The following is a 57,671-nucleotide window of genomic DNA, read 5'->3' on the forward strand; positions in this document are numbered from 1 at the left end:
TGCCTTGGTGGGCCGTTACCTCACCAACTAGCTAATGCGCCGCGGGCCCATCTACAAGTGACAGCTTACGCCGCCTTTCATTTCCTCTTCATGCGAAGAAGAATATCATCCGGTATTAGCCCCGGTTTCCCGGAGTTATCCCGATCTTGTAGGTAGGTTGCCCACGTGTTACTCACCCGTCCGCCGCTAGATCCACTAACATCACCCCGAAGGGATCAGTTAGTTTCACTCGCTCGACTTGCATGTATTAGGCACGCCGCCAGCGTTCGTCCTGAGCCAAGATCAAACTCTCCAAAGAAGACTTGCTTTTGGTTTTGTCAAAAGCGTAGTCGCACTTGTGCAACCCGCTCTTGCCAAAAAAAAGTTTGTTTATCATAATTGAACAAGTCAATTAAGTTCTCAGCTACTAAAAGCACGCTAGCTTTTAGTATTTCTTTAATAGAAAAAACAGGGTATGTTTTTTCTTACATACTGGTTGTTTTGTTCAGTTTTCAAGGAGCAAAATCTTTTTTTGCCGCTTCAAGCGACAACTTTTAAAGTATATCACGTCGTTAATATTATGTCAACAAGTTTTTAAAAGTTATTTTTCAAAAGCAATCAACATAACGTTTAGCAACATAATCCAATATAACACGTAGGAAATATTATGTCAACTAGATTTATTATTTTTTTGTTATTTTTATCAATAAACTTTTCTATCAATCAACAACAATAGAATACATATTACACCCCTTTGGAATACTAGTCAATGGAATATGAAGAAGTTTTTACTACCAGTATTTCCCACATTATGTTAAATACAACGATATTATATGCATTCCATTTACATGTGTTCCACTGAATAGCTTTCATTCAAATTACAAACGATAACCAAACTATAAAAAGAAAACGAGGAGATATAATGAAAAAGATAGTTTATTCAACTCTAATACTATTATTATTTATATGCTTGGATAATTATTACATAAATGGTTTAGAAGAAAATAAGAATGAAAACGAGTTAAAGGTTATAAAAACATATGAAGAAGATTTAACTGGAAACGGCTTAAAAGAAATTATTGAACTAAAAGGTGTACTATTTTCGCCAGATTCAAACTATTACCGTGACTTAGTTGCAGTTATTACCACCTCCGAAAATAAGGTGTGGGAAATTCCATATATGGGGGGTTATGAACCTAACCTATCATTTATCGACCTGAATCATGATAAAGTAAATGATATTTTCTTTCAAAGTGCAACAGGTGGTAGTGGAGGTTTATATCAATATCATCTCCATACTCTGGTTAAAAATAATTTATCAGAACTTCCCTTACCTGAACAACCCTTTGTGAAAGGAAACTTTTTAGATAACTTTAAAGTGGGAGTTACTATTTCTCCAAACTCAGAGCCGATTATTGTTGATGTACACAATAGAAAGGATGACTATATACGGCTCGGTCTTTATAGTAAAGATGGAAAGTTAATAAAGGAAACTTCTGCCATGGTGGACCCAATAGCTTTCCTTGAACCTAAGTTTATCAGTAAAAGTAAAGGCTATGGATTAAAAAGTTATCAGCAAGTAAGTGGAGCTTATCATGCTGACCAATTAGGAACAGTCGAATCTCTATGGTATTACGATAGAGATAAATGGATTCTTCTACAAACAAAGTGGATGCCTAGCAATTAAATAAAAATGAGGCTGTCCCATATAATGAGACAGCCTCATTTAAGTTAGTTTGCAACTATATTTACTAATTTCCCTGGGACAACAACTACTTTACGGACTGTTTTTCCTTCAATCCATTCTTTAATAGATTCGTCATCCAGTGCTTTCTTTTCAAGTTCTTCTTTTGAAATATCTTTTGCTACTTTTAGCTTAGCACGAACTTTCCCCAATACTTGAACAACAATTTCTACTTCATCTTCAACCAATTTAGACTCATCATATGTTGGCCATGCTTCATAGCTTATTGAACCTTCATATCCTAAATGGCTCCAAAGCTCTTCTGCAATATGAGGGGCAACTGGTGAAAGTAGTTTTACAAAACCTTCTACATACTCTTTAGGAAGTACATCCGTTTTGTATCCTTCATTGATGAATACCATCATTTGTGAAATACCTGTATTGAAGTGTAGATGATTGAAATCCTCTGATACTTTCTTCACTGTCTCATGATACACCTTTTCAAGATTAGTATCAGTCTTATCAACAATTTTACTTGATAGGCTTCCATCTTCATTTATAAATAGTCGCCAGATACGATCAAGGAAACGTCTTGCACCATCTAGACCATTAGTAGACCATGCAACTGAAGCATCTAATGGCCCCATAAACATCTCATAAAGACGAAGTGTATCCGCACCATGAGATTCAATGATATCATCAGGATTTACTACATTTCCTTTTGATTTACTCATTTTCTCATTGCCTTCACCTAAGATCATTCCTTGATTGAAAAGCTTTGTAAATGGTTCTTTTGTAGGAACAACGCCAATATCATATAGGAACTTATGCCAGAAACGAGCATATAGCAAGTGTAGTACGGCATGTTCTGCTCCACCTATATAAATGTCAGTCGGCAGCCATTTTTCTAGCAATTCTGGGTCGGCAAGTTTTTCACTATTTTCCGGATCAATATAACGTAGGAAGTACCAACAGCTACCAGCCCATTGTGGCATTGTATTTGTCTCTCTGCGTCCTTTCATACCTGTCTTCGGATCAACCACATTTACCCAATCACTATTTGCTAGTGGAGATTCACCAGTACCAGATGGTTTAATCTCAGTCATTTCTGGTAGTACTAGTGGCAATTCTTCTTCTGGTACAGTTGTCATGGAGCCATCTTCCCAATGAATAACTGGAATTGGTTCACCCCAATAGCGCTGTCTTGAAAACAACCAATCACGCAAACGATAGGTTACCTTTTTTGTTCCTACGCCATTTTCTTCAAGCCATGCAATCATTTTTGTAATAGCTTCTTCCTTATCCATGCCATTTAGGAAACTAGAATTTACATGTTCCCCATCTCCTGTATAAGCTTCTTTAGATATATCTCCACCAGCTACTACTTCAACAATTGGCAAGTCAAATTTTGTTGCAAATTCATAATCACGTTCATCATGTGCTGGTACTGCCATAATTGCACCAGTACCATAAGTCATTAGAACATAATCAGCAATCCAAATAGGCATTTTTTGTTGATTTACAGGATTAACGGCATATGCTCCGCTAAACACTCCCGTTTTATCTTTTGCTAGGTCTGTTCTTTCTAAATCAGATTTCGTTTGAACCGCATCTAGATATTTACTTACTGCTTCTTTTTGCTCTGGAGAAGTAATTTTCTCTACAAAAGGATGCTCCGGTGCTAGTACAGCATAAGTAGCTCCATACAATGTATCTGGACGAGTAGTGAATACTGTAAACGATTCATCATGTCCGTCAATACTAAATGTTACTTCCGCTCCTTCAGAACGACCAATCCAATTACGCTGCATATCTTTAATACTTTCTGGCCAATCCAATTCTTCCAAATCTTCTAGAAGTCTGTCTGCATAGGCAGTGATTTTCAACATCCATTGTTTCATTGGTTTACGAACAACTGGATGTCCACCACGTTCACTTTTCCCATCAATAACTTCTTCATTGGCAAGTACTGTTCCAAGCGCAGGGCACCAGTTAACCGCAACTTCATCAATGTAAGCCAGACCTTTTTCATAAAGCTTTGTAAAAATCCACTGTGTCCATTTATAGTAATTTGGATCTGTAGTATTAATTTCACGATCCCAATCATAGGAAAATCCAAGTTCTTGAATTTGTCTTTTAAAGGTATTGATATTTTTTTGCGTGAACTCGGCAGGGCTATTTCCTGTGTCAAGCGCGTATTGTTCTGCCGGAAGTCCGAATGCATCCCACCCCATTGGGTGAAGCACTTCATATCCTTGCATCCGCTTCATACGTGACAAGATATCAGTTGCCGTGTAACCCTCCGGATGTCCAACATGAAGCCCTGCTCCGGATGGATAAGGGAACATGTCTAGTGCATAGAATTTTTTCTTGTCGGATGATGCATCAGTCTTGAAGGTTTTATTATCAAGCCAATAATTTCGCCATTTCTTTTCAATTTCATGATGATTAAAACTCATCTTTACTCCTCCTTTTATTTTATAAAATAAAAAAAGCCTCTCATCCCTATGAAGGGACGAGAAGCTGTTATTCCCGCGGTACCACCCAAATTAACGCATAATACGTTCACTTGTATCCGTAACGTGGATATACGGCATGAGCTACTTTCATTTCACTCGTGCTGCCTTGAAGGCGAGTTCGTAACTTGTCAGGGGCAATTCACACCAGCCATTACCTCTCTTTACCTGAACTTGTTTACTACTACTCCTTCGCATCGCATTTCAATATTTAAATTGAATTGTAATGAATACTACTAGCTTTGTCAAGATATTCCTTTTTTAATCTTTTATTATATGGAATCTTATGAAAAATGTACATGACATTTGATTTCCGTTAAATTATTAGAAATGCTATTCTTAATACAGATTGATTTTATAAGGAGTACATCGATGAAAAGTATATTAAATTATTCCCATCATTTATTAGAAGAAATTATTGTGCAAGGAGAAACCGTCATTGATGCAACGTGTGGAAATGGCAATGATACATTATTTTTAAGTAAACTAGTTGGTGAATTTGGGGAAGTAATCGCATTTGATATTCAAGAACAGGCAATTGATAATACTGATCAGTTATTGATGGATAATAACTGCACGAATGTTTCTCTAGTATTAGATAGCCATGCCAACATTGAAAATTATTTAATAAAAGAATTAGAAGAGACTATTGGCGGTGCTATTTTTAATCTTGGTTACTTACCAAAGAGTGATAAAACTGTTATCACGGAAGGTGCGTCGACAATTAAAGCAATTAACACCATCTTACACTATTTAAAAATAGGTGGACGGATTATCTTAGTAGTATATTACGGTCATGAAGGTGGAGAAGAAGAAAAAAACTCCATTCTTAAGCATGTGATTTCACTAGACCAGAAAAAGTACAGCGTCTTACAATATGGATTTATCAATCAAAAAAATAATCCACCTTTTATTATTGCTATACAGAAAAAATAAACAAAGGAGGAAGTGTAATGATTCATCATTATAAAAATGTCTCCCCAACGATTCATCCGACTGTTTTTGTTGCAAAGGATGCAGTAATTGTTGGTGATGTAGAAATTGGCAAGGAATCAAGTATTTGGTTTAAAACCGTAATCCGTGGTGATGTTGCACCAACTAGAATTGGAAAACGTGTAAGTATTCAGGATTTATCCATGCTCCATCAAAGTCCTAATCATACGTTAGTAATTGAAGATGATGTAACGGTTGGGCATCAAGTTACATTACACTCAAGCATTATTAGGAAAAATGCGTTAATTGGGATGGGATCTATCATATTAGATGGCGCAGAAATTGGAGAAAGTGCTTTTATCGCTGCTGGAAGTCTTGTACCCCCTGGTAAAAAAATCCCTCCACACTCGTTGGCAATGGGAAGTCCAGCAAAAGTTGTGCGCGCATTAACAGAAGCAGATTATAAGGAAATGGAACGCGTTCGCAATTCTTACGTGGAAAAAGGAAAATATTACAAGGAACATACAGATTTGGGTTTGGAGCTTTAATTCTACTTGGTTATATTAGAATACAAACCGCTTGATGCGCACAGCATCAAGCGGTTTTTTAAATCTTATTTTGTCAAACCCACTAAATCTACTACCTTGTCTGTCTTTTCCCATGGAAATTCAACATCAGTTCTACCAAAATGACCATATGCTGCAGTTTCTTTGTAGATTGGTCTTTGAAGATCTAACATACGAATAATACCTGCAGGACGTAAATCAAATAGTTTACGCACGGCTTCAACTAATTTTTCTTCGCTAACTGAACCTGTACCAAATGTATTGATAGCAATAGAAACTGGTTCAGCAACGCCAATAGCGTAGGCTAATTGGACTTCACAAGAATCTGCTAATTTTGCTGCTACAATGTTCTTAGCAACATAACGAGCAGCATATGCAGCAGAACGGTCAACCTTGGTCGGATCCTTACCACTAAATGCTCCCCCACCATGACGAGCATAACCACCATACGTATCCACAATAATTTTTCTACCAGTTAAACCAGCATCACCTTGTGGACCACCGATTACAAATCTTCCAGTTGGGTTAATAAAATATTTAGTTTCCTCATCCAATAATTCTGAAGGGACAACAGGCTTGATTACATGCTCCATTAAATCCTTCTCTATTTGTTCTAAAGTTACTTTTTGTGAATGTTGTGTTGAAATAACAATGGTATCCACCCGAACTGGTTGGTCCTGTTCATCATATTCAATAGTAACCTGTGTTTTTCCATCCGGCCTTAAATAGCCTAGTGTACCATCTTTTCTAACATCACTTAAGCGTTTCGATAGTTTATGGGCTAATGAAATTGGTAAAGGCATTAGCTCTTCTGTTTCATTACAAGCATATCCAAACATTAACCCTTGGTCACCAGCACCAATTGCAGCAATCTCACCTTCTGTCATTTTTCCTTGACGAGATTCAAGAGCTTGGTTAACACCACTAGCAATATCCGGTGATTGCTCATCAATTGCTGTTAATACGGCACATGTATCTGCATCAAAACCATATTTTGCACGTGTATAACCTATATCCTTAATAGTTTGGCGAACGACAGCAGGAATGTCCACATATGTTGAAGTTGTAATTTCACCTGCAACTAAAACTAAACCAGTTGTAACAGTTGTCTCACAAGCAACACGAGCAACTGGATCTTTCTTTAAAATTTCATCTAAAATAGAATCTGAAATCTGATCACAGATTTTATCTGGATGACCTTCTGTTACAGATTCAGAAGTAAATAAACGACGATTTTTAGCCATTTGGCTAAATCCTCCCTCTAATTTCTTGGTACGGAACTCTTATTTTCATCAGTGTTATTACCTTTTTTAACGTTAGATAAACTCGCATTCGCTGTCACTAGCAAATGTAACAGTTTTTCTTATGTCGGCTGAAAGTTTATATACTTTCCTAATTACAAAAAAAGCCTTTCCTTCAAAAGACATGAGGAAAGGAATAACCAGCCTTTCGCTCTTATTGTTCAAGGAATTTTCCTTGCATCAGGTTAGCACCTTTTCACAATACGTGATGGTTGCTGGGCTTCATAGGGTCCGTCCCTCCGCCAACTCTGAATAAGAGAGTATCCGCTCTATTGTAGGTTAACTGAATCTATTGTCCCATGTCAACTGGATATTTCATTGTCACGTAATTTTAATAAAATTATACGATAAAATATACTATATAGTATGGACTATTTATCCCAATGTGTTATACTAATAATTAATTTCAGGAAATAAATGTATCGTCGAAGGAATCTTTCTTCATTTAATCTCTCATAAAAGGAAGGTAATTTTAATGAATACGGTAATGAAATCTTCACTATTGGAAGAACTTCTATCACAGAAAAGTGTAAAGAAAAATTTATCTGTCGCAACTTTAGTAGAAAAAGTACTTTCACGTAAAGAAGGTGTTTTATCAAATACCGGTGCGGTACTTGCAACTACAGGTAAATATACTGGACGTTCTCCAGAGGATAAATTTATTGTAAGGGATTCCATATCTGAAAGTAAAGTAGATTGGGGTACAGTGAATCAACCAATAGAAGAGAGCGTTTTTGAGAAGCTATATGAAAAAGTAATTGCCCACTTAAAGTCAAATGATGAAGTATATGTATTTAATGGGTATGCTGGTGCAGATAAAAATTATCAATTACCCATTCAAGTAATCAATGAATTTGCATGGCATAATCTTTTCGCCAAGCAATTATTTATCCGCCCAACAGAGGATCAATTAGCAACTCACGATCCATCATTTACAGTAATTTCTGCTCCTACTTTCAAAGCAGATCCTACAGTTGATGGAACTAATTCTGAAGCTTTTATCCTTGTTTCATTTAAATATAGAGTGATTTTAATTGGTGGTACAGAATATGCTGGCGAAATAAAAAAATCCATTTTTTCTATTATGAACTACTTACTACCAGAACAAAATATTCTATCCATGCACTGCTCAGCAAACCTTGGCAAAGAAGGCGATGTTGCTTTATTCTTTGGACTTTCCGGTACTGGTAAAACAACCTTATCGGCTGATCCTTATCGTAAATTAATTGGAGATGATGAGCATGCTTGGAGTTCTAATGGTGTCTTTAATATCGAAGGTGGATGCTATGCAAAATGCATAAATCTGTCAGAAGAAAAGGAACCACAAATTTTCAATGCCATTAAATTTGGTTCTGTATTAGAAAACGCAGTACTAGAAGAAAATTCTCGGATACCAGACTATGATAATACTACTCTAACAGAAAACACAAGAGCTGCTTATCCGTTAGAGCATATTGATAATATTGTTGATCCTAGTATTGCTGGACATCCAAGTACCATTATTTTCTTAACTGCTGATGCTTCTGGTACATTACCACCAATTAGTAAATTAACAAAAGAACAAGCAATGTATCACTTTTTAAGTGGTTATACGAGTAAGCTAGCAGGTACTGAACGAGGTGTAACAGAGCCACAAGCAACATTCTCTGCTTGTTTTGGAGCACCATTCTTGCCTCTAGCACCAGCTACGTATGCTACGATGCTTGGTGAAAAAATTGATCAACATAACACAAATGTGTTCTTGATTAATACCGGCTGGACTGGGGGCTCATATGGAGTTGGAGGTCGTATTAGGCTTTCATATACAAGAGCAATGGTACATGCAGCACTTGAAGGTGAACTGAACAACGTAGAAACAATTACAGATAACATCTTTGGTTTAGAAGTTCCAACTCACGTCCCAGGAGTACCTGATGAAGTATTGGTACCAAAGAATACATGGGAAAATCAACAAGCTTATGAAATTGCAGCAAAAGAACTTGCGCAAAAGTTCCACGAAAACTTCACGAAATTCTCTTATGTAAGTGCTGAAATTGCTGCGGCAGGACCACTATATAAGTAATCTTGTCCTCATCCCAAGAGGGTTTATATAATTAATTTTATTTTATGCCGATCTACTATTTAGGTCGGTTTTTTTCTTTTGCTAATTGTCATGCATTATCAATGCTTGTGACGGATATCCGGAACATTGTGACCTCTCCATTCCTATCTTGAGACATTGACCAATAACCTTGTGACCCTTCCTCATTTTATGTCACTCTTATCTTCCAGAAAAAATCCCCTACATAGGCATTCACACATTTTTTTCACTTCGCATAAACTGTTTTGACGTTAAATACTCGATGTTGAAAGGGTCGGTTAGAATGAAAAAGATTAAATTAATCGCGATATTCTCGGTACTCGCGCTTTTGTTCCTTTCTGCTTGTGGTTCCAGTAGCGAAAATACAACAATAAAAATAGGAGAGGTTACCCGCTCTCTATTCTATGCACCACAATATGTAGCAATTGAAAAGGGATTCTTTGAAGAGGAAGGATTAGACGTAGAATTACAAACAACATGGGGTGGCGACAAAACAATGACCGCTTTATTATCAGACGGAATTGATGTTGCTCTTGTTGGTTCTGAAACTTCTGTCTATGTTTATGCACAAGATTCAAAGGACTATGCTGTTAACTTTGCTCAATTAACGCAAACAGATGGGACTTTCCTAGTTGCAAAGGAAGAAAAGCCTGATTTTAAATGGGAGGACCTAACAGACTCCAATTTCCTTGGCCAGCGTAAGGGCGGTATGCCACAGATGGTTGGGGAATTTGTTCTAAAAAAATATGGCATTGATCCACATAATGATTTAACACTACATCAAAACATTGAATTTGCTAATATTCCAGGTGCATTCTTATCAGGTGACTATGAGTACGTACAGTTATTTGAACCCACTGCAAGTGTCTTTGAAAAAGAGGGTAATGGACACGTAATCGCATCATTTGGTGAAGAATCCGGCCATGTACCTTACACCGTATTTATGGCGAAACAAAGCTATATTGATGAAACACCAGAAAACATTGAAAAATTCACAAGAGCCATTTATAAAGCACAACAATGGGTACAAGAAACGGATTCATCCGAAATCGCTGAAACGATACAAAAGTACTTCGAGGATGTTGATTTAGATATTCTTACTTCCTCCATTGAGCGATATAAAAGTCAAGGATCCTTTGCAACTGACCCAATCTTGGATGAAGAAGAGTGGAATAACTTAAAAGACATCATGAACGAAGCAGGGGAATTACCTGATGGCGAGATTTCTTACGAAGAATTAGTAAACACAGAAATAGCAGAGGACGTCATCAATAACTAAGGAGGGAAAACATGTCCTTTCTAACCTTAGAAAATGTAACGCATCATTACTTTGGTAAAAATGACTATACAAAGGCTTTAGATGATATCTCTTTCTCTGTAAAAGAGGGTGAATTCGTTTCATTACTCGGACCAAGTGGTTGTGGTAAATCAACGGTTCTCTCAATTGTTTCGGGTATTATGAAACAGACCTCAGGGAAGGTACTTCTAGATAACAAACCAATTACAGAATCTGAACTAGCAATAGGCTACATGCTACAGCAAGATTATCTATTCCCGTGGAAAACTATCTTAGATAATGTCTTGCTTGGCCCAACAATCCACAATAATATAGATCAGAAAATTAAGGCAAAGGCAATAGAGCTTCTAGAAGAGGTTGGATTATATAATGTAGAAAATCAATATCCCCCCTCTCTTTCCGGCGGAATGCGTCAGCGTGTCGCCTTAGTAAGAACCTTAATAACAGATCCTAAAATCCTATTATTAGATGAACCATTTTCAGCATTAGATTATCAAACAAAGCTAAAATTGGAAGACTTAGTTTTCAAGCTTCTACACGCTTATCACAAGACTGCAATTCTAGTTACCCATGACATTGGAGAAGCAATTGCTATGAGTGACAGAATCATAGTAATGAGTGCGAATCCAGGTGAAATCGCAAAAACATTTGAAGTACCAATTGAGTTACGGAATGAAATGCCTTTTCTAGTTCGCAGGCATCCTAAATACCAATCAATTTTCGACAAAGTTTGGGAGGAGTTAAACAAAAATGAAACACAATCTGTTTAAATCCTGCCCGGAAAGGGGATGTAGCAATGGCTAATAAAGGAGATCACATTCTATTTGATAAGCATATGCAGGGCCTAAAACGCGAAAAACGAATTGTTTTCATCTGGCAAGCAATTATTCTAGTAGGTTTTTTTGGATTATGGGAAATTGCAAGTAGAACGAACTGGATTGATCCATTGCTATTCAGTTCCCCAACTAAAGTCTACAATCTATTAATTGAAAAATTAACGGATGGATCAATGATTTCTCACACATTAGTAACGTTGTTTGAAACGTTAGCTGGTTTTATTATTGGGACACTGCTTGGAATTGTGCTCGCATCCTTATTATGGTCATCAGCTAGATTTTCAAAAATATCTGATCCATATCTTGTAATTTTGAATGCGATGCCTAAAGTTGCATTGGGGCCAATTATCATTGTAGCTTTGGGACCTGGATATATTGCAATCATTGCGATGGGAGCGATAATATCCATTATCATTACGACAATCGTTGTCTATACTGGATTTCGTGAAGTAGATCCAAACTATGAAAAGGTATTAAAAAGCTTCGGTGCTACTCGATGGCAATGCTTTAAGTCGGCAGTATTTCCAGCAAACTTACCTGTTATGATTTCTACTTTAAAAGTAAATGTAGGATTATCTTGGGTTGGTGTTATTGTCGGAGAATTCCTGGTTTCTTCAGAAGGATTAGGATACCTGATTGTTTACGGATTCCAGGTATTTGATTTCACACTCGTTATGGCTGCCCTGATTCTAATTGCAATCTTTGCTGCTATTATGTATAAGGTTGTGGAGAGAATAGAAGGTTGGCTGATTAAACATACAACTTAGATATATTAATTATATATGAAAAAGCACAGACAAAGAATGAATAAAAAGGAAGCTTGGATAGTAAAATTCTAAGCTTCCTTTACATTGGATACAAATAAATGCTCTACTATTTGGATATCCATTCATATTGAATATCTGGTAAATTTTCCTCATTTTCATGCCCTCTTAAAATAATGTTAAATCCATGTTTTTCATAAAACTGTTGCGCACGTTTATTAACTTCAAATGTGTATAGTTTTAGACTGCCACTTGAATGGTTTTTAGCTTGATTTAGTAATGCTGCGCCAATGCTAAGTAAATTTGAAATTGTTCCGGTAAAATATGATTTAAAAAATAAACATGATTTTCAAAACTAAGACGTTCTTTCTGACCGATCGCCTTCTCTTTGCTTTCTCTCCACATTTCCACTGTCTGCTTAGCGTATTTCTGATGATATTTAGTAATTATGAAGTTATTTTTCAAATCGGTCCCCCATGTATTTTTCGCTAATCTCCTTGAACAATTTTCAATAGTCTTCCCTGATCTTCTGTTAATACGATTTCTGAAAGCCTAGCACCTGCAATAATTGGTGCCCACTCCATAATTTCACCTTTCGATATTCCACTTTTTTTACAGTAAAGGTTCAAATATAATTCTGCTAATTCCTCGTACTGTTGAGAATACAAAAGATACGTTCGACACACATCTGCACGAATATCTCCTACACTGGAGTCAACCCAATCAATAACGAAGACTCTGTTATCTGACATGATGACATTAAATAAATGAAAATCACCATGACATAGCCTTGCGTCAAATTTCATATGATCTAATTGATTAAGTAGATTAGTTTTCTGTATCTCATTTAACTTACTGGCTAATTGTATTTGTCGCTTCAGCTTTTTAGCCATTGGTTCAATTGTATTAAGGCATATTTCGTGAATTTTGAGCTGAATATCTACTGAAATACCCATATAATAATCTGCCTTATGCCGATTCTCCAATAATAAGTCTCCTAATGTCTTGCCTTTTATATATGCCATAATAATGGCAGGATTCCCATCTATTGTTGTCACATCGATAATTCTTGGAACAGGAAGACCACTTACTCTAGCTGCCTCTTGCTTTGCAGCTTCATTTATAGCTTCTTCTTGGGGAAAATAATCATGAAATACTTTAATAATTTGATCTTCGCATCGATATATTTTAGCGGTATTTCCTTGTGCTATCGGTGTATCAAGGTTCATTAGATTACCTCAGTTCTACATAATTTTATACATAATCACTTTACGTTCAATAAGGAATTTTAATAATCATTACCCCATTCGACTAAGAACCATTATTCTATGTTTTTTTGCAACTCATAATTTAGTGTAAGATCGAAATGGTGTTGTTCATGTATGGCTAATAAGTGTACACTTTGAACAACATTTGGGTAATTAGCAATGGGGTCTGGATATCTGATTTGACCTGCAACTCTTTCATCAAGCTTAGAAAGCTTATTTTTTAATTTATCTGTTTCAAAATTTAGCAGTTGCTGAAGTTCTTTGAGGTCTTTTTTTTGATGGATGTTTTTTGGTGGTGTTAAAACAAAAGGTGCATTCATTGATTTCTTCTTATTCTGAGTAAATTCTTCATAAATATTGTACGTTGCAATTTTATATGGTCTATTTTTACGTAATTTTCCGTATGGAAGCATAATTGGAAGATAAAAAGAAGAAAACCTTCTAACCAATCTCACCATAAGAACAAGATGATAAATTGTTTCATTTACAGACCATTTGTCTGGTAATGGCCTATTCTGTGGATCAACACCTGATTCAGCTATTGTATTATAAAAATCATATCGTTGGTTTTCTATTAACTTGAAATAAGCCTGGATTTGTTTGCTATCCAAAATAATACTCCTTCCTTATTCCTTGCAAATAAAACAATTCAAATTATTAGTACTATAAAGATTATACCAAGAAAGCTATCTTACAAAAATAAAAAACACTCTTTATAAAGAATGTTTTTCATGAATTTTTCTTCCGTTACATGTGGGGAAAATTTAGTTTTTCCAGACAATAGGTTAAAACATCATCTTTCATAATAAAACTATATTTATTGTCATATTTAACATTTCTAGGGATTTTTTCTAATAAGACAGGTCCTTCTGTTTCATAATAGGTATCCTGGACTTCTAGCTTCTCTACTTCAGCATAATAAACATTTTTGACGACATGTCCCGCTTTACCAGCAACATAGTATTGACCTATATATTGAATTTTTTTAATTACTCCACCAGTCTCTTCCATTACTTCACGCAGCGCTGCTTCTTTTGGGCTCTCCCCTTTTTCTACTTTTCCACCTGGAAATTCCAATCCCCGATCTTTGTGTTTCGTTAATAGCCATTTATTGTCGTATCGACATATGACCCAGACATGCCTTGGATCCTTTGAGAAAGGATGGTTACGAAAAGAGAGTTGAACCTCATTTTTATAAAAATCTCGAAATCTAAACATATATCAGCTACCTAACTTCATCGATGTATTATTTTTGTGATCTTCCACTTCTGGTTTGCAAAAGTAAACTCGAAATCAATTCCATAATCTGCAAATAATTCGGATTTGTTTTCTTGCTTTACTAGTACTTTATTCTTTTCTAATTGTACCACATCATATTGATTCTGTTTATTAAACCATGGCGGAGTTTCCGTAGGGATGATATATAAACTGTCATCTTCTTCAGTATAATAGTAATCAACATATATCCTGACGACTTCTTCTGTCGTGATATCACTAAATGCCTTAATTAGGGAATCTTTATTATGATAATTTTTCACCTTATAGTTTGAATCAATGTCTTGTACAAGGGTAGTCATAAAATCATCAGTTAATTCTACAATTTCATCATGTGTAATAGAATGGGTACCATTTTGGTTTTGAATAGAATGTTGAACTGTTTGTTCATTACCTAGTAATGGCATAACATAGCCTATCCCCACTCCAATTGCCACAAGCGCAATAATAAGTCTCATAGTTTTCCCACCTACCTTCTATTTATACTATTCCCTATAAAGTAAGATAACTAAACAAAAAAGGAATAAGATAATATATCCTATTCCTGTACTTGCCTATATATGATTTTCTCCTAAAATACCAATGCTTTTAATATGATTTTTCACTGTCTTATCACCTAAATCATAGAGCATTTGATAGACATCAATTAAACCTGCATCATATCTATCATTTGCTTTGTCATTATGATAAGGCATAATTGGTACATGAGCCCTCCAAAAGCTATCATGTGCTGAACCATCCATATTTCTAAACTTAGCCCTTAGCATCGTAACTTCTTCTTGAGTTGCATTAATTGTAAAGCTATCATTATTTTGGTACTTGACTTGAGAAATTTCACCACTTCCAATATCGACATAGTAAGTCTTTTTTTCCATTACAACACCTCCTATTTCTAATTTGGCTAAAAATAAGAAAAGAATGTATAGAGAAAAAGAAGTTACTATTTAAAGCAGATCTAATAATTTATTGCGGACTAGTTTATTAGATGCATTTCTAGGAAGGCTTTCTACAAAATGAATTTCTTTAGGTAGCTTATATTTTGCTAATTTTTCCTCAGCATACAACAAAATGTCGCTTTTTTGGATGTTGGCTTTTGTAGGTACTACAAAGGCAACAGGTACTTGTCCCCAATATTCATCTGATTTTCCAGCAATTCCAACTTCCTTAACCCCTTCAAATCCAGATAAGACACTTTCTATTTCGGATGGATAAATATTTTCTCCACCAGAAATAATTAAATCCTTTCTACGATCAACGACGAATAAAAAGCCTTCCTCATCCACGTATCCAAGGTCACCTGTGGATAACCATCCATCAGTAAAACTACTTTCATATGCCACATCATTATTAAAATATCCCTTCGTAACCATCGGACCTTTTACCAAAATCTCTCCAATTTCATTTGGAGCAGAATCTTTGATTTGTATTTGCGCTGGAAACAAAGCTTTACCTGCTGAACCTATTTTTTGTAGTGCGTCACGAGGACTTAACGTTACAATTTGCGAAGATGTTTCCGTCATACCAAAGGATTGAAATACTGGAATATTTCTTTCGCTAGCTTTTTCTAATAGTGGAACTGGTGCAGGTCCTCCACCTAATAACATACATCGAAAATGATTAGGGAATTGATTTTCTCCTAAACTATCCATAATACGTTGGACCATAACAGTTACAACTGAAGCTATCGTTACACCACGATTTACGATTGCATCGAGTACAATTTGTTCATTGAATTTTTCAACCAAATACACTGGCATCCCATAAATTACACTCTTTATAAAAATAGATAAGCCACCAACATGAAAGTAAGGTAGTACTGCAAGCCACTTATCTGTTTCTGATAATCCAAGATTTAAGGCAGAACCAATGGCACTCCACCAGTGATTGCCATATGTATGAATAACACCCTTTGGAAACCCAGTCGTTCCTGATGTGTAAATGATTGTAAATGGGTCATCTAAATTGATTTCTTCCACAAGTTCTATTTTTTCTTTTATTCTTTTAGTTACTTCTGAGAAACTCATAACAATATTAGCATCTAATTTTTTCGCTTGTTCTAGTAATGCGTCTTCAGAAATAACTGCCATTACCTTTGAGTCCCTTATTTGATAATTTAACTCTTCCGTTGTTAACCTTGTATTCAATAAAACCGCAACTGCCCCAAGATAGCTTAACGCATGAATGACAACAATCATGGTTGAATTATTATTAGATAGTACTCCAACATGACTTCCTTTTTTTATCCCGAGCTTAGCTAATTTTTTTGCAAACTCCTGGCTTTTCTCTTTTAATTCCCGAAATGTAATAGTACTTCCATCGACCAATTCAATTGCTGATTGATTTGGTGAGAGAAAAGCTTGTTTTGTTAACCAATGTGGAATTATCTCTGCCATAACATCACCTCATGTTTTGAAAAACTAACGTATTCACTTGTCCTTAAGTGAATGTGTTCGTTCTATTGAGTCTGTGGAAAGCTATTATACTTTCCTAACTGCTGAAAAAACCTTTGCCCGTGAGCAAAGGTTTTTTTCATAAAGTGAAACTTCAATCAGTGGGGGTTTTTGTACTTCCCCCACTGATTGTTAGTTGAACGAACCTTAGCTTTTGACTTACTGTTTGATCCCCCACTTATAATTCTTGAATTTCACTCGAATTCCTCTCGTTTAGGGTCTTACAGCCAGTTAACCTGCGATAAATAACTAATCAAGGAAAACGAGGGAATTGACCAAAGTCTGGCTTTCTTTTTTCCTTAAATGCATCTCTTCCTTCTTTTGCTTCGTCAGTTGTGTAGTAAAGAAGCGTTGCATCGCCACCCATTTGTTGTAGTCCAGCTAAACCATCAGTAGCGGCATTGAAAGAAGCTTTTAGGAAACGTAATGCAGTTGGTGATTTTTCTAAAATTTCTTCACACCACTGTAAAGTTTCTTCTTCCAGTTTTTCTAAAGGAACCACTTTATTTACCATACCCATCTCATATGCTTCTTCTGCATTGTATTGACGGCATAAGTACCAAATTTCACGTGCACGTTTTTGACCAACCATTTCCGCAAGTAATCCAGCGCCATAACCAGCATCGAAGCTACCTACTTTAGGTCCAGTTTGACCAAATTTTGCGTTATCCGCAGCGATTGTTAAATCACAGACAACATGTAGTACATGTCCACCACCAATAGCATATCCAGCAACCATTGCAATTACTGGTTTTGGAATGGTGCGGATTAAACGTTGTAAGTCTAATACATTAAGACGTGGAATATGGTCAGATCCTACATATCCTCCGTGTCCTCGAACAGACTGGTCTCCACCAGAACAGAACGCTAGGTCTCCAGCACCTGTTAAAATGATAACACCCACTGATGAATCATCACGAGCATCTGCAAATGCATCAATCATTTCATTTACGGTTAATGGTGTAAAAGCATTGCGCTTTTCAGGACGGTTAATTGTCACTTTAGCAACACCATTGTATTTTTCATAAACTATTTCTTCGTATTCACGAACTTTTTCCCATTGTACTGTCATGGAAATCCTCCTTTATAGCTATGTAATAGAAACCTTTTAGAAAAACTCGCATTCGCTCGTCCTTTTGCGAATGTGTTAGTTTTTCTTATGTCGGCGGAAAGTTTTTATACTTTCCTAACTACCTAGAAAAACTTGCATCCGCAAATCTATTTGTAAATGTGTTAGTTTTTCTATTGCAACCAAGAAAGTTTATCATCCTTTCTGATTGGCTAAAACAAACTCCTCTACTATTTTACCAAAAAACTCCGGTCTTTCCACATGAATTGCATGTCCAGCATTTTGAACAACTGTAAATTCACTATTTACTAATGCATTATTCATTCGTTTATTAATACGAATAAACTTTTGATCCAACTCGCCAGCTATTAATAATACTGGTATCTTTATCTCTTGAAGACTTTGCCACCAACTTGTTTGGCTGCCTGTACCCATGCATCTTAAAGACATAGCCAACCCTTCCTTAGTTTGCGATAACCGTTCGTCCCTAATACTATTGCGAACTTCCTCTGGTAATTTTTTTTGCGATTGAAATAGAGGAATATTTTCCCAAAAGTTGATAAACGATTCTACGCCATCTTGCTCAATCCTTAAAGCTAAATGTTCATCATGCTCCATACGAGATTGTTTTTCTTCCGCTAATTCAAGGCCAGGTGAAGCACTCTCTAAAACGAGAGATTTCAAATGACTCTGATAGAGTGTTGCATAAGAAAGAGCTGTTCTCCCGCCCATAGAATACCCTATTAGGTGAAATGTCCCAATTCCATGTGCTAATAAAATTTCATGAATATCTTGGCAACATTGTTCCATAGATAGGGGTGATGGTGTTATTGTGTTTCCATGTCCAGGCAAATCTATTACAAATAATTTAAATTTATCTTTATATGCCTTAATAAATCGATTCCAAGAAACCGTACTGCCAGTAAATCCATGTATGAGTACTACTGGCTCACCATCTCCATGAATCTCATACCAATAACTCGCATCTCGCAAAACTGTTCTCACTGGATCACCGTCTTTAATATTTCCTCTTCAATTCCACGCCATATGTCTCGATGCCAATGAAGATTCTCAGTTCGATCCGTTTTCACTTCTACAACGGACAAACCTTTCTCCTCATAACTTAATTGTAATGCTTCTTTTAACTCACCAGTACTTTTCGGATGATGATAAGACCCACCATACATCTCGATAGCTTTCTGAAATTCGATGTTTAAAGGAGTTCCAAAGAGAGCTTCAAAATGTTTTTCATTACTTGACTGTGGCAAGAAGGAGAATATTCCGCCACCATTATTATTCACTACTAAAATAGTGATATTAATGTTATATTGCTTTGCTGCAAGTAATCCATTCATATCATGGTAAAATGATAAATCTCCTAACAATAGGGTAACAGGTTGTCCAGAAGCAGCCGCTCCGACTCCACTGGATACCATTCCATCTATCCCATTTGCCCCTCGATTTGCTAATAGGGTAATTTTCTTTGGACCGGTCATTAAGAAGGAGTCTACATCACGTATAGCCATACTATTTCCTACATATAGACTGCTATCATCCGGGATTAGTTCAACCAGTTGTTTTACTGCTTCACCTTCCGTTAACCTATCATCAGTAACATTAATTAAATGAGACTTTGCAATTTCATTTATTTTTCTCCAAAGTGCAAGCCATTCAGATTCTTCGCTTTCCAAATGGGATCCAGATTCCAATAAGTCCGAACAGAATAAAATTGGGTCAGCAAAGATAAATTCAGTTGGATTTCCAACTGGTTCTCTATATCCAGCATGAGGTTCCACGACATACTGTTGGACATCCTGATTTTCTTTTACAAAATAGAGATAAGCCTTGGAAACGGGCATTGCCCCAAATCGGAGAATATAATCTGGCTTTAACGAAGACCGAATTTTTCCACCTCGTAAGAATGCATCATAGCCCTCCATAATATTTGCAGTAGAATGGGACCCAGTCCTAACTTGCGATAACGGATCTGCGAGAATAGGAACCCCCCAAGCATCAGCAAGTAATGTCACTGCTTCAGCAAGATCACCCTCTACTTGTGGTCCACATACAATAACTCCTTTTTTGGTAGAAGTTAATTTTTCAGCGAATATCTTCACGAACTCCTCAGATAGCTTCTTTTTTCCATCATGCCAAATAGTATACGGTTCTTTAAGTGGCTCACCCCATATATTTTCTAGTGATAAGTCTGGCACCAGCGGCTCCCGAAATGGAAAATTCAAATGAATTGGTCCTGGATTTCCTGACAAAGCTTGGTTTATAGCACGAGCAGCCCGTATTCTAGCATACTTGAGTAAATTATCACTTGATTCTGGTAATGCCATTTCGTGAAAGCTCTTCACATAATCTCCAAAAATCTTTAGTTGATCAATCGCCTGTGGTGCCCCAACATCCCTAAGTTCATGTGGTCGGTCGGCTGTTAAAGCAATTAGTGATACCCTGCTTTGGTGTGCTTCAACAATGGCAGGAAAATAATTGGCGACTGCTGTTCCTGATGAACATACGAGTGCTACTGGTCTCTTTGTTTGTTTCGCTAAACCTAAACCAAAAAATGCTGCTGATCGTTCATCTAAAACAATCCATTCTTTTATATCAGGATGCTCTGCAAAAGTCATGGCAAGCGGTGTAGAACGAGAGCCAGGGGAAATAACGACATCGGTTAAACCACTCTTCGAAAGCTCATCTACAAAGTTTGCTACATATCTTGTTAAATCTTCTATATGATTCATTAATTATCCCCCTAGGACAGTAAGCATCGGTAAAAATTTAATTCTTGTTTCCTCAAATTCCTCTTCTGGATCTGAATCCTTTACTACTCCGCATCCAGCAAATAAAGAAGCCTTATCACCTTGGATCAGTCCTGAACGGATTGCAACTGCAAATTCTCCATTTTGATTACTATCAACCCATCCAAAAGGGGCTCCGTACCAACCACGATCAAGTAGTTCATGTTCACGTATATAAGTTAATGCCTGTTCCCTTGGCTCTCCACCTAAAGCAGGAGTCGGATGCAGCTTTTCAATTACATCAAAAATACTATATCCTTCTTGAAACACACCACGAACAGGAGTGTAAAGATGCTGTAAATTTCTTAGTTTATAAAGAATCGGTTTATCTGGTAGTTGTAATCCAACACAGAATTCTTCAATAGATTTTTTAATCATTTGAACAACGAAGTCATGCTCTTCCAAATTCTTTTCATCATGCAACAATTGATACCCTATTATCTCGTCTTCTTTATCTGTTTTTCCCCTTGGTGCCGTACCTGCCAAACAAGTAGATAGAAGTTCATTGTTCTCCACTTTCACAAGCCGTTCTGGCGTTGCACCTATAAAACAATCTTGTCCATTCTCATAAGCAAAAATATAACTGGTAGGCTGTGATTGGATTAAACTACTTAAAGTCTCTGTTAAATCAACCTTTTCAGCAAACCATAGTTGTAACTCTCTAGCTAATACCACTTTCTCAACTTGACTAGTAGAGATATACTCAGTAGTCCGTTGAACCAAATTCTTCCACTGATTTGGTTCAACGACATTTTTTTTGATAATAGTTGACTTAGGATGTGATTTCATTCGATATGTTAAAAGCCATTCTTCTTGTTCTGTTAGAAGCTTGTCTAATTCTTCTGGTTTGTCAATTCTACTGACATTGACCGTCACAGTAAGGTAAGTATTTCCTTTATACTCTACCAACATAAATGTAGGTATACGCAATTCATTCTTGGTAAACTTATTCCATAAAGATGTTCTTGTTTTTTTCGGATCAAAATCCATCCCACCAATTGCTGATAGTCCCGTCCCGGGCACCTGATATGGATTGACAACCACTGCATCTTTTGTAACTAGTTTCCATTTTTCATCCAGTTCCGCAATATCCAATTGTTCCTCTGTAATGGTAAGAGCATTTCCAATACCCACCATTATATAATCATCTATCGTACTCATCCAAAAAGTACGATCCATATGTAAATGTAATCCTGCTTCAAAAAAATGAAGAGGATTGATCCATTCGATTTTTTTAGTAAAACTAACAAGTTTTGTGCCAGAGGAATTTAATTTGTCAATCACCTTTTCCAAAGTTGACCTCAATGTTTCCTCTTTAACCTTTACCATTCGATTACCCTCCAAAAAAAGCACATAATAGTCCAACTCTTATTCTATTCCCTTTTTCATAGTTTCTCAAGAAAACAACTATCTACCCTGGATCAACATCATTATAAGTTGCTTTTATTTTCCATATTATAATAGATAGTCCCATGCCAATTTTAAAGTTCTGTCTGATAGACCACTTCTAGTTCATTGACACCCTTAGCCTTTTTGCCTAAACTTAATATGATATTAAGATTAAGGGGATTCAAGTGATGGTAACAACAGATAAAGATCATATTAAAAAAGCTTTAAATGAACGGAATGGTTTTAACGTGTGGTGGCGTTTACTTAGACCACATACACTTACTGCTTCTTTTATTCCAGTTTTTGTAGGAACGATGGTTGCATTAAATACACATGGTATTAATATACTAGTATTTCTAGCCATGTTACTAGCATCCATATTAATTCAATCAGCAACAAATATGTTTAATGAGTACTATGATTATGTAAGGGGACTTGACTCTGATGAATCTGTCGGAATTGGTGGAACGATCGTACGGGACGGAATCCGACCTAAAACCGTACTTCGTCTGGCTCTTATATTTTATAGTATTGCACTAATACTTGGAATTTACATTTGTATAGTTTCTAGCTGGTGGATTGCTATTATAGGACTAGTATGTATGTTATTTGGATACCTCTATACAGGTGGCCCACTACCCATTTCAACTACACCATTTGGGGAACTTTTCTCTGGATTATTAATGGGAACGGTTATTATTGGAATTAGCTACTTTATTCAAACTGGCAGCATAAATAGTTTTGTTATCTTTATTTCTGTTCCAGTGGCTATTTTCATAGGTTGTATTATGCTATCGAATAACATCCGAGATTTAGATGGGGATGAAAAAGGTGGACGTAAAACACTCGCTATTTTGCTTGGACGAGAAAATGCTGTTCGTTTTCTAGGTTTATTATTCTTTGTAGCATTCTTTTTCACTTTATATTTAATTCTTGTTGATGTATTACCATTATGGTCGCTTATAACCTTTATTGCAGTAATTCCGGCTGTTAAAGTAGTAAAAGGTTTCAAAGGGAAGACAAATCCTTTAGAAATGATGCCTGCGATGGTATTAACAGGAAAAACAAATACGATTTACGGATTTTTGTTAGGTATATCATTATTAATTTATTATTTCATCTAAGAACTACTTAAAAAACATATTAGGGGGAGTTTAGATGGAAATGGAACATACTTTATTAGAGTCACTTGGAATTGAGACCATCTCACTGGATAAGGACCTAGTTGTTATGACGATGCCAGTTGATAAACGTACACATCAACCTTTAGGCTATCTCCATGGAGGCGCTAGTGTTGCGCTCGCTGAAACTGCGGCAAGTATAGGAGCGTGTCTACATGTAGACCTAGATAAATTCCATGTTTTTGGTATTGAAATTAATGCAAATCACATTAAAAGTAAAAAAGATGGAACGGTAACCGCAAAAGCAAAACCTATCCACGTAGGTAAATCGTCTATGGTATGGGAGATTAATATTGTTGACGAGGAAGATAACTTAATATGCATTTCCAGATGCACGGTCGCAGTAGTACCAAAAAAGAGCTAATCCATTTATAGATGGATTAGCTCTTTTTATACCTTCATTTATGCAAATTTTGCTTGTTGTTGTTCTATCCAGCGACGCATTTTAATAAATATTGGAACAAATAACAGACCTACGATAATACCTTTAATGATATTAAATGGTAGAATACCTATCCAAACTAGACTTAATTTAGCAGCATGAGTCATATCGCCCCACCCCATCATCAACCCATATACAGGTAATAATATGAAGTAGTTGAACACACCTAACCCAATAGCCATAATGATTGTACCAGTAACTAGACCTGAAACAATACTCTTCACACTCTTATATTTGTGATATAGGATTCCTATTGGTAATACAAGTAAAGCTCCTGCTAAGAAGTTCGCTGTAACTCCAACAATGTCTCCACCACCGATTGCTAAATATAAAACATTCTTAATCACTACTACAATAACACCCGCTAAAGGTGAGAAAATAAGTGCTGCCATAATGGCAGGAACATCACTAAAGTCAATCTTTAAGTAGCTTGGTAATAACGGGAGAGGAAAGTTAATAAAGAATAATAATAACGATACCGCTCCAAGTAAAGATAAAATAATAAGTCTTGTTAAATTTGATGATTTTGCTTGCATCATCATTCCTCCTTCATCTAGTTATCGATTCACATCTCGTGATGAAGGAAAGCCTATTCCTTAAAAAACCAAAAACCCTAAAGCCAGACCTAATTCGGGGGCTTTAGGGTTTAAATCATCATAGGAAATAAAGGCACATAAATGTACCAATGTTCAGCTCGACATCTTCTCCCATCCAGACTTTAACTGTCGGTCCTGGACTTACACCAGGTCAACCGTTTGATGATGTTCAAACGGCTCACGGACTTTGAACCTTCGTTCATTACCGTCGGTCGGGAATTGCACCCTGCCCCGAAGATGGAATCGATATTTTATTGTCAATGATTATTATACATGGTACGTGGTAGTTTGAAAAGAGTTTTGTTTGAATTCGAGATATATATTTCCAAAGCATATAGGTATTATATTGTATCAATATGTCTGTTTAAAATCAGAACAGGATTTCTTTATTTTCCCAAAGAACACGACTTACCACAAAAAAAGGCAACAGAGAGCATACCCTGTCACCAATTTTTAATCTTAAAACCTTAATCTAATGGATTCAAACTTTCTTCCCCAGTTAAACCGCTTATCATTTCAACCAATAATTTAATTTCTTGATCTATATCCTCAAAACTAGCCGTTTCCACTGGTGAATGCATGTAGCGTAATGGTAAAGACACAAGCGAAACAGGAACTCCATGGCCAGTGTATCGCATTTTATCCGCGTCTGTTCCTGTATGTCTAGGTGTTAATTCATATTGAACGTCCATTTGTAACTTCTGAGCAGCCTTTTCTAATAACTCATTTATCTTTCTATTTATTGGAGCGCCTTTTGCTAAGACTGGTCCTTTTTCTAGACGGACATCACCGTGTTTATTTGTATTTACTCCTGGATAATCGGTTGCAAACGTAACATCACATGCAATCGCCATGGTTGGTTCTACTCCCGCAGCTGCAAAGTATGCACCACCCATGTTAGTTTCTTCATTTACAGTACTAGCAGCATAAACTCCGACTGTACAGCCTTTTTTCTTTAACTGACGAAGAACTTCTGCAACAATAAATGCCCCCGTTCGATTATCTAAACCTCTTCCAGAAACATAACGATCCATAAGAATTTCTGATTCTGTTTTATAGACAACTAAATCACCAATTTGCACATATTCCTCCGCTTCCCCTTTTGTTTTAAAACCACAATCAATAAATAGGTCTTCTAGGTCAAAATCATTCTTCAAACCACCATGATGTTGTGCATTGACACCAATAACTCCCGTGATCGTTTTTCCATATCCTAAAACAATTGTTTTCATACCGACAGCAGCCTTCGGGTTAATCCCACCCATTTTATCAAAATGTAAAAATCCATTTTCATCAATTCGATTAACAATAAGTGCAATTTCGTCACAATGTCCTGCTAATAACACTTTAAATTCAGCTTCAGGATTTAGCACACCAATAACATTTCCTGCATTATCAGTCAAAACTTCATCTGCAAACTCTTTATAATAATCACGCATTTTCCTTTGAATAGCTACTTCATCACTTGAGGGTGATGGTGTTCCTAGTAATTCTAGTAAAAAATCTCTATTAGTTTTTTCCAAGTTAGGCAACTCCTTTTAATTATCAATTTAACTGTTTCAATCATACCAAATTTTGCTGTTACCAGGCACTTTTATTTACCAAGAAATAAATTATGATTACAATTTAGATAACAAACCGTAAGGAGGCATTATTATGAGTTTAAATGATTGGTTCGCTAAAGGTATACCAAGTCAAGAGTACATTAATGCTATGCAGAAACATCAGGAAGATCTTCTACATATCTATAATTCCTATACAGTTCCAGATGATAATGAATTTTTCTCCAAACTGAAAGATAAGAACTTACGAGTTATTGTCATCACAGAAGATTGGTGTGGCGATGCAATGATGAATACTCCGATTCTGCTTCATGTAGCAGAACAAACAGAAATGGAAGTTCGTATGATTCTTCGTGATTCTAACTTAGAATTAATGGATCAATATTTAACAAATGGAAAAGCTCGTTCCATTCCTATATTTATTTTCATTGATCAAGCTGGAAATGAAGTTGCAAAATGGGGACCACGAGCTGAACCAGTACAAAATTATGTAGATGAAATAAGAGCAGACCTTCCAGATAAAGAGGCTGGGGACTATAAAGAAAAATTCGATGCAATGATTCAAATTATGTACAGCGAATACAAATCAAATCCAACGTTCTGGAACCATGTATACCAAAGCCTAAAAACAACATTATCAAAATAATACTTTTAGAAACCTACCCCATTTGGAGTAGGTTTTATTATTTTTCAAATCAATTAATGTTTTCTTACTCATCATTGTAGTCTACATTTTTTTCTATAGTATTGCTATAACTGTACATACTAATCAAACACGAATAATAATTAGGTGAGAAAATGAACATCGAGCAATTCAAACACATTTACTTTCGACTACCAATCCTAATTCGATTATTTTTAACAATTTTACTGGTTATGATTCTTTTTGGTACCATTATCCATTTTATCGAACCATCCCAATTCCCAACTATATTCGACGGTGTATGGTGGGCAGTTGTTACTGGTGCAACAGTTGGGTACGGTGATTATGTTCCACTTACAGTGATGGGTAGAATTATCGGTATCATCTTAATTCTAACAGGGGGAGGATTACTCACTTTCTATATTACACAATTTGCAGCTGCAACCGTCCAGCATGAAAATGATTTATCACAAGGAAAAGTGGCTTATAAGGGGAACAACCATATTATTTTAGTAGGATGGAATGAACGGACAAGAATTTTAATGGACCAAATCTTAAAACATAATTCAAAAGCAGAAATTGTCCTTATTGATCAAACCGTTACCCAGATGTCTTATCAGCACTACCCTATTCATTTTATCCATGGTGACCCAACTGATGACTATTTTCTACAAAAAGCAAATATTCAAGTAGCATCCAAAGTAGTTATTAGTGCCGATAACCATAAAAGTGAAAAACAAGCAGATAATCAATCAATATTGACGGTTGTTGCGATACGAGGAAACAATAATGAAGTCCCGATTATAGTGGAAATAATGACTATGGCACAAATCGACAATGCCATCCGTGCAGGGGCCAGTACTATCCTTAGACCTAATGACTTTATGAGTACCCTCCTTTATCAGGAGGTTTTAAAAAGTAAGGCAAAACCATTTGAAACAGTCATACATTTATTAAAGGACCAACATTTTCATCATTTTAAAATACCCGAAGAATTTGTAGAAAAGCCTTTTATTGACGTACTATATAATTTAAAATTAGATGATTATCTTCTACTAGGTATTCTACGAAAGAAGGATTGGATTTTTAATCCAAATAAAGATTTTCTATTACAGAAAGAGGATATATTAATTACGTCAATATTATGGAAACCTTAATATTTTTGCCCCAATCCAAAATGTATGTTAAAATTATTTATTGTGTGAAAAGAAACGAAGGTATAGGAGATGTTCAGCATGACAGAGAAATTAGAAGTAGGTCAAATAATAACTGGAAAAGTAACTGGAATTCAACCATATGGTGCGTTCGTAGCGCTTAATGATGAAATTCAAGGATTAGTTCATATTTCAGAAGTAACACATGGCTTTGTAAAAGATATTAACGACCATCTTACAGTTGGAGATGAAGTTAATGTTAAAGTATTGAATGTTGATGAAGCAAACAATAAAGTTTCATTATCTATTCGTGCAACGGAAGAACCACCTAAGAAACAAGAAAAACCTCAAGTTAAGAAAACGGTTAAACTTGAAGAAAATACTTCTGGATTCAATACATTAAAAGATAAACTGGAAGAATGGATCGAACAATCCGAATTTAAAAACTAATATTCCAGTTAGAGGCTTCCCCCATCAACATTATCTTAATTGCTAATATTGATGGGAGAAGCCTCTTCTTTGTTGTAATTTTGTCGTATTATTGATTACAATAAAGCAGAAGCTAAATTAAATTATACTTATACTATTTAGGAGGACAATATGACACATATACAATTTTCCTATCAACATGCATTAGATTTTCTAAATAAGGGAGAACTAGATAACTTATCAGAATTCGTTACAGTTGCCCACCAAGCAATACATAATAAAACTGGACCAGGAAATGACTTTTTGGGCTGGGTAGAACTACCAGAGAATTATGATAAAGAAGAATATAGTCGTATTAAAGCTGCTTCCGAAAAAATCAAGAACAATTCCGATATCCTACTTGTAATAGGTATTGGTGGATCGTATTTAGGAGCAAAAGCGGCACTAGAAATGTTAAATCATTCGTTTCAAAATATGTTAGCAAAAGAACAACGAAAAGTTCCGCAAATTATTTTTGTTGGACATCATATGAGTTCAACTTACATGAAAGAATTATTTGACGTATTGGAAGGAAAAGATTTCTCTATCAACATTATTTCTAAGAGTGGTACTACAACGGAACCAGCGATTGCTTTCCGTATTTTCAAGAAATACTTAGAAGATAAATACGGTAAAGAAGAAGCAAGAACACGTATTTTTGCTACAACTGACAAAGCAAAAGGTGCATTAAAAGGTGTAGCAGATGAAGCGGGCTATGAAACCTTTGTAATTCCAGATGATGTTGGTGGCCGATTCTCTGTATTAACTGCTGTTGGCTTATTACCGATTGCAGTTAGTGGAATTACTATTGATGACATGATGCAAGGTGCAAGAGATGCGATGAATGACTTCAACGAACCAAACCTTGAGAAAAATATAGCTTATCAATATGCTGCTGTAAGAAATGTTCTATATAACAAAGGAAAAACGATAGAAATGCTTGTTAATTATGAGCCAAGCTTACAGTACTTTTCTGAATGGTGGAAGCAACTATACGGAGAAAGTGAAGGTAAAGATCAGAAAGGTATTTTCCCTACTTCAGCAAACTTTTCAACTGATCTTCATTCATTAGGACAGTACATTCAAGAAGGGCGTCGTGATTTGTTTGAAACAGTCATCCATGTAAACAAATCTAAATTAGACCTAACACTTGAAGCTGAGGAAAATAATTCAGACGGCCTTAATTATCTTGCAGGCAAAACGATTCATGAAATCAATGATAAAGCATATCAAGGTACACTGTTAGCCCACACGGACGGCGGAGTACCTAACTTATCCATCGAAGTACCGGAACTTAATGCATACACATTCGGTTATCTTGTATATTTCTTTGAAAAATCCTGCGCATTAAGTGGATACCTGTTAGGTGTAAATCCATTCAATCAGCCTGGTGTAGAAGCATATAAGAAAAACATGTTTGCATTATTAGGAAAACCAGGATTTGAAGCAGAAAAAGAAGAGTTAGAAAAGCGTTTGAAATAATAGAAAGACAGCCCATCCATTAAAGATGATGGGCTGTCTACTTTTTTACTGGGAAATTTTCCAAATACTATTTTCTTTTATTAGATCCAAGGATGTAAGTAAATCACCCTCCCAATCGGTAAAATAGAGAATCGCTGTATTTTCCGCTGTATATTCTGTTAATACAAAACCAGTTGAATTTCTTATTTTGGACCACTTATCTTGTAATTCTTCACTCGGTTTTTCCGATGTTACTAATAAAGTATACGTACTCACATCTTCTTTATCAAAAGCGTAGGCAAATAATGACACGGTTTCTAAAGGATCCATTTCGACTAGCAAGTTGGAATCCAAACTACTACTATACTCTTTATAAATTACACCGGTATTATCCATAATAGGCCAGCGGTTACGTTCAACTATATCTTCATACTTTACGTTTTTATATTTGTCATCAAAAAGAAATTTAACCTGATTAAATGCTATGTAATCTTGTTTTCTTTTCCAATCATTCTCTTCCCATTCTAGTAATGTATCCTTTATTATATTCCAATAGATTGAATCTGGATTATCTTCTAGGAATCTGTAGTATTCTTCTTTTTCTTCCTCACCTACTTTTTCTTGCCCATTCCAAATTCCTAAATATTGATTCAGATTGTTGACCAAATCATTATATAAATATCCAAGAAATTCTTCATCATACTCATCACTGTACTGATTAATAAGTACTTCAACATCCAATAGATTGCTTTTTAATTCCTTCCAATCAGACCAATCTATAGCGTATTGATTAACCGTATAATCCACATAGCTTAAATAGGCTTCTCCATACCCCTTATTAACTAGTTTGTCCTTTAACTCTTCATAGTCTAACTTAACAGTTAAATAACCATATTCTGGATCCCTGTTTATCAAGTAACCTTGTTCATTTAATATCTGAAGAATTTTTTTCAACTCTACTGGTCCTGTATATTTTTCTGGACTATCTTGTAATTCTACTATAGTCTCGTAATCATCAACCGAGATAGTTGAGATAAGTTTATCTAAATAATTCTGAAACTCCATTTCATACATGTATGATACGTGTAATACTTCCAAGAAAGAATCTGGACTTGCAATGGAAGGTGATTCTAATTTCTCTATAACTGTTGAAGGCGGTGTTAACAACCAATCAATATAGAATTTTGTATCATCTACTCCACCATGCATTTCTGGAGAGCGTTTTAACTCTTCAATCATTGATCTTGCGCTTGTCACAACCGGAAAGCTGCTTACATCATCCAACCCAATTTCTATCGAAAAATTCTCAATGGCTTGTTCCAAATAATTAATAATTTCCGGATCTATTTCATATTCTTCCGGTTCTGTAATAGCAACTACTTCAGTAGCCTCTCTCTTTGCTGCTTCCTTCTCCTCTTGTGCTGCTTTTAGTTCCATCACTTTCTGTTCCTGAATATAATTAAGTCCTAATGTAGCAAATAAAAATAAACCTATGACAGCGCCAAAAGTAGGCAAAAGCTTTTTCCATTTTTGAGATTTTCTAGCTTGGTCAATCCGCGACATAATTTCTTGTTTATCTGTAAACTCTGGTAGCCTCTCATATACGTATTTCATTTCACCTAAGTTATCATGAAGACTTTTCTCTTGATGTGGAGTTACTTCCTTCTCGTACTTTGCTTTTAATATCTTTTCACCCTGCTGTATTCTTTTACTCAGTTCTTCTTCATTTGTTTTAAGAATAGTCGATAGCTCGTTACTTTTCTTCCCATAGAAGTGGTGGAAGATTAGTGGCAATTTATACTTACTATTCATCTCACGCAGATATATCTGATTGGAAATATGGTCTTGCTTTTCAAAAAAATATCCGTATTGACTGGAATCGTTATTAATCCCGTAAACCTTCTGAACCTTTTTCTGTCTGCGGTCGTCATCTTTTAACGTGTGAATCATTAGTTGATAAATGAAAATTGACAATGGACCTTGTTCAAATCTGTCTAGCTTATACGCTATCCTTATAAAAACTTCTTTTACAACTTCCGAAATTCTCTTAGGATCTACCCCATATTGAAATACGAATTTTTCTATTATAGGCTTGTATTGATCGATTAAATATTCGAAGGCTGACTGTTCTTTCTCCCTTAACAGTTTTATAAGTACATCCTCATGCATTTAGTATCCCCCCTTTTACCATGGCTTCTTATATATGTAACGTATCTATTCACCTTAAGGTTTCAGTTAAATAAGATTATTTCAAATTAAAATAAGTTTATAATTATTATTGTAACAGGGACTTCCTAATAAATTAAGGCATTTGATTTAGAAGTAGGATCAACAAAAATGAATCTTCATCGTTCAAACTTAAAAGAATTAAAAAAAATTTTTAGAAAACATGTTTAAAATTATTGTATCAGGGTATAACTAATAGCGTAAGACTTTCTCGTATTCCCCCTGTAGGCAAGGCGTATTTAACGCTTTGCTCTTTTTTTTTGCTTTTTTAAGGTATACTTGTAGTGGAAAAAATAATAGGAGGTAGTACTATGGGAATTTTTGAAACTATACATAATAGAAAAAACACTCGCTCTGTAAAGTGGGATTTGGTTAAAGACCTGTTCCAGTCTGAGGATGTACTCCCTATGTGGGTCGCAGACATGGACTTTCAAGCTCCAGAAGCAGTAAATCAAGCATTAATCGAAAGAGCTACACATGGTATCTATGGTTACACTATTGTTGATGAAAGTGTAAAATCTTCCATTGTCAATTGGATATCCAAAAGACACCATTGGAAAATCGAATCGCATTGGCTATCATTTAGTCCTGGTGTTGTAACTACTCTCCATATGGCGATCCAAGCTTTGACGGAGCCTGATGATGCTATATTAATTCAAACTCCTGTTTACACACCATTCTATAACGTCATTGAAGCTCATAACCGTAAGATAGTGAGAAATCCTTTAATTCTAGATGGAAATAAATACATGATTGACTTTCTCGATTTTGAAGAAAAATTAAAGCAGGGTATTAAAGCATTTATTCTTTGTAATCCCCATAACCCAGTAGGAAGGGTGTGGACAAAAGAGGAACTGGAGAAAATGGTAACACTTTGCGAGGAGTATAATGTTTTAATCATTTCTGATGAAATCCATAGTGATTTAACATTTCCTAATAAAAAACATATATCGATTGCTTCTATATCCGAAGAAATTGCCAATAATAGTGTAACTTGTATGGCCCCTTCCAAAACATTTAATTTAGCAGGCCTACAAGCATCGTACGCAATAACTCCTAATAAAATAATTCGTGAAAAACTGGATCAGCAATTTTTTACACAAGGATTCCATGGGTTAAATACGATGGGGAATACAGCTTTAGAGGCAGCCTATAACTATGGCGAGGAATGGCTTGATGGATTACGCGAAATAATACATAGTCATTATCACTTTGTTAAAGATAAGTTAGAAAAACATACAAAGTTGCGTGTGTCAGACGGAGACGGTACATACTTAGTGTGGATTGATTGTAGCTCATTAAATTTGGATGCAAAAGGCTTAAAGAAATTCTTTAATGAAGAGGCAAAAGTTGGGCTTAATGCTGGTGTAGATTACGGGAAAGAAGCAGAGCAGTATATGCGAATGAACATTGCTTGTCCAAAAGAAATTCTTGAAGAAGGTGTCTACCGAATTATTCAGGCATTACAAAATAGATAAAGTCAAAGCGCGGGCAAAATGATGATATGCTCGCGCTTTATTTTATTCTTGTTTTTCATTAAATTCTGTCGGGTCAGTTGGCGATTCTGTTGCCTCATTTCCTTTACCCGATTTAATCTCGCCACAAATGATTCTAGTACCAGAATCCCCACTTGGTTGCGATATCCCATCATCTTGGTTTTCACTAACGATTAAGGAAGTACCCTCTCCTCTTAGAAGAGACATTTTTCCTTCTTTCAATGTAGCGCCTGGAAGCATTAACTCAACATCAACTAGTCCACCGGCATCCGCTTCAATATTGGGCATGTCCCCTAAGTGAGGTCCTTTTGGATGCATTAGGCCATGCTCTTTACCCTCAGGATCTAAATGATTTCCAGCACTTTTAAAATCAGGTCCCTCACATTTTGCATACTCATGAACATGAAGTCCATGAAAACCCGGAGTGAGACCTTCCAGTTTTAATTTTACTTGTACACCATCAGGACCATCTAACAACTGTGCAGTTCCAACCATGTCACCTGATGCATTATACATTTCTACATTTTTAGATGTTTCTTCTTTGCTTTGGCAAGCAGAAAGTATGAAGAATGGTAAAAGGAATACAAATACGAATCGCATTTCCACTACTCCTTTTTTGTATTATAAAGATAGTATTTACAAAAAACGAGTCGGTAAACATGATTTGTAACCTTGTCTGCTGGTTCAATTTATATCCAAAATCTCCCCAACAAAAAAGACAAGGATTACCCTGTCTAATCTAGTTTGTTATGTTTTTCTAGTTGATTCTTATAATCCATGTCGAATTTCTTTTCCTGCTTTTTGGAGTACTTGTAAAAAAAATAGAATGCTGCACCTGCCGCAACAATAAATAATACTAGTACAATTACAGCTGGTATATATTCAGATTTATCTTCCGGAAAATATAAAAACGGCATCATTTTTTATCACGTCCTTCTTTCATTTAGTATATCAAATTTAATCCATTTATTTAAAGTCGGAAGTTTATTGTTCGCGATATTGTTCAAAGTTTGGCAAAATGAATATAAGTCTTACAGAAATTATATAAAGGAGTTAGCTATATGAGTGAGTTTTCATTAGGAGATAGAGTACAAGTACCAAGTAAATCAGGTATTTATATTGGAGAACTAATCGAAGATAGAAATGATAAATACTTAGTTAAAGTTCTAGCTGTAATGAAACATCCAATGCAAGGTGATCTACACCATCCTAAACAAGTAGAGAATGTCCTATTTCATGAACGAAAGGCTTTAGCTCAATTTGAGAAAGTAAATGTTTTAAAAAGTGTTGTCCATTCCTATTCCGACGAATTACCAGATTACGGAAAATCACTCAAATCTGCCGTAGAGAATTATCGAAAACAATTGGAATCCAAAACTACCCCGTATAACAAAGAAGCGTTAAAGGCTCTAAAGATAGTAGAAGAAAGTTATTACCTAGGACGATATTATTAAACAAAAGGCTGTCTGGATAATTATCTCAGACAGCCTTTTAAATTATTTACCTAAGTTTTCTTTAATTACTTCAGAAATACCTTGGATTGCTTCTTCTTCGTCACTACCAGTAGCTGAAACTTTAATATCAGCACCCTTAGGAATTCCTAGTGACATAACACCCATGATAGACTTAAGGTTAACTGTTTTTTCATTGTAAGTTAACTCAATCTCAGATTGATATTGACCAGCTTTATTAACTAATAAAGTAGCTGGGCGAGCGTGTACACCTGTATCTGCAGTAATATTGAATGTTTGTTCTTTCATTTTCATTTCATCCTTCCAACGTAAGTTTTGCTAGTACAAATTTTATGTACTTTTGCTTCAATTATACAGAAAATAATTCGTGAATAAATGAACTTACTTTTATTATAACTAATTTCTACGTTAAAGAAAACTAAAATGCAAATGAATTATTGTTTGTTTTTAAATAGCTGTTATGATAACTTAATGATTATATTAGCTTAACTAGGAGGAAATCATATGAGTGTACATATTGGAGCTAAAAAAGGTGAAATTGCAGATAAAATATTACTTCCAGGAGATCCACTAAGGGCGAAATACATCGCTGAAACTTTCCTAGAGGATGTATCTCAATATAATCAAGTTCGTGGAATGTATGGATTCACTGGTACATATAAAGGTGAAAAGGTATCTGTCCAAGGCACAGGAATGGGTGTTCCATCTATTTCAATTTATGTCAATGAATTAATTCAAAGTTATGATGTTCAAAAACTAATTCGCGTTGGTACTTGTGGTGCAATTCAAAAGGATGTAAACGTTCGCGATGTTATTTTAGCACAAGGTTCTACAACAGATTCTAGAATGAATCAACTTATCTTTAACGGTATCGATTACGCACCATTAGCTGACTTTGATTTATTACGGAAAGCATATGAAGTGGGAACAGAAAAAGGAATGAAAATTCGCGTAGGAAATGTATTTACTAGTGATACTTTCTATCGTGATAATGCTGCTGAGGTTAATGAGTTACTTGCGAAATATAAAGTATTAGCAATTGAAATGGAAACTACAGCATTATACACACTTGCAGCTAAGTTTGACCGTCAAGCTCTTTCTGTTTTAACTGTATCTGACCATATTATCACTGGTGAAGAGACAACCTCTGAAGAGCGTCAAACAACATTCAATGAAATGATGGAAATTGCTTTAGAAGCAGCCATTAAATAGGATTGCTTTATTAATTTAATTCAGTCATTGCGGAGAAAAACCAAAATCTTAGGTCAATTAACCAATAATTTAGATATAAATTTAATATTATAAACAGTACAAAAAGGCTTGAGGGCAATTTACCTCAAGCCTTTTGATTATAATTTTGACCCACACCACGGACAGAAAGCAATTCCTATTCTTGAAGAACCACCATCATGAATTATCAAACCGTAGTCTCTATCTTTCATATCAAATATAATTATTTTATCAGGGCAGTCAAATGGATTTTCATGAATATCACACTTAAAATTTGCATGAAAGTCCATATCAACACAGCAATGTTTTATCATAATTCAATTCTCCTAGTATTAGTAAGGCATAAGTTATTTCAAAGAGCTATTCTTTTATTAACTCTATATCACTATTTGGTAAAATTGGCTTCTTATCAGTAAATGATATCAAATATTTTTCCTCTATGACAACATCTTCGAACGAAGTTACTAATTTTGCATGTATACCCCGTTATTATAAAATAAAGAGGATGATAACATAATTGAAGCTATCATTAGTTAAAATCTACTTACTGATAATCTTTATTTCTTTAATAGGGAAATAAACAATATTTGTTGTTCCTATTATCTTTTCCATTGGAATAGCTCCCAGATGACGACTATCTGTACTATCTCTTCTATTATCACCCATGACGAACAAATGTCCTTCTGGAACTATATCACTACCAATTGGTGTTTCTTGTAAGGTAAATGAATCGGTTAGAGATCCATCCACAATTATTTCTTTAAGTTCGTCTAAATACGGTTCATCATAAGGTATACCATTAATATATAAAGTGTCATCTCTATACTCAATATGGTCTCCTGGTAATCCAATCACACGTTTTATGTAATCCTCGCTCTCTGATTTATGAAATACGACGATATCAAATCTTTCAGGTTCCCCTATTTTTGTTACAATCATCCGTTCTTTATTTTGCAAAGTAGGTTCCATTGAATAGCCATTAACAACAACTGGAGTAAATAAAAAGGTCCGAATAATAAAAGCTATAACAATCGCTATAAAGAATGCCTTGATCCATTCGAAAATCACATTTTTGTTTTTTATATTTTCCATTCCCACTCCCCCACTCTTTATACTTCCACCCGTAAATCCAAAAATGATAATTCAAATTTAAAAGCAAAAGTTTTCCTTTCACTTAAAAAGGAATTCCTTTTTGATTTCCTTTTTGAACAGAAACCCACTGGCCTAAAGCACCGCATTCTTTTTGTTGGCTAGTTATGTCATTAAGAATAGAGTGCCTATTCCCTCGTTCCGTCTATTAGGATTTAAATACAGGACAAAAAGTTCACCAGAGGTATCACTAATCATTCCACCTCCACCAGCACCTAAGACTACATCATTTTCCACAGCAACAAAATATCCTCCCCATTCCTTAGATGAATATGTAACCTCGTTTAATATTCTTTCATTATTATAATAATCCTTTATTACTGTCTCGATATACTCCTTTGAGTAAATATCACTGTACGTTGCCCAATAGCCTTCTCTACAAACTTTTCCTATTCCTTCAACGTGAACAGGATTTGCTTTACAAATTTTTATCATAAATAAATCCTCCTATTCCTTATTGAACTAATCTACCACTTAAGACAATAACCAAATTTTTTTACTAATGCATACATTCAACAAAACCTTCCCTTTAAATCCACTCTTTTCCATGTTCCCTAATGAATTTAATATCCTCTTGATAATGTTCAATATGCCCTTCATCTATCATCTTTTGAAAAGCAATGTCACCTTCACTTGCTTTTCTTTTAATAGTTTTACATAATCCTTCTAATCGCAGCAATACCATTTCCAAATAATCATTTTCTATCTCCTCACCGTAGAATTCAAAAAACAATTTAATCCTTTGTTTAATACGGCCAACATGCTTTAAAGAATTATAATAAACAGCCTCACCTGCTTCAGAATGATAAACTCTGCTTAAGGGGACGCAAGTGTATAGAGTATAGGCTATGTCCCAAAGTCTGGGACCAGGACCAGCAACATCAAAATCAATGATCCCTGTTGGTTTTTCACGATTAAAAATAATGTTGTATATTGCAAAATCATTATGACAAAGTATCTCATACGGGTGAGGAGTGTTATCTAGTGGTTCCCAGCTATCATCAAATGAAAAATCACTCACAGAATCATGATATTGACGGAGCATTTTCGCAATTTCTATTAAGACATTATTAGACCACATATATTCTTTTAACGGATAATTCCCAGCTTCTCCCTCAATAAAGGTTAATATTTCTCGCCCTATTCCATCAATCCCCAATAATTTTGGTGCATAGTTGAAATCTTTATTCTCCAGATGTTTTAATAACTTATGAATTTGGGGACTATCTGCTTTTAAGTTTCGTCGAACAGTATCACCCAATCGATAAACAGTAGAGACATTCCCTCCAGTTAGAACTTCTTCGTTTTCGTGATTTGACATCATAAATACTTCCTTCTTATGGTTTTTAAATCTTAAAACAAATCCGGCTTTCTGGATTACCCTGCCCCGTTCACAAAATCTTATTGTACAAATAATGCATATCTTTTTTTGCTATTAGCACAATATTCGGAAACAAATTCTCAAAATAAAGACCATCATTAGGATGATCAATGGTTTGACTATTGTCGCCTATATTTTACGTACACTTCTTCATAAACTTATCATTTTCAAACTACATTTATTACAGAAATGTTAACTCGATACTGTTTCCATTCATTTTATCTAACACCATTACTTTATGTACCCAATCTTTTCTAATATTTTTTTGGACGTATAGTTTAAATTTGGTAAAGAATCTAAGGGAAAGTAAGCTAACTCCAAACTTTCTTGATCTTTATTTATTTTTCCAGTTACATCCAAAGCCTTGAATATAACAGTAGCATTATATATCTCGTCTCCATGAGGAAATTTATAATAAAATTCCTTACCTGAAGCTACTCCTAATATTTCCAAGTGATTTGTAATAAGTCCTGTTTCTTCATACAACTCTTTTATGGCTGTCTCTTCAAAGCTATCCCCTAACTCCATACCCCCGCCAGGGATTCCCCAATCGTGTGTGTCTGAACGTAATTGTAATAATAATTCATTCTCATTATTTATCACAATTATTGCTGAACCAGGAGCAATAATTGGTCTTGTACCAATAACACTTCTAAGTAATTGAATATAATTCATCATTTTCTCCTTTAATTGAATATAACCTTACTTCTACAATTCTTCCTACTGAATAACAATCCTTCTTTTACTAAACAACCCTGTTAGCATTTATGAAAAATTGAAATCTATCTAGGGAGTTGGAGAATGTAATTTTCAAAACTTTTAATTATATTCTAACATAAAATAACATCGACCATTAAGTTTTAATAAAGGTGAGAATTGACATACCAATTAGCGATTAAATTAACGCCTATGTATCTGCACAAAGAGATTATATATTGTTACAATGCTATTATGAGATGCTGCTAAATTATGCTAATCCATAGAAATTCCATAGTATCTTTACAAGTTATTCATATCGCTTGCAGTCCAGTCTATGCTAAAATAGCAACTATAATTAGAAAACTAACCGAAAGGAAAATACATCATGGCACTTTTTTCAAACTTTCCAATTACAGCAGCACTTGCAGCAATTATCTTTGCACAGGTTGTCAAAATACCGATTCATTTTATTGCAACGAGAGAATTCTTACCTGGTCTAGCGTTTAGTACTGGTGGTATGCCTAGTAGCCATTCAGCGGCAGTATCTGCACTATCAACAGCAATTGGCATAATAGAGGGATTTGGATCAACCTTATTTGCTGTAGCTGCCGTATTTAGCGTTATAACCATGTATGATGCTTCTGGAGTACGTAGACAAGCTGGAAAACATGCAACCGTTCTTAATCAATTAGTTGGAGATTTTCAATTATTTATTGATGGAGCAAAAAACTGGGAGAATAAAGAAACATACGAAAGAAGAGAGCAATTAAAAGAATTACTTGGACATAAACCAATAGAAGTCTTTTTTGGAGCAATAACAGGAATATTAGTCGCAATCATACTTTTTCAACTTTATTAAAAAAGATGTTTTTCTAAAAGTTTGATGGTTATTATTATCACAGTTGATGAAAACTGCGCAGTAACTACTGTAAACATTTTTTAGCTGAAATTTTCCTATAAAAATACAGTTTTCCGCTGTTAAGGTCTAAGAGCGCGCAAGACCATGCAACAAAATCAGGAAAACATGAGCCCTCTTATACTGAGCATGTGACCAATTCGGGAAAACATGAGCCCTCACAGCCAGAACATGTGACCGATTCGGGAAATCATAGGTCTCACAGTCAGAACATGCGACCGATTCTGGTAAACATAAGCCCTCACAGTCAGAACATGCGACCGATTCGAGAAATCATGGGCCCTCGCAGACAGCTCATGCGACCAATTTGGGAAATCATAGGCCCGATCATACAAATCATCTGACCAATTCGGGAAATCATAGTCCTTGCCACTGCGCACTTTATACAATGTGTAATTAACATTTTTTTTGAAAATAGCTATAAAAAAAGAGAGGAAGCTTGTTTGCTTACCTCTCTTTACATATGATTAGCTCTTATTCATTTGTTCCCGAAATACTTGAAGTGCTTTATTCTCATTAAGATTAAGAAGAGCTTCCTCTGTGAGTACGCCATTCCCTTTTTCAATTATATAAACATCCACTTCACGTTTTCCCCACTGGGAATAGACATCTTCAATAGAATGAAAATATAAGTCTATTTTATTCCCATTGATAGCGCCACCCTTATCGGCCACAACACCGAACCCATAATCCGGAATCCACATAATGGTACCAACTGGATAAACAGTTAAATCTGCTGCGATTGTAGAATATAGGTCCCGCTTTACTTTCACACCAGAGTACGTAATTCCATATTGAGGGTGATCTGATGTTTTGCCAGTTGATTCTACCCCAGCGGTGTATCCAGTTGCCACTACTGTAGCCTTCGGGTAGTTGTCTATATTAATAACTTCTTCAACTGTTTTAGGTCCTTCTATTTGTTCACTAGAAATGTATTTCTTTTGCTTTTTTAGCACTTTAAATTCTTTTTCCTGTAAAGCTATCTTTCTATATTCTGCTTGTCCGGCATAAAAAACATTTGCAGATACGTTATGATCTTTCTTTAGCATTAACCCAAAATCAGCATAGGTAACATTTGAAATACTTGATAATGTTGCCCAGAATGCTAGTAAAAACAGGCTTGTCATGCCAATTCTTCGTAAAATGTTACTGATTTTCAAATAACAACACCTCTCTGGGTGTCATCATTTCCAATCTAGTAAGATTTTATGCATATTAGATAGAAATCTAATTTATAAAGATTTAAATTAAAACATTTGATAACCACTTTTTCGTAAAAATTTAATTACAATACCAGAAACGATAGTGCCTAAAAATCCAGATGTTAATATTACAATATCCCAACCATTTATCGAGAACAACTCTGAAAAAGCTTTAGAAATTGACTCACCAGGAGACGTGAAATAGTCACCCATCGGAATCTTATCGACAATAAATAGTACAATGAATGGATAAACAAACGCCATTAACCATGTTTTTCTAAGTAGCATATTTAAGATAAAAGCAATACCAAAAAATATGACAAAAAATAAGATAACAGAAACAATTAATTGAATCAATGTATGTATTCTCCTTTGTTAATTCACTTTCGCACAACCTAATTCTATAAGGATTTCAATAAAAAAGCAAAGACTAGGGTACGGTCTTTGCTCCTTATTCTTATATGATTATTCGAAAGACTTAATAAAAGAAATTAAATTTACCTTTTTTAAGCAATAGTCCAACTCCACCTAGTTTTAATAGGTAACGGTTATCAGACATCTTCTTCATGAATGTTGCTTTCCAGCCAAATAGTTTCTTATCACCAAATACAACACCCATAGCATCGTTGTGGCCTAGTGAAGCTAATGTACCTAGTGGTTTATACTCGAAACCTTCTAAATGTTCTTGGCCTTTAACAAGTGCAGTAACATTATGTGCAACAGTTGCAGATTGTTGAATTGCTATTTGTGCAGTTGGAGGGAATGGTCTTCCACTCTCTTCGTTCATAATTAATGCACAATCTCCAATAACAAATACATTATCATATTCAGGAGAACGCATGTCAGGACGAACCTGAATCTTTCCACGATTATGTTCAAATCCAGAATCTGCTACTACTGAACTAGCTTTAACACCAGCAGCCCAAATAGTTGTTAAAGTTGAAACTTCATTTAACTTACCATCTTTTTCATAGACAACACCATCGGCTTTAGCCTCTTTTAACAATGCACCTGTAACAAATTCCACACCACGAGCTTCAAGTGAGTTCATAGCATATTCTATTAGTTCTGGATCAAATCCAGGAAGTACAGTTGGTGCACCTTCTACATTTATAATTCGTACAAGAGATTTATCAATATCATATTCCTTACATAGCTCTGGAACCTTATTAGCTAATTCACCAACAAACTCAATTCCAGTAAATCCGCCACCACCAACAACAATGTTTAGGCGAGCAGGATTCTTATCCTGATGATATTGTGCAAAGTTGTATTCTAAATGTTCTCTAATTAAACGAGAAGAGTTAATATCATTGATCATGAATGCATTTTCTTCAAGCCCTGGAATACCGAATGTTGCTGATTCAAATCCTAAACCAATAACAAGGTAATCATACTCTAATTCACCATTTTCAAGTTTAACTTTATTCTCTTTAGGATTAATTTCAAGAACAGTGTCTTGAACAAAGTTAACTCGGTTTTGCTTGATAACATCTTTAATTGAAATTCTAGCTTGATCTTGATGAACTGTTCCAGCTGAAACTTCATGTAACCATGTAGTTTGGTAATGATAGTCATTCTTATTAACTAGTGTAATGTTTGCTTCGTTTGCACCTAGCGACTTCTGTAATTTAACAGTAGTCATGATTCCTCCGTAGCCAGCACCCAAAACAACGATGTTAGGCTTCTTCATTCATCATCACATCCATCTTTTAAATTTATTATTTTATTATCGTGTATGTGACATTTTTCACGAATATAGATAAAAAAAGATAAAAACTACTCTTTAAATAAATGTCACATAACTGTAATATGTTGTCCATCCTATATAATAGACCTTTTAACTAGAATTTTCAAGCCTAAAAATTACTTGAAATACTTCCCATCCTAAAGACTGATAAATTACAAGTGTTGGCTTTTTGTGTTACTATATTAGTGGTATTTTTTTCTAAGGAGGTTTTCATTTATGTCGGACAAAGTATTCGATGTTACCATTATTGGCGCGGGACCAGCCGGTTTATTCACAGCATTCTATGGCGGCATGCGTCAAGCAAGTGTTAAAATTATTGAAAGTTTACCACATACTGGTGGGCAATTAACGGCCCTATATCCAGAAAAGTATATATATGATATTGCTGGCTTTCCAAAGATACGAGCACAAGAATTAATAGATAATTTAGAAGAACAAGCTAAAATGTTTGATCCCACAATTGTATTAGGGCAATCCATTGAAACGGTAGAACGATTAGAAGACCAATCCTTTAAATTAACTTCTAACACAGGTGACGTTCATTATACAAAAACAATCATCATAACAGCAGGAAACGGTGCCTTCCAACCTCGAAGGTTAAATATCAATAATTCCGAAGAATTTGAAGGAATTAATCTTCATTATTACGTAAAGGATATGAACCGCTTTAAAGATAAAAAGGTCGCTATCCTAGGTGGCGGAGATTCGGCTGTTGATTGGGCAATGATGCTAGAACCAATCGCGGAGAAAGTATACTTAATCCACCGTCGTAATGAGTTTAGAGCTCATGAACATAGTGTCGAGAAGTTAATGAATTCTAACGTGGATGTTATTACACCATTTGCTCCAAGTGATATTGTTACTTCTAATAAAATAGATAAGATTTCATTAGAAGAAGTAAAAGGTGATAGAAAAATGGATCTAGAAATAGATGATGTCATCTGTAATTACGGCTTTATTTCATCATTAGGTCCAATTAAAGACTGGGGACTAGAAATAGAAAAAAATAGTATTGTTGTTAACACGAAAATGGAAACAACTATTCCTGGAATCTATGCAGCTGGTGATATCTGCACTTTCCCTGGAAAAATTAAATTAATCGCAACAGGATTTGGTGAAGGCCCGACCGCTATCAACAATGCTAAGCAATATATTGATCCAAAAGCAAGAGTACAACCAAAGCATTCTACTAGTATGTTTGAATAGTGAGTACCATTAAATCGTTGTAATGTTTTTTTGATATATGATATTTTTCACAGACTTTACAGGTAATGTTCAGAAAACAAAAAAGCATGGATAGGATGATTAAGTCCCTATCCATGCTTTTATCATTAACATTTTTCAGGTGCACCCACCGTTTCCTTTGTACGGAACGATGAACCACATCCACAAGATAAAACGGCATTTGGATTATCAATACTAAATCCGCCACCCATTAAATTTTGTTTAAAATCAATTGTTGTTCCCTCAATTACAGGGATATCTGGTTTATGGATAATCACTGGAATTCCGTTAATAACCTGCACGAGATCCAACTCTTCATTAAGTTCTTCATCAAAACCAAGGGAATAAGATAATCCGCTACACCCTCCACCTTTTACACCAAAGCGAAGGCGTGCACTACCTGATTCATCCTTCATCATTTCTTTTATTTGGAGACTAGCATTATCTGTTAGCGATATAACCATCTTAATTCCTCCTAAATACATGCTCTTATTATAACTAGTATACATACGGATCTAATCTGTTTTCAACCATTAGGATTTAAAGTTTCATAATAATAGGAACCAGTTGCAATAACCTTGGCCTCCCCGGTCATCCATACTGAACCATCTTCATCCCATTTTATAAATAGATCTCCACCTTGCAGGTGAACTGTTATTAATGTATTCTTTCTAATATAATTATTTAAAGTTGCTGCAACGACTGCTGCACACGCACCGGTGCCACACGCCTCTGTAATACCTGAACCACGTTCCCATACTCGAAAGTTCAGTTCATTCTCATTAACCACTTCTACAAACTCTACATTTACTCTTTCTGGAAAACGAAGGTCCTTTTCAATCGTTTCACCTAATTCATAAAGTGGAGCTTCCTCGATATCATGAACAAAAAAGACTGCATGAGGATTTCCCATAGAAACAGTAGTTACATTTAGATTATGGCCATTTATTTCAAACGGTTCATTAACCACTTGTTCCAAGTCCTCTCCAACCATCGGAATATTCGAGCGTCTTAATCTTGGTTTCCCCATGTCAATAGTAACATCCTTAACTTTATCATCATCAACTATAACTTCAGCATGAACAATTCCTGACTTAGTCTCTATTCGAAATTGTTTTTGAGTTACAATCTCTGTTTCGTAAGCATATCTGGCAGTACACCTGAGCCCATTACCACAATTCATTCCTTCTGATCCATCTTTATTAAATATACGCATTCCAACTTCTGCATTTTTAGTCGGATGAATTAGAATCATACCATCAGAACCTATGCCAGTACTAACATTGGAAACTTTCACTGTAACATCGGATAATATCTCTTCCTCTAGTTTAAACTTAAATAAATCAAGGTATATATAATTATTACCTAAGGCATGCATCTTGGTGAAAGGTATTTCCATTTTAAATTCCCTCACTTCATTTTTTCTAATAACTGCACATTTCGCTGTTCTAATGCTTTATAGATGGTTTTTAAACGTGGAATCCCTTCTGCCACCATGTCGTTATTGACAAAAATGATTGGATAAAATAGATCCTCTTCTGCTATTCTTTCCACAAACTCTTTATGTTTTTCTTCTTCCTGTAGTTGATTTATATCAATATATAGATAACTAATTCGATCAGATTCATATTTTCGTGATATTGCAGCCTGAATCCATTCATAAGTATCCTTAGAACCCGGAGCACCGACACAACTAGCACAAATTTGTTCTGCACCATACACCGTTATTAAGATTTCTTTATCGTTCATTTAAAACGCCCCTCCCCAAAATTATTAGTTTCTTTTATTTTACAAAATCTTAGTATAAAGATAAAATAATAATGACTACAATTTAAGAGATAACATAATTGGTTCAAAATCCATATTGGGCAAACTTACATTCACTCTTCTTTTAGTGAATTTGTTAGTTTTACTTATTATGTAGCGAAAGTTTAATACTTTCCCACGAGTAAAATAAAGAATAGATTTTTTAAGGCTACACCTTTATAATGAGAATAGGAAAGGAGAAGATGGATAATGCGTGAACAAGTACAAGAAGTATTAAACAAATTACGCCCATTTTTACTTCGTGACGGTGGAGATGTTGAATTAGTTGATGTTGATGATGAAGGCATTGTACTTCTTCGTCTGATGGGTGCATGTGGAAACTGCCCGAGCTCAACAATTACATTAAAAGCAGGTATCGAGCGTGCATTAATGGCTGAAGTACCAGGTGTTAAGGAAATAGAACAAGTATTTTAACTATACAATGACTTAAGCAGACAACTAAATGTTGCCTGCTTTTTTATTTTGGCTATCTTACTAGAACCCTAGTTAATTTACAACCACTTTAAAATAGGCAAATCATACTCCCTAAAGTCAACATCTAACAAATCAAACAACTGCCCTAGCCTCTTTTCATAATGTCGCTGTTGCTTTATCAACTGTTTCAACTCCATATGAAGTCCATCAATATTCTGATTACTGAAACCTTCCTCAATAAAATCAAAAAGGTGAATCGGGTAGATTAAACGAGCATATAATAATCTCCAGCCAAAAATAGATAATGGCCTGGTTTCTTGATAATCGCTAAGAAATAGTTTTAAACTTTCTAGATTAAAATCATTCGTTAGAAATTGATATCTTATATATTCCGCTAGATCTCGGGTTGGATGGTCATAAACTAGTTCATTCGTCCAAATTACTGGGCTTAGTAAATTTTGTTTATACCTTTGAAAAGCAAATACGCCTTGATCACCTTGATGGAAACGTTTGTCCGTTTCACTTTCCTGTAAATATTGGATAGCATTTTCACTCAACCCAATGATATAAGGAAAAACATCAACCAATAATCGATAATACTTATTTTGATAAGATGATGCTTCCTGTTCAACTTTTTGTTCAAAGGCCGTTAACTTTTTAATCCATAATTCTTTCCATGATCCGTAGCTTGAAATTTCTTTTGGTTCATAACTATATGTAGCGCTTTTATTATGAAACGTTGCCAAGCTTTTTCCATGGGATTGTTGGCGATCAGTTTGTACTGTTGAAACCCGAAACACCATATAATGATTTTTATCTTTTTCTGCAAACCAATTATTTTCCCTTGTTGGTACAGGAATTGCAGTATGTTTGTATCCAATTTCGGCAAGATAATAAGCAAGTGCTGCTTGCTCTAAATGAATCATTTCCTTGTTTGAAGAGGAAATGATAAAATAGTAATAATCATTATCTCGGAATCCTTCTCTTCCGTTTATACTTACACGTTCCGTAGCATGAATATTGTAATTTACTAAAAGTAATTCTTTCATCATATTTCCCTCCCACACACCATTACTATAAATGTATGAAAAAATTACCCAATCTTTACCTAAAAAGGAGAAACGGTGATAAACATGGATAAAAAGTTGAAGCAAAGTGAATTGGAACAAAAAGCGAGAGAATTATTAGTAGAGAGAGGAGTAACCTTAAAAGATATCGCTGAACTCGTTTACTACTTACAATCAAAGTATCATGAGAGTCTAAGTATGGATGATTGTCTGTATAATGTGGACCGTGTATTAGAAAAAAGAGAAGTTCAAAATGCAATCCTTACAGGAATTCAATTGGATAAATTAGCAGAGAAAAAAATGCTAGAAGAACCATTACAAACAACCATTGAAATTGATGAGGGATTATATGGTGTTGACGAAATCATTGCATTTTCTATCGTAAACGTATATGGCTCGATTGGATTTACCAATTATGGTTATATTGATAAACAAAAACCTGGTATTTTACAGAGACTGAATGATAAATCAACTGGAGAATGCCACACATTTTTAGATGATATTGTAGGAGCCATTGCAGCAGCTGCTTCCAGTAGACTTGCCCATGCTGCAGAAGATGCAAAATAGAGTAAAGGGACCTCCCTTTACTCTATTTCTTTATCCATTCACTAAGATTGTTTATAAAATAGGTTGGTTTTTCTGGTAAAAATTCATATTCTTCAAAAGGAGTTACTCCAGTAAAGACCATTAAGGTGTCTAGCCTCGAGTTTATGCCTGCTAGAATATCAGTATTATAATTATCACCAACTAATATTGTATTTTTTTCTTCTGTACCAAGAACTTGTAGAGCCTCTTTAACAATAATAGGTTCTGGCTTACCAATAAACTGCGGTTTTACTCCTGTACTAACAGAAATCACAGAAGTAAATGCACCATTTCCAGGCAGAAAACCACGTTCAGTTGGAAGTGCATTATCACTATTTGTTGAAATAAAAATAGCACCATTTCGCACTGCAAGACATGCTTTAGCTAATTTTTCATACGTAATATCTCGATCAATTCCTGTAACCACTACATCACAATCAATCTCATCAGTGACTGTAATGCCCTCTCGTACGAAAGCATCATGTAATCCCTCTTCCCCAATACAATAACAAAGTGCATCAGGATAATTTTGCTTAATATATTTAGCAGTTGCCATACTAGATGTAAAAATATCTTCTGGCTTAGCATCGATTCCCAACTTTGTGAGCTTTTCAGATACTTGTTTCTGTGTTTTGGAAGAGTTATTAGTTAGAAACAAATATGGAATATCACGACTTTTTAACTCATTAATAAAATTTGGCGCCTCTTCAATTACTTCATTTCCACGATATACAGTTCCATCTAAGTCAATTAAATAACCTTTATATTCCTTCAACATATGTACTCCTTATTCCTTAGTAAATGCATTAGCAACTCCGATTTCATTATTTAAATATTCTCGAATACGAGTTGTAAATTGTATAAGTTCGGAATAACTTTCATCTAATACAAGTTTTAATTTTTCATGATAAATATGTAAATAGTCCTTGACAAGCATCTTTCGGAGCCCAATAACCTCTTTATATGAATGACTTTCTGACTCAGGAATAACCCTTTCATCTTCTAAAATATCGATAATATCCTCATAGCTACCAGGATCTCGCATTATAAATCCATCAATCATCATATTCCCTACATCAATAATTGATTCAATCAATAGTTGGGAAAGCCTCTCTAGAGCAAGTTTTTCATGGAACGATTCTACTTTTAATTCTTTATATTCTTTCAATAAATTCTCAACAAACTTTAATGTAACCTCAACTTTTTTTCTATCCACAAAATACATGACAAATACCCCCAATTTTACTTTTACATCTTTATCATATCACAAAACCATGTACAAGAATGAACACAGATACCTCTTAAAACCAACAAATGGAATAGTAATATTTTCATGCAACGGAAAGGATAAAGATAGAAAGGGTTGAGGAATAAATGAGTAAAGATGATAAAAAAAAGTTCTCTGATTTTTCTAATGTACGTAATCAAAAGAATTATCTAATACCTGAGGAATTTCCAGAAGGGGCGTTTGGTTCTACTATGAATAAGGAAGAACCTGTAAAAAGCAAATCAACGCCATGGGAGGATGGGCAGCGGAGACAAAGTGCATTTGTTTATCCTTACAAGGAATTGCATGAAGATTTACCGAGACAAATTGACGGGGCTCATCCACTACACGACCATCCAGATGATGTGAACCCAGAACAAGAGGATTAGTACGATATGGTGCACCGGATTAAGGGGACAGGCACCAACCTTATAATAAAGCTTTATAGATAAGTTGGCGGTCTGTCTCCCCCTTAATTAATCCTTTTTTTGTAAAACAAAATATGCACAACCAAAATTACAATATTCATAAATATAATCATCAAGTGCACTAATTTTCGAGTCTTCTGATGCCTTTGAATTATGGTCGAGATAAAAGCCTTTAAGCCTAAGCTGTTCATAGCCCCAATCTCCAACAATAAAATCATATTTCTTTAAAATATCAGAATACCGGTCCTCTAGGGCTTTTTGTTGAAAACCGTCTTTAACATTTTCAATTAACTCGTAATTTTTTCCAAATAGTTCTATCACAAAAACTCACCCCTCATACATTGTCTATAGTTTACCATACTTTTACCAATATCAGCTATTCTGTTTTTTTACGCATGATTTCTAATGTTTATTACAAACTATAACTAACGTATTTGTAACTTATTAGGAGGAATAAGGAAATGTATAAAGTATTAAGCATTCTAGTCCTTGGCTTAGTTTTAACAGCATGTGCTCATACTGATAACTCTTCAGGAGAGCAAGAACAGATTCTAGACCAATTAGATCCAAATCGAGAGAATAAAATCCAAAATACATCTAATCTTGATAATAAATTAGGATATGTAAATTATACAAGAGACCAACTTAATATCGATTCTGAGGAACACCATGCTGTTTCCATTGACAAAGTTCAATTGGCTGATATGATTGCAAAAATTATCCTTAGAAATGAAGGGTTTAACAGAGTGGCAACTTTGGTGACTGATGAAGAAGTGCTAATAGCATACGAACATGATGAGGACCTTGATCAGAATATCGCGGCAGATATTGCTAATAAAACAGCTGCCTCCATCATGCCTGGCTTTTATCACGTCTATGTTACTGATAATGAAACATTAATCCCAGACATTCAAAGCTTGCACAACTCATCTACTCAAAATAACAATTATGAAAATACTTTAGATCAAATTATCTCCCAAATGAAAAAGTCACCACAAGGGACGAAAAATAGTAAGGACCAGGACATGGCGGACTAACAATCATCTGTTAGTCCAATTCCTTTTAATAAGCTAAGATGATTACTAATCCAATTCTTACATGGGAAAAATTTGTAATCCTATTTGCCAAAAGAGAGGTGAATAAAATGATGTTTAAAAGCTATTTTTCATATCTACTACTATTTGTAATTCTATATATTCTTCCAGTACCTGTTACAGCTGAAGAAAGCGAAGAAAGTATAGTTGATAAACGAATGTCCCTATATAAAAAAACAGAAGCGATTACTGAAATTCCATGGTACTTTATTGCAGCCGTTGATCAATATGAAAGACAAATAAATAAGGATTTAAAAGAAGATCAAGTCATATCAATTAGAATTCCTACAGAAATTTGGTATGGAGCTGGAAATAACTCCATGGATACAAATAGTATTGTGCTATTTAACGGAAAAGGTAAAGACGGAAATGGGGATTATAAAGCTGATCCCAGTAATGGTGAGGATATACTATTAACAATGGCCTCCATAATAAAGGAATTTGGCCAATCAGAAGAAGATTTTAAAATCGCTCTATGGAATTACTATAAAAGAGATTTAACGGTTCAAACAATTAAAAACACGGCGCTTGTATTTAAGAAATTTAATCATATTAATTTAACGGATCGTGATTTCCCAGTTGCTATTAATTATAATTATAGTTTCCGAAATACTTGGGGCGACCGTCGGGGATTTGGTGGAAATCGAATTCATGAAGGAACAGATATATTCGCTGATTATGGAACACCAGTGCATTCCACAACATACGGGGTAGTAGAACTAAAAGGGTGGAACTTGTACGGAGGATGGAGAATAGGTATTCGAGATATTTTTAATATCTACCATTACTACGCACATTTAAGTGGCTACAAGGAAGGAATTAAAGTTGGCCAAATTGTACAACCTGGTGACGTAATTGGAAGTGTTGGCTCTACTGGATATGGACCACCGGGTACCTCTGGAAAATTCCCACCACATTTACATTATGGAATGTATAAGGATAATGGGTATAGTGAGTGGTCATTTGATCCCTATCCATATTTAAGAAAGTGGGAAAGAATGGCGAAGAGTAAGAAATAAAATAAAATAAAAGAAGACTGTCCTAGGAATAACTAAGACAGTCTTCTTATTTAGTTAATTTGCTTCTTTTCCTTTTTTAACAGCCCACCATATACTTGCTATTAAACCTCCCCAAACAATTACAATAGATAGTATCATAAAAAAGATCCACGCCATCTTATTATGCCTCCTTTTTATAAGAATCTTCTTCATCCACTGAAGGCTTTTTCCATTTTGTAAATGCCATCAAAATACCTACAACTAGTGCCCCAATGGCTACCGCCCATCCACCCCAAAGAATGAATGCATCTGGATAATTTGAATAGTTCCCTGTATCAGTTTCAAATTGTTTTAATATATTTTGCATCAATAATTGATACATCATAAAACCTAATACAATTGGAGTAATTACAGATAAGCTTACAGTCCACCAGGCCCCTAGCTTTATATCTGAAATTTCATTTGCATGATCTTTCAGGTTTTTAACTTCCCTTAGAATCCATGCAATTAAGATAACTTCAACAAGTCCTAATAAAGCTACTCCAAACTGGTTAATGAAATAATCAGCTGCATCTAAGAAATTAATTCCACCTTGTGTTGCAAATAAAAGTGAAATAATTGCTGCTAATCCTCCACCAAATGCAACAGCTTTCGCACGAGAGATTTTAAATTTATCAACTAATCCAGCAACATAAGTCTCCGTAATCGACATTAATGATGTTAAACCAGCCAAAACAAGTGATGCAAAGAATAAGAATCCGAATAACTCATTCAAGCCAGGGAATTGGTTAATGATTTGTGGGAATACTACAAATGCTAAGCCCACGCCAGAAGAAACTACTTCACTAACTGGTACACCCTGTTGTGCTGCCATAAACCCTAAAATACCAAATACCCCAATACCTGCAAGAATTTCGAAACTAGAGTTACCAAATCCAGTGATAAATGCATTATTAGTTAAATCGGATTTTTTAGGTAAATAACTTGAATACGTAATCATAATCGCAAAAGCAATTGATAGACTGAAGAAGATTTGCCCATATGCTGCAACCCAAACATCCGGATCTAAGATTTTACTAAAATCTGGTGTAAAGAATGCTTCTAAGCCCTCCATAGCCCCTGGTAATGTAATTGCTCGAATAACAATAATTAAGAAAATAACAACCAGTGCTGGAATAAAAATTCGGTTTGCAATCTCTATACCTTTTTTGACACCTTTAAATAAGATACCTAATGTTACAACCCAAACTAAGATAAGAGGAATAAGTACCCCCGGTACAAGACTTCCTATTTCCCCTGCATCAGAAGCCTGCAAATAATCACCAAACAAGAATCCTTCTGTGTCATCTCCCCAATTCAAATTGAATGAAAATACAGAGTAAGACATTGCCCAGGCAATAATAACGGAATAGTAAGTTGAAATAACAAAGGCAACTAAGACAGCCCACCATCCAATACCTTCCGTTTTCTTATTCATCCTCCTATAAGTTAGAGGTGCAGACCCACGATACTTATGACCCATTGTAAATTCCAAGATTAGAATTGGTATCCCTGCAGTTAATAAAGCAAATAAGTACGGAATTAAGAATGCTCCCCCACCATTTTCATAGGCCACAGCTGGAAATCGCCAAATATTTCCTAGACCGATGGCAGATCCAACCGCAGCAAAAATAAAACCTGCTCTTGTTCCCCACTGAGAACGTGTTTCCATTACAAGACCTCCCCTTAGTTTTTCTCTTATTACAATATGTAAAGTTTGTAATAAGCTTTGATAGGATAATATTATCCTTTGTGCAATTTCATACCATCACTTACTAAGTATTCTGAAATTACTGAACTTGTCTGTATTATAACGGTACTTATTTCTTATGTCAAAGTATTTTTTGATTTTTTAATAAATAGTGAATCTTTACAATTAAAAGAAGGGTCTGACCTTTCTTTAACAACATTTAGTATTAGTAACTTACTATTTGTTGTATAAAAAAAGTCAGACCATATGTTAAAAATAATTATTTAGTTTTTATTAAACCTAGAAACAAGAATTGCGGTTGCAACAATAATAATTAGTGTTACTAGTAAACCAAATAGTAAAGAATTTGTTAATCCAACGATAAGGTACCCAACAGCAGAAGCTGCTGCAACGGTAAGAGCATAAGGAAGTTGTGTTAATACGTGATCAATATGATTCGCACCCGCCCCAGTTGATGAAAGAACTGTTGTATCAGAAATTGGTGATACATGATCGCCAAACACTGCACCAGCTAAAACAGCAGCTAGAGAAGGAATAATTAATGACGGATCTGCAATGGACATAATATTTGCAGCTATTGGCAGCATTATACCGAATGTTCCCCAAGATGTTCCTGTCGCTAATGCCATAAAGCCCGAAATGATAAAGAAAATAACCGGTAAAAATCCAGTCCCAATATTCATATTTTCTACTAACTGAGCTAAGTATTCACCAGTTTGTAATGCAGAAATAATCGAGCCAATCATCCACGCTAATATTAATATATAGATTGCCGGTAACATTGCTTTAATACCCTCTATAAATACAAGACTGGTTTTCACATTATGCTTTCCTTGAGTAAGGTATAGAATTAACGATGTAATTACCGCTGCTACACCACCATAAAACAAGGAGAAATTTACATTAGTATTCTCGAAAATCGAGAATAATGTTACAGTATCGCCACTTGCAAGTGCTCCAGTAAGGAACATTAATCCAACAGTGGTAATTAACAAGACAATAATTGGAACTACTAAATGAAGGACCTTTCCATTTTTACTTGGTTCAAATGCATTCGATAAATCACCAGGTACCGTTTTTCCTTTAGGAATGACCTCACCAGTTTCAATTGCTCTATCTTCATGCTTTTTCATTGGTCCAATATTTATATCAAAAAATGCAACTAGGAATACTAATAGTATTGCACCTATAGCATAGAAGTTATATGGAATCATCTTGATAAATGCTTCTAATGGATGTAGACCAATCATCGTTACTAACGCACCTATCAAACCAATTAAGTAAGCACCCCAACTAGACACTGGCGCAATAACAGTTACCGGCGCAGACGTAGAATCGATATAATAAGCAAGTTTTGCACGAGAGATATTGTAACGGTCTGTAATCGGTCTTGCAATTTGACCAACTGCTAAAGCATTAAAGTAATCATCGATAAAAATAATGATACCGAAAATGGGAGCCATGAGCTGTGCACCACGTCGTGTTTTAATTTTTGAAATCATCCAATCCCCAAATGCCTTACTTCCACCAGACGCTTGAAGAAAAGCAGTCATAATACCTAATAATAACAAGAATCCAATCAGTTGAATCTCACCAGTATTAAGAGCTTCGTCCGATACAAAAATCCCAATAAATACATTCCAAATTTCTTTAATACTTTTTAAGATATTGAAATCATGAATAAATAAAGCCCCAACGATAATTCCAATTCCTAGGGAAAGTAATACCTTTCTCGTTAGCAATACTAACACTAACATGATAATTGCTGGGATAAGTGAAAAAATTGTTCCTTCCATTTACGCTACCTCCATTGTTGTAATTAGTTTTTGCTATACGTTCATGGAGATACGCTTTATAGGAAAAATATTTTTTCCACACAAAAAAGCAACGATAGAAAATAACCTATCATTGCTTATGCATATACGTTATCATCCATCACGATCTGTAGTCCTCCATGCACGTTAGCATGACAGTGTGCCTCTTATTCAAAGACACCCCAGCAGATAATAAGTTTGACCCTTATTATGCTTCGGCAAACAAGCCTTTCATCAATAATCACAGTTGTCATCCTCATATTGACTAATCATCTTATTTGCGCCTCTACCTCACCGATCAGATAAGGTTCTATTAAATTATGAATCTACTATACTATATTACTCTTCGTCTTGCAAGTCCTTTTTCGGAACTGCGATGGATGGATTACCTCCAGAACCACCATAGAAATCTGGAACTTCCCCCATTACCAAGCTTTTATCAATTAAGATTTTGGTATCTACGGTTGTAACTTTAGAAGTAAAAGGAATCACTACTTGGACATCGGCTTCAACTAGCACATAAAGTGAAACAAATACATTATTTATATTTAACTGTTCCACCTCTTCAATCAATTGTGTTCGGACAGCGCCTACAAGCTCTAAGTTTACAGGAATTCTAGGTCCCAGGTTTGCTAATATTGAATTCCCTGTCGCTTGACCGATTGGAATTTCAATCACCGTTGGATCACGGTCAACTAATTCATCCACAGTATCACCATAAAACTCTGGTTCCCCTAGAGGATCACTATACTGTGGTGGAGTTCCACGATTCATACTATGAAAAAATTCTTCTACACGATCGGTAGCTGCTCGATTAATTTTATTTACCACGGATGGATTCCAGCTCACTCCCGATATATAACCATCTTCAGTTTTTACTATTTGAGCAATATCATTAAATGTATACTCTTCAGCAAATTTAACAGCAGAATTGATCCCCCTCGTTGCAAATTCATCAACTTTAACCTCTGCGGTATCAACTATAACTGGAGTAATCTTTTCGTCAATAAATTCAAGACTAAAATACGTAATAACAATAACCAATATAAATGAAATCATTAAAATATATCTCGATGGAGGTGGTGAATTTCTTCCCTTAAATCCCATCCGATGCCTTCTCATATAAAAACCTCCTCAGAACAATCTTATGCTTGTTCCAAAGAGGTTAGACTATTAATTAAGCTAAGTCACAATCAATAATTACCACATTTAATTCTATAGATAAATCAACCGTATATGGTTCTACATCCCCATTAACATCTCTTAAAATCCGGATATTTGGGCGGTCACATGTATGTTTATTTTGACTAACTACAACGCCTTTTCTTTTATCACTTAATTCAACTGAAATTCCATTTGGATAAACTGCTACGCTATTTTTAAATGCTTCGACGATTGGTATATTAAATTGGTTAACAGCACTACTATATAAAAGTTCAAGACCCTCATGAGGAAGAAGAGCCTTACGATACACACGATTACTAGTTACTGCATCAAACACATCAGCGACTCCAATAATCTGAGCATAGAGATGGATATCCTCCCCCTTTAAACCACGAGGATATCCGGATCCATTAATCCTTTCATGATGCTGGTAAGCACAATGTGCAACAACCGATGAGTACGTGTGGTTGTTACGTAGCAGATCATACCCCTTTGTTGTATGTGATTTCATAATAGAAAATTCTTCATCAGTCAGTCTTTCCGGTTTTTGTAAAATATCCGGATTAATAAATACTTTACCAATATCATGTAGAATAGCACCTGTACCAAGTTCAGCCAATTCTTTTGCATTTAGTTTCAATTGAGAACCAATCGCTAGTGAATATATAGCCACATTTAGCGAATGTTGAAAAATATAATCATCTGTTAAGTAAATATCCGTTAATAACGTTATAGATTCTTCATGTCCATTTACTTCGTCCATCATACGATTAATAATATCAGTTAGATTTGTACTCTCT

The 57,671-nt window shown here is 35.1% G+C and carries 61 protein-coding genes, 1 rRNA gene, 1 pseudogene, 3 riboswitches and 1 other annotated feature (1 of these 67 running past the window's edge); of the genes and pseudogenes, 23 read left to right on the forward strand and 40 right to left on the reverse strand.

What is annotated here, in order from left to right; all coding sequences use genetic code 11:
- Positions 1 to 298: ribosomal RNA gene (locus K332_RS0107895) — 16S ribosomal RNA — on the reverse strand; the annotation flags it as partial.
- 603 nt (positions 299 to 901) lie between these two features.
- Here K332_RS0107895 and K332_RS0107900 point away from each other — a divergent pair.
- On the forward strand, positions 902 to 1,666 hold the full coding sequence (locus tag K332_RS0107900) for a hypothetical protein (protein WP_026906957.1): 765 nt from the start codon (positions 902 to 904) through the stop codon (positions 1,664 to 1,666).
- A 44-nt stretch (positions 1,667 to 1,710) separates the two neighbouring features.
- On the opposite strand, the gene leuS is transcribed toward K332_RS0107900, so the two are convergent.
- Positions 1,711 to 4,122, reverse strand: coding sequence for a leucine--tRNA ligase (gene leuS / locus K332_RS0107905; RefSeq protein ID WP_026906958.1), 2,412 nt, complete (start codon positions 4,120 to 4,122; stop codon positions 1,711 to 1,713).
- A gap of 49 nt (positions 4,123 to 4,171) precedes the next feature.
- Positions 4,172 to 4,386, reverse strand: a binding site (T-box leader).
- A 165-nt stretch (positions 4,387 to 4,551) separates the two neighbouring features.
- Here leuS and mnmM point away from each other — a divergent pair.
- Both mnmM and K332_RS0107915 read left to right on the forward strand, forming a co-directional pair.
- Positions 4,552 to 5,115 (forward strand): tRNA 5-(aminomethyl)-2-thiouridylate-methyltransferase MnmM, encoded by a 564-nt coding sequence (mnmM, locus tag K332_RS0107910; protein ID WP_026906959.1) that lies wholly within the window; start codon positions 4,552 to 4,554, stop codon positions 5,113 to 5,115.
- A gap of 17 nt (positions 5,116 to 5,132) precedes the next feature.
- Complete coding sequence (locus tag K332_RS0107915; RefSeq protein ID WP_026906960.1) at positions 5,133 to 5,660, forward strand: gamma carbonic anhydrase; 528 nt, start codon at positions 5,133 to 5,135, stop codon at positions 5,658 to 5,660.
- A gap of 65 nt (positions 5,661 to 5,725) precedes the next feature.
- On the opposite strand, the gene metK is transcribed toward K332_RS0107915, so the two are convergent.
- On the reverse strand, positions 5,726 to 6,922 hold the full coding sequence (gene metK / locus K332_RS0107920) for a methionine adenosyltransferase (protein ID WP_026906961.1): 1,197 nt from the start codon (positions 6,920 to 6,922) through the stop codon (positions 5,726 to 5,728).
- 208 nt (positions 6,923 to 7,130) lie between these two features.
- Positions 7,131 to 7,238: riboswitch (SAM riboswitch) on the reverse strand.
- A 216-nt stretch (positions 7,239 to 7,454) separates the two neighbouring features.
- Here metK and pckA point away from each other — a divergent pair.
- The 4 genes from pckA (at position 7,455) to K332_RS0107940 (ending at position 11,959) form a co-directional block, all read left to right on the forward strand.
- On the forward strand, positions 7,455 to 9,041 hold the full coding sequence (gene pckA, locus K332_RS0107925) for a phosphoenolpyruvate carboxykinase (ATP) (RefSeq protein ID WP_026906962.1): 1,587 nt from the start codon (positions 7,455 to 7,457) through the stop codon (positions 9,039 to 9,041).
- A 301-nt stretch (positions 9,042 to 9,342) separates the two neighbouring features.
- On the forward strand, positions 9,343 to 10,338 hold the full coding sequence (locus K332_RS0107930) for an ABC transporter substrate-binding protein (protein WP_026906963.1): 996 nt from the start codon (positions 9,343 to 9,345) through the stop codon (positions 10,336 to 10,338).
- Between the two features lie 11 nt (positions 10,339 to 10,349).
- Positions 10,350 to 11,126 carry an ABC transporter ATP-binding protein gene (locus K332_RS0107935; RefSeq protein ID WP_026906964.1) on the forward strand — a complete coding sequence of 259 codons (777 nt, stop codon included), beginning with the start codon at positions 10,350 to 10,352 and terminating at the stop codon, positions 11,124 to 11,126.
- Positions 11,127 to 11,152: 26 nt separating this feature from the next.
- On the forward strand, positions 11,153 to 11,959 hold the full coding sequence (locus K332_RS0107940; protein WP_026906965.1) for an ABC transporter permease: 807 nt from the start codon (positions 11,153 to 11,155) through the stop codon (positions 11,957 to 11,959).
- A gap of 106 nt (positions 11,960 to 12,065) precedes the next feature.
- Here the strand turns inward: K332_RS0107940 and K332_RS22185 are convergent.
- From K332_RS22185 to K332_RS0107995, 11 genes and pseudogenes are all read right to left on the reverse strand, one after another.
- Positions 12,066 to 12,361: pseudogene (locus K332_RS22185) on the reverse strand (GNAT family N-acetyltransferase).
- Between the two features lie 83 nt (positions 12,362 to 12,444).
- A complete protein-coding gene (locus K332_RS0107950; RefSeq protein ID WP_026906966.1) occupies positions 12,445 to 13,185 on the reverse strand; it encodes a phosphotransferase family protein in 741 nt (246 codons plus the stop codon).
- 92 nt (positions 13,186 to 13,277) lie between these two features.
- Positions 13,278 to 13,835, reverse strand: coding sequence for a DinB family protein (locus tag K332_RS22190; protein WP_051359390.1), 558 nt, complete (start codon positions 13,833 to 13,835; stop codon positions 13,278 to 13,280).
- Positions 13,836 to 13,971: 136 nt separating this feature from the next.
- Positions 13,972 to 14,442 (reverse strand): RNA deprotection pyrophosphohydrolase, encoded by a 471-nt coding sequence (gene ytkD / locus K332_RS0107960; protein ID WP_026906967.1) that lies wholly within the window; start codon positions 14,440 to 14,442, stop codon positions 13,972 to 13,974.
- A gap of 17 nt (positions 14,443 to 14,459) precedes the next feature.
- Positions 14,460 to 14,957 carry a hypothetical protein gene (locus tag K332_RS0107965; protein WP_026906968.1) on the reverse strand — a complete coding sequence of 166 codons (498 nt, stop codon included), beginning with the start codon at positions 14,955 to 14,957 and terminating at the stop codon, positions 14,460 to 14,462.
- A 96-nt stretch (positions 14,958 to 15,053) separates the two neighbouring features.
- Positions 15,054 to 15,374 (reverse strand): hypothetical protein, encoded by a 321-nt coding sequence (locus K332_RS0107970; RefSeq protein WP_026906969.1) that lies wholly within the window; start codon positions 15,372 to 15,374, stop codon positions 15,054 to 15,056.
- A 69-nt stretch (positions 15,375 to 15,443) separates the two neighbouring features.
- Complete coding sequence (locus K332_RS0107975; protein ID WP_026906970.1) at positions 15,444 to 16,892, reverse strand: o-succinylbenzoate--CoA ligase; 1,449 nt, start codon at positions 16,890 to 16,892, stop codon at positions 15,444 to 15,446.
- 310 nt (positions 16,893 to 17,202) lie between these two features.
- Positions 17,203 to 18,021 (reverse strand): 1,4-dihydroxy-2-naphthoyl-CoA synthase, encoded by an 819-nt coding sequence (gene menB, locus K332_RS0107980; protein ID WP_026906971.1) that lies wholly within the window; start codon positions 18,019 to 18,021, stop codon positions 17,203 to 17,205.
- Positions 18,022 to 18,213: 192 nt separating this feature from the next.
- Positions 18,214 to 19,023, reverse strand: a complete 810-nt coding sequence (gene menH, locus K332_RS0107985) for a 2-succinyl-6-hydroxy-2,4-cyclohexadiene-1-carboxylate synthase (protein ID WP_026906972.1) — start codon at positions 19,021 to 19,023, stop codon at positions 18,214 to 18,216.
- Complete coding sequence (gene menD, locus K332_RS0107990) at positions 19,020 to 20,765, reverse strand: 2-succinyl-5-enolpyruvyl-6-hydroxy-3-cyclohexene-1-carboxylic-acid synthase (protein WP_026906973.1); 1,746 nt, start codon at positions 20,763 to 20,765, stop codon at positions 19,020 to 19,022. The genes menH and menD overlap by 4 nt, the downstream gene beginning before the upstream one ends.
- 3 nt (positions 20,766 to 20,768) lie before the next feature.
- Positions 20,769 to 22,151 (reverse strand): isochorismate synthase, encoded by a 1,383-nt coding sequence (locus K332_RS0107995; RefSeq protein ID WP_026906974.1) that lies wholly within the window; start codon positions 22,149 to 22,151, stop codon positions 20,769 to 20,771.
- A 239-nt stretch (positions 22,152 to 22,390) separates the two neighbouring features.
- On the opposite strand from K332_RS0107995, the gene K332_RS0108000 reads away from it, so the two are divergent.
- Both K332_RS0108000 and K332_RS0108005 read left to right on the forward strand, forming a co-directional pair.
- Positions 22,391 to 23,335, forward strand: coding sequence for a 1,4-dihydroxy-2-naphthoate polyprenyltransferase (locus tag K332_RS0108000; RefSeq protein ID WP_425414451.1), 945 nt, complete (start codon positions 22,391 to 22,393; stop codon positions 23,333 to 23,335).
- Between the two features lie 40 nt (positions 23,336 to 23,375).
- Positions 23,376 to 23,756: a hotdog fold thioesterase gene (locus K332_RS0108005; RefSeq protein ID WP_026906976.1), complete on the forward strand. Its 381-nt coding sequence runs from the start codon at positions 23,376 to 23,378 to the stop codon at positions 23,754 to 23,756.
- A gap of 38 nt (positions 23,757 to 23,794) precedes the next feature.
- On the opposite strand, the gene K332_RS0108010 is transcribed toward K332_RS0108005, so the two are convergent.
- Both K332_RS0108010 and K332_RS0108015 read right to left on the reverse strand, forming a co-directional pair.
- Complete coding sequence (locus tag K332_RS0108010) at positions 23,795 to 24,373, reverse strand: ECF transporter S component (RefSeq protein ID WP_026906977.1); 579 nt, start codon at positions 24,371 to 24,373, stop codon at positions 23,795 to 23,797.
- A 156-nt stretch (positions 24,374 to 24,529) separates the two neighbouring features.
- Positions 24,530 to 24,673: riboswitch (FMN riboswitch) on the reverse strand.
- A 224-nt stretch (positions 24,674 to 24,897) separates the two neighbouring features.
- Positions 24,898 to 25,953, reverse strand: coding sequence for a M20/M25/M40 family metallo-hydrolase (locus K332_RS0108015; RefSeq protein WP_026906978.1), 1,056 nt, complete (start codon positions 25,951 to 25,953; stop codon positions 24,898 to 24,900).
- Between the two features lie 133 nt (positions 25,954 to 26,086).
- Between K332_RS0108015 and K332_RS0108020 the strand changes: the two genes are divergently transcribed.
- From K332_RS0108020 to K332_RS0108035, 4 genes are all read left to right on the forward strand, one after another.
- Positions 26,087 to 26,638 carry a thioredoxin family protein gene (locus tag K332_RS0108020; protein ID WP_026906979.1) on the forward strand — a complete coding sequence of 184 codons (552 nt, stop codon included), beginning with the start codon at positions 26,087 to 26,089 and terminating at the stop codon, positions 26,636 to 26,638.
- 152 nt (positions 26,639 to 26,790) lie between these two features.
- Positions 26,791 to 27,792, forward strand: a complete 1,002-nt coding sequence (locus K332_RS0108025; RefSeq protein ID WP_026906980.1) for a potassium channel family protein — start codon at positions 26,791 to 26,793, stop codon at positions 27,790 to 27,792.
- A 78-nt stretch (positions 27,793 to 27,870) separates the two neighbouring features.
- Positions 27,871 to 28,239, forward strand: coding sequence for a S1 domain-containing post-transcriptional regulator GSP13 (gene yugI, locus K332_RS0108030; protein WP_026906981.1), 369 nt, complete (start codon positions 27,871 to 27,873; stop codon positions 28,237 to 28,239).
- 150 nt (positions 28,240 to 28,389) lie between these two features.
- Complete coding sequence (locus K332_RS0108035) at positions 28,390 to 29,739, forward strand: glucose-6-phosphate isomerase (RefSeq protein WP_026906982.1); 1,350 nt, start codon at positions 28,390 to 28,392, stop codon at positions 29,737 to 29,739.
- 45 nt (positions 29,740 to 29,784) lie between these two features.
- On the opposite strand, the gene K332_RS0108040 is transcribed toward K332_RS0108035, so the two are convergent.
- On the reverse strand, positions 29,785 to 31,887 hold the full coding sequence (locus tag K332_RS0108040; RefSeq protein WP_026906983.1) for an RNA polymerase sigma factor: 2,103 nt from the start codon (positions 31,885 to 31,887) through the stop codon (positions 29,785 to 29,787).
- 368 nt (positions 31,888 to 32,255) lie between these two features.
- Between K332_RS0108040 and K332_RS0108045 the strand changes: the two genes are divergently transcribed.
- Positions 32,256 to 33,422, forward strand: coding sequence for a MalY/PatB family protein (locus K332_RS0108045; protein WP_026906984.1), 1,167 nt, complete (start codon positions 32,256 to 32,258; stop codon positions 33,420 to 33,422).
- A 42-nt stretch (positions 33,423 to 33,464) separates the two neighbouring features.
- Here K332_RS0108045 and K332_RS0108050 read toward each other — a convergent pair whose 3' ends face one another.
- Together K332_RS0108050 and K332_RS0108055 are read right to left on the reverse strand one after the other, a co-directional pair.
- Positions 33,465 to 34,040, reverse strand: coding sequence for a superoxide dismutase family protein (locus K332_RS0108050; RefSeq protein ID WP_026906985.1), 576 nt, complete (start codon positions 34,038 to 34,040; stop codon positions 33,465 to 33,467).
- A 134-nt stretch (positions 34,041 to 34,174) separates the two neighbouring features.
- A complete protein-coding gene (locus tag K332_RS0108055) occupies positions 34,175 to 34,360 on the reverse strand; it encodes a hypothetical protein (protein ID WP_026906986.1) in 186 nt (61 codons plus the stop codon).
- 141 nt (positions 34,361 to 34,501) lie between these two features.
- Between K332_RS0108055 and kapB the strand changes: the two genes are divergently transcribed.
- The gene (gene kapB, locus K332_RS0108060) at positions 34,502 to 34,894 is read left to right on the forward strand and encodes a kinase-associated lipoprotein KapB (protein ID WP_026906987.1); all 393 of its coding nucleotides are present in this window, start codon (positions 34,502 to 34,504) and stop codon (positions 34,892 to 34,894) included.
- Between the two features lie 42 nt (positions 34,895 to 34,936).
- Here kapB and K332_RS0108065 read toward each other — a convergent pair whose 3' ends face one another.
- Positions 34,937 to 35,200: a phosphocarrier protein HPr gene (locus K332_RS0108065; RefSeq protein WP_026906988.1), complete on the reverse strand. Its 264-nt coding sequence runs from the start codon at positions 35,198 to 35,200 to the stop codon at positions 34,937 to 34,939.
- A 216-nt stretch (positions 35,201 to 35,416) separates the two neighbouring features.
- Between K332_RS0108065 and deoD the strand changes: the two genes are divergently transcribed.
- On the forward strand, positions 35,417 to 36,124 hold the full coding sequence (gene deoD / locus K332_RS0108070; RefSeq protein WP_026906989.1) for a purine-nucleoside phosphorylase: 708 nt from the start codon (positions 35,417 to 35,419) through the stop codon (positions 36,122 to 36,124).
- A 137-nt stretch (positions 36,125 to 36,261) separates the two neighbouring features.
- Here the strand turns inward: deoD and K332_RS0108075 are convergent, their stop codons facing one another.
- The 5 genes from K332_RS0108075 to K332_RS0108095 form a co-directional block, all read right to left on the reverse strand.
- On the reverse strand, positions 36,262 to 36,456 hold the full coding sequence (locus K332_RS0108075) for a DUF6980 family protein (protein WP_026906990.1): 195 nt from the start codon (positions 36,454 to 36,456) through the stop codon (positions 36,262 to 36,264).
- 226 nt (positions 36,457 to 36,682) lie between these two features.
- Positions 36,683 to 37,234 carry a signal peptidase I gene (lepB, locus tag K332_RS0108080; RefSeq protein WP_026906991.1) on the reverse strand — a complete coding sequence of 184 codons (552 nt, stop codon included), beginning with the start codon at positions 37,232 to 37,234 and terminating at the stop codon, positions 36,683 to 36,685.
- Between the two features lie 162 nt (positions 37,235 to 37,396).
- Positions 37,397 to 37,726, reverse strand: coding sequence for a GNAT family N-acetyltransferase (locus tag K332_RS22195; RefSeq protein ID WP_342665449.1), 330 nt, complete (start codon positions 37,724 to 37,726; stop codon positions 37,397 to 37,399).
- Positions 37,727 to 37,820: 94 nt separating this feature from the next.
- Complete coding sequence (locus K332_RS0108090) at positions 37,821 to 38,612, reverse strand: aminoglycoside phosphotransferase family protein (protein ID WP_026906992.1); 792 nt, start codon at positions 38,610 to 38,612, stop codon at positions 37,821 to 37,823.
- A 291-nt stretch (positions 38,613 to 38,903) separates the two neighbouring features.
- Complete coding sequence (locus tag K332_RS0108095; protein ID WP_026906993.1) at positions 38,904 to 39,347, reverse strand: NUDIX hydrolase; 444 nt, start codon at positions 39,345 to 39,347, stop codon at positions 38,904 to 38,906.
- Positions 39,348 to 39,756: 409 nt separating this feature from the next.
- Between K332_RS0108095 and K332_RS0108100 the strand changes: the two genes are divergently transcribed.
- The gene (locus tag K332_RS0108100; RefSeq protein WP_026906994.1) at positions 39,757 to 40,230 is read left to right on the forward strand and encodes a divergent PAP2 family protein; all 474 of its coding nucleotides are present in this window, start codon (positions 39,757 to 39,759) and stop codon (positions 40,228 to 40,230) included.
- A gap of 524 nt (positions 40,231 to 40,754) precedes the next feature.
- Here the strand turns inward: K332_RS0108100 and K332_RS0108105 are convergent.
- The 3 genes from K332_RS0108105 to K332_RS0108115 all read right to left on the reverse strand — a co-directional run bounded on the left by K332_RS0108105 (position 40,755) and on the right by K332_RS0108115 (position 43,182).
- Positions 40,755 to 41,447 (reverse strand): 3D domain-containing protein, encoded by a 693-nt coding sequence (locus K332_RS0108105; RefSeq protein WP_026906995.1) that lies wholly within the window; start codon positions 41,445 to 41,447, stop codon positions 40,755 to 40,757.
- 87 nt (positions 41,448 to 41,534) lie between these two features.
- On the reverse strand, positions 41,535 to 41,846 hold the full coding sequence (locus K332_RS0108110) for a YuiB family protein (protein WP_026906996.1): 312 nt from the start codon (positions 41,844 to 41,846) through the stop codon (positions 41,535 to 41,537).
- A 121-nt stretch (positions 41,847 to 41,967) separates the two neighbouring features.
- On the reverse strand, positions 41,968 to 43,182 hold the full coding sequence (locus K332_RS0108115) for an NAD(P)/FAD-dependent oxidoreductase (protein ID WP_026906997.1): 1,215 nt from the start codon (positions 43,180 to 43,182) through the stop codon (positions 41,968 to 41,970).
- A gap of 273 nt (positions 43,183 to 43,455) precedes the next feature.
- Between K332_RS0108115 and K332_RS0108120 the strand changes: the two genes are divergently transcribed.
- Entirely contained in the window at positions 43,456 to 44,445 is a 990-nt protein-coding gene (locus K332_RS0108120; protein WP_026906998.1) for an NAD(P)/FAD-dependent oxidoreductase, read from the forward strand.
- Between the two features lie 125 nt (positions 44,446 to 44,570).
- Here K332_RS0108120 and K332_RS0108125 read toward each other — a convergent pair whose 3' ends face one another.
- The 3 genes from K332_RS0108125 to K332_RS0108135 all read right to left on the reverse strand — a co-directional run bounded on the left by K332_RS0108125 (position 44,571) and on the right by K332_RS0108135 (position 46,212).
- Complete coding sequence (locus K332_RS0108125; protein WP_026906999.1) at positions 44,571 to 44,927, reverse strand: HesB/IscA family protein; 357 nt, start codon at positions 44,925 to 44,927, stop codon at positions 44,571 to 44,573.
- Between the two features lie 62 nt (positions 44,928 to 44,989).
- A complete protein-coding gene (gene dapF / locus K332_RS0108130) occupies positions 44,990 to 45,862 on the reverse strand; it encodes a diaminopimelate epimerase (RefSeq protein ID WP_026907000.1) in 873 nt (290 codons plus the stop codon).
- Between the two features lie 11 nt (positions 45,863 to 45,873).
- Positions 45,874 to 46,212 carry a YuzD family protein gene (locus K332_RS0108135; protein ID WP_026907001.1) on the reverse strand — a complete coding sequence of 113 codons (339 nt, stop codon included), beginning with the start codon at positions 46,210 to 46,212 and terminating at the stop codon, positions 45,874 to 45,876.
- Positions 46,213 to 46,479: 267 nt separating this feature from the next.
- On the opposite strand from K332_RS0108135, the gene K332_RS0108140 reads away from it, so the two are divergent.
- On the forward strand, positions 46,480 to 46,704 hold the full coding sequence (locus tag K332_RS0108140) for a NifU family protein (protein ID WP_026907002.1): 225 nt from the start codon (positions 46,480 to 46,482) through the stop codon (positions 46,702 to 46,704).
- Positions 46,705 to 46,781: 77 nt separating this feature from the next.
- Here K332_RS0108140 and K332_RS0108145 read toward each other — a convergent pair whose 3' ends face one another.
- Positions 46,782 to 47,753: a protein kinase family protein gene (locus tag K332_RS0108145; RefSeq protein WP_026907003.1), complete on the reverse strand. Its 972-nt coding sequence runs from the start codon at positions 47,751 to 47,753 to the stop codon at positions 46,782 to 46,784.
- Between the two features lie 84 nt (positions 47,754 to 47,837).
- On the opposite strand from K332_RS0108145, the gene K332_RS0108150 reads away from it, so the two are divergent.
- Positions 47,838 to 48,338, forward strand: a complete 501-nt coding sequence (locus tag K332_RS0108150; RefSeq protein WP_026907004.1) for a phosphatidylglycerophosphatase A family protein — start codon at positions 47,838 to 47,840, stop codon at positions 48,336 to 48,338.
- 22 nt (positions 48,339 to 48,360) lie between these two features.
- Here the strand turns inward: K332_RS0108150 and K332_RS0108155 are convergent, their stop codons facing one another.
- Entirely contained in the window at positions 48,361 to 49,134 is a 774-nt protein-coding gene (locus tag K332_RS0108155) for a TIGR01457 family HAD-type hydrolase (protein ID WP_036688457.1), read from the reverse strand.
- A 9-nt stretch (positions 49,135 to 49,143) separates the two neighbouring features.
- Positions 49,144 to 49,581 (reverse strand): type VII toxin-antitoxin system HepT family RNase toxin, encoded by a 438-nt coding sequence (hepT, locus tag K332_RS0108160; protein WP_026907006.1) that lies wholly within the window; start codon positions 49,579 to 49,581, stop codon positions 49,144 to 49,146.
- Between the two features lie 149 nt (positions 49,582 to 49,730).
- Here hepT and K332_RS0108165 point away from each other — a divergent pair, with 149 nt between their 5' ends.
- Positions 49,731 to 50,012: a hypothetical protein gene (locus K332_RS0108165; protein WP_026907007.1), complete on the forward strand. Its 282-nt coding sequence runs from the start codon at positions 49,731 to 49,733 to the stop codon at positions 50,010 to 50,012.
- 87 nt (positions 50,013 to 50,099) lie between these two features.
- Here K332_RS0108165 and K332_RS0108170 read toward each other — a convergent pair whose 3' ends face one another.
- A complete protein-coding gene (locus K332_RS0108170) occupies positions 50,100 to 50,372 on the reverse strand; it encodes a YutD family protein (RefSeq protein WP_026907008.1) in 273 nt (90 codons plus the stop codon).
- 140 nt (positions 50,373 to 50,512) lie between these two features.
- Between K332_RS0108170 and K332_RS0108175 the strand changes: the two genes are divergently transcribed.
- Entirely contained in the window at positions 50,513 to 51,088 is a 576-nt protein-coding gene (locus tag K332_RS0108175; protein ID WP_026907009.1) for a YhcN/YlaJ family sporulation lipoprotein, read from the forward strand.
- 110 nt (positions 51,089 to 51,198) lie between these two features.
- The gene (locus tag K332_RS0108180) at positions 51,199 to 52,164 is read left to right on the forward strand and encodes a M23 family metallopeptidase (protein WP_425414450.1); all 966 of its coding nucleotides are present in this window, start codon (positions 51,199 to 51,201) and stop codon (positions 52,162 to 52,164) included.
- 54 nt (positions 52,165 to 52,218) lie between these two features.
- Here the strand turns inward: K332_RS0108180 and K332_RS23935 are convergent, their stop codons facing one another.
- The 5 genes from K332_RS23935 to K332_RS0108205 all read right to left on the reverse strand — a co-directional run.
- Positions 52,219 to 52,320, reverse strand: coding sequence for a MetS family NSS transporter small subunit (locus tag K332_RS23935; protein WP_156914169.1), 102 nt, complete (start codon positions 52,318 to 52,320; stop codon positions 52,219 to 52,221).
- 4 nt (positions 52,321 to 52,324) lie between these two features.
- A complete protein-coding gene (locus K332_RS0108190; RefSeq protein ID WP_026907011.1) occupies positions 52,325 to 53,854 on the reverse strand; it encodes a sodium-dependent transporter in 1,530 nt (509 codons plus the stop codon).
- 302 nt (positions 53,855 to 54,156) lie between these two features.
- Positions 54,157 to 55,689 (reverse strand): Na+/H+ antiporter NhaC family protein, encoded by a 1,533-nt coding sequence (locus K332_RS0108195; protein ID WP_026907012.1) that lies wholly within the window; start codon positions 55,687 to 55,689, stop codon positions 54,157 to 54,159.
- A gap of 141 nt (positions 55,690 to 55,830) precedes the next feature.
- A riboswitch (Lysine riboswitch) is annotated at positions 55,831 to 56,004 on the reverse strand.
- 42 nt (positions 56,005 to 56,046) lie between these two features.
- Positions 56,047 to 56,829: a sporulation protein YunB gene (yunB, locus tag K332_RS0108200; protein ID WP_026907013.1), complete on the reverse strand. Its 783-nt coding sequence runs from the start codon at positions 56,827 to 56,829 to the stop codon at positions 56,047 to 56,049.
- A gap of 55 nt (positions 56,830 to 56,884) precedes the next feature.
- Positions 56,885 to 57,671 carry the 3' portion of an HD-GYP domain-containing protein gene (locus tag K332_RS0108205; RefSeq protein ID WP_026907014.1) on the reverse strand. The gene runs 296 nt beyond the window's last position, so 787 of the gene's 1,083 nt are visible here — the last part of the coding sequence; the start codon falls outside the window, past its right edge; its stop codon occupies positions 56,885 to 56,887.

This window comes from Paucisalibacillus globulus DSM 18846 (assembly GCF_000482485.1).
Classification (GTDB): domain Bacteria; phylum Bacillota; class Bacilli; order Bacillales; family Amphibacillaceae; genus Ornithinibacillus; species Ornithinibacillus globulus.

Excerpts from the sequence above, each read along its gene's own strand:
- K332_RS0107900 (WP_026906957.1), top strand. The coding sequence starts at position 902 with ATGAAAAAGATAGTTTATTCAACTCTAATACTATTATTATTTATATGC.
- leuS (WP_026906958.1), bottom strand. The coding sequence starts at position 4,122 with ATGAGTTTTAATCATCATGAAATTGAAAAGAAATGGCGAAATTATTGG.
- mnmM (WP_026906959.1), top strand. The coding sequence starts at position 4,552 with ATGAAAAGTATATTAAATTATTCCCATCATTTATTAGAAGAAATTATT.
- K332_RS0107915 (WP_026906960.1), top strand. The coding sequence starts at position 5,133 with ATGATTCATCATTATAAAAATGTCTCCCCAACGATTCATCCGACTGTT.
- metK (WP_026906961.1), bottom strand. The coding sequence starts at position 6,922 with ATGGCTAAAAATCGTCGTTTATTTACTTCTGAATCTGTAACAGAAGGT.
- pckA (WP_026906962.1), top strand. The coding sequence starts at position 7,455 with ATGAATACGGTAATGAAATCTTCACTATTGGAAGAACTTCTATCACAG.
- K332_RS0107930 (WP_026906963.1), top strand. The coding sequence starts at position 9,343 with ATGAAAAAGATTAAATTAATCGCGATATTCTCGGTACTCGCGCTTTTG.
- K332_RS0107935 (WP_026906964.1), top strand. The coding sequence starts at position 10,350 with ATGTCCTTTCTAACCTTAGAAAATGTAACGCATCATTACTTTGGTAAA.
- K332_RS0107940 (WP_026906965.1), top strand. The coding sequence starts at position 11,153 with ATGGCTAATAAAGGAGATCACATTCTATTTGATAAGCATATGCAGGGC.
- K332_RS0107950 (WP_026906966.1), bottom strand. The coding sequence starts at position 13,185 with ATGAACCTTGATACACCGATAGCACAAGGAAATACCGCTAAAATATAT.
- ytkD (WP_026906967.1), bottom strand. The coding sequence starts at position 14,442 with ATGTTTAGATTTCGAGATTTTTATAAAAATGAGGTTCAACTCTCTTTT.
- K332_RS0107965 (WP_026906968.1), bottom strand. The coding sequence starts at position 14,957 with ATGAGACTTATTATTGCGCTTGTGGCAATTGGAGTGGGGATAGGCTAT.
- K332_RS0107970 (WP_026906969.1), bottom strand. The coding sequence starts at position 15,374 with ATGGAAAAAAAGACTTACTATGTCGATATTGGAAGTGGTGAAATTTCT.
- K332_RS0107975 (WP_026906970.1), bottom strand. The coding sequence starts at position 16,892 with ATGGCAGAGATAATTCCACATTGGTTAACAAAACAAGCTTTTCTCTCA.
- menB (WP_026906971.1), bottom strand. The coding sequence starts at position 18,021 with ATGACAGTACAATGGGAAAAAGTTCGTGAATACGAAGAAATAGTTTAT.
- menD (WP_026906973.1), bottom strand. The coding sequence starts at position 20,765 with ATGAATCATATAGAAGATTTAACAAGATATGTAGCAAACTTTGTAGAT.
- K332_RS0107995 (WP_026906974.1), bottom strand. The coding sequence starts at position 22,151 with ATGGTAAAGGTTAAAGAGGAAACATTGAGGTCAACTTTGGAAAAGGTG.
- K332_RS0108005 (WP_026906976.1), top strand. The coding sequence starts at position 23,376 with ATGGAACATACTTTATTAGAGTCACTTGGAATTGAGACCATCTCACTG.
- K332_RS0108010 (WP_026906977.1), bottom strand. The coding sequence starts at position 24,373 with ATGATGCAAGCAAAATCATCAAATTTAACAAGACTTATTATTTTATCT.
- K332_RS0108020 (WP_026906979.1), top strand. The coding sequence starts at position 26,087 with ATGAGTTTAAATGATTGGTTCGCTAAAGGTATACCAAGTCAAGAGTAC.
- K332_RS0108025 (WP_026906980.1), top strand. The coding sequence starts at position 26,791 with ATGAACATCGAGCAATTCAAACACATTTACTTTCGACTACCAATCCTA.
- yugI (WP_026906981.1), top strand. The coding sequence starts at position 27,871 with ATGACAGAGAAATTAGAAGTAGGTCAAATAATAACTGGAAAAGTAACT.
- K332_RS0108035 (WP_026906982.1), top strand. The coding sequence starts at position 28,390 with ATGACACATATACAATTTTCCTATCAACATGCATTAGATTTTCTAAAT.
- K332_RS0108040 (WP_026906983.1), bottom strand. The coding sequence starts at position 31,887 with ATGCATGAGGATGTACTTATAAAACTGTTAAGGGAGAAAGAACAGTCA.
- K332_RS0108045 (WP_026906984.1), top strand. The coding sequence starts at position 32,256 with ATGGGAATTTTTGAAACTATACATAATAGAAAAAACACTCGCTCTGTA.
- K332_RS0108050 (WP_026906985.1), bottom strand. The coding sequence starts at position 34,040 with ATGCGATTCGTATTTGTATTCCTTTTACCATTCTTCATACTTTCTGCT.
- K332_RS0108055 (WP_026906986.1), bottom strand. The coding sequence starts at position 34,360 with ATGATGCCGTTTTTATATTTTCCGGAAGATAAATCTGAATATATACCA.
- kapB (WP_026906987.1), top strand. The coding sequence starts at position 34,502 with ATGAGTGAGTTTTCATTAGGAGATAGAGTACAAGTACCAAGTAAATCA.
- K332_RS0108065 (WP_026906988.1), bottom strand. The coding sequence starts at position 35,200 with ATGAAAGAACAAACATTCAATATTACTGCAGATACAGGTGTACACGCT.
- deoD (WP_026906989.1), top strand. The coding sequence starts at position 35,417 with ATGAGTGTACATATTGGAGCTAAAAAAGGTGAAATTGCAGATAAAATA.
- K332_RS0108075 (WP_026906990.1), bottom strand. The coding sequence starts at position 36,456 with ATGATAAAACATTGCTGTGTTGATATGGACTTTCATGCAAATTTTAAG.
- lepB (WP_026906991.1), bottom strand. The coding sequence starts at position 37,234 with ATGGAAAATATAAAAAACAAAAATGTGATTTTCGAATGGATCAAGGCA.
- K332_RS22195 (WP_342665449.1), bottom strand. The coding sequence starts at position 37,726 with ATGATAAAAATTTGTAAAGCAAATCCTGTTCACGTTGAAGGAATAGGA.
- K332_RS0108090 (WP_026906992.1), bottom strand. The coding sequence starts at position 38,612 with ATGTCAAATCACGAAAACGAAGAAGTTCTAACTGGAGGGAATGTCTCT.
- K332_RS0108095 (WP_026906993.1), bottom strand. The coding sequence starts at position 39,347 with ATGAATTATATTCAATTACTTAGAAGTGTTATTGGTACAAGACCAATT.
- K332_RS0108100 (WP_026906994.1), top strand. The coding sequence starts at position 39,757 with ATGGCACTTTTTTCAAACTTTCCAATTACAGCAGCACTTGCAGCAATT.
- K332_RS0108115 (WP_026906997.1), bottom strand. The coding sequence starts at position 43,182 with ATGAAGAAGCCTAACATCGTTGTTTTGGGTGCTGGCTACGGAGGAATC.
- K332_RS0108120 (WP_026906998.1), top strand. The coding sequence starts at position 43,456 with ATGTCGGACAAAGTATTCGATGTTACCATTATTGGCGCGGGACCAGCC.
- K332_RS0108125 (WP_026906999.1), bottom strand. The coding sequence starts at position 44,927 with ATGGTTATATCGCTAACAGATAATGCTAGTCTCCAAATAAAAGAAATG.
- dapF (WP_026907000.1), bottom strand. The coding sequence starts at position 45,862 with ATGGAAATACCTTTCACCAAGATGCATGCCTTAGGTAATAATTATATA.
- K332_RS0108135 (WP_026907001.1), bottom strand. The coding sequence starts at position 46,212 with ATGAACGATAAAGAAATCTTAATAACGGTGTATGGTGCAGAACAAATT.
- K332_RS0108140 (WP_026907002.1), top strand. The coding sequence starts at position 46,480 with ATGCGTGAACAAGTACAAGAAGTATTAAACAAATTACGCCCATTTTTA.
- K332_RS0108145 (WP_026907003.1), bottom strand. The coding sequence starts at position 47,753 with ATGAAAGAATTACTTTTAGTAAATTACAATATTCATGCTACGGAACGT.
- K332_RS0108150 (WP_026907004.1), top strand. The coding sequence starts at position 47,838 with ATGGATAAAAAGTTGAAGCAAAGTGAATTGGAACAAAAAGCGAGAGAA.
- K332_RS0108155 (WP_036688457.1), bottom strand. The coding sequence starts at position 49,134 with ATGTTGAAGGAATATAAAGGTTATTTAATTGACTTAGATGGAACTGTA.
- hepT (WP_026907006.1), bottom strand. The coding sequence starts at position 49,581 with ATGTATTTTGTGGATAGAAAAAAAGTTGAGGTTACATTAAAGTTTGTT.
- K332_RS0108165 (WP_026907007.1), top strand. The coding sequence starts at position 49,731 with ATGAGTAAAGATGATAAAAAAAAGTTCTCTGATTTTTCTAATGTACGT.
- K332_RS0108175 (WP_026907009.1), top strand. The coding sequence starts at position 50,513 with ATGTATAAAGTATTAAGCATTCTAGTCCTTGGCTTAGTTTTAACAGCA.
- K332_RS0108180 (WP_425414450.1), top strand. The coding sequence starts at position 51,199 with ATGTTTAAAAGCTATTTTTCATATCTACTACTATTTGTAATTCTATAT.
- K332_RS23935 (WP_156914169.1), bottom strand. The coding sequence starts at position 52,320 with ATGGCGTGGATCTTTTTTATGATACTATCTATTGTAATTGTTTGGGGA.
- K332_RS0108190 (WP_026907011.1), bottom strand. The coding sequence starts at position 53,854 with ATGGAAACACGTTCTCAGTGGGGAACAAGAGCAGGTTTTATTTTTGCT.
- K332_RS0108195 (WP_026907012.1), bottom strand. The coding sequence starts at position 55,689 with ATGGAAGGAACAATTTTTTCACTTATCCCAGCAATTATCATGTTAGTG.
- yunB (WP_026907013.1), bottom strand. The coding sequence starts at position 56,829 with ATGAGAAGGCATCGGATGGGATTTAAGGGAAGAAATTCACCACCTCCA.